56 protein-coding genes and 1 riboswitch (1 of these 57 only partly in view) are annotated in these 55302 nt (G+C 63.9%); of the genes, 23 read left to right on the top strand and 33 right to left on the bottom strand.

The genetic code is table 11. From position 1 onward, the window contains the following. Positions 1–802, top strand: the 3' portion of a protein-coding gene (locus GGQ88_RS07520; RefSeq protein ID WP_183612543.1) for an NAD(P)H-hydrate epimerase. The gene continues 608 nt to the left of window position 1, outside the view; only the last 802 of its 1410 coding nucleotides appear in the window; its start codon lies beyond the left edge, outside the window; it ends in the stop codon at positions 800–802. Then, a complete protein-coding gene (locus GGQ88_RS07515; protein WP_183612542.1) occupies positions 799–2004 on the top strand; it encodes a class I SAM-dependent RNA methyltransferase in 1206 nt (401 codons plus the stop codon). Before GGQ88_RS07520 ends, GGQ88_RS07515 begins: the two co-directional genes overlap by 4 nt. 131 nt (positions 2005–2135) lie before the next feature. Here the strand turns inward: GGQ88_RS07515 and GGQ88_RS07510 are convergent, their stop codons facing one another. The 3 genes from GGQ88_RS07510 to GGQ88_RS07500 form a co-directional block, all read right to left on the bottom strand. Further along, positions 2136–2564 carry an MAPEG family protein gene (locus GGQ88_RS07510; protein WP_183612541.1) on the bottom strand — a complete coding sequence of 143 codons (429 nt, stop codon included), beginning with the start codon at positions 2562–2564 and terminating at the stop codon, positions 2136–2138. A 27-nt stretch (positions 2565–2591) separates the two neighbouring features. Next, entirely contained in the window at positions 2592–3023 is a 432-nt protein-coding gene (locus GGQ88_RS07505; RefSeq protein WP_183612540.1) for an MAPEG family protein, read from the bottom strand. 69 nt (positions 3024–3092) lie between these two features. After that, the gene (locus GGQ88_RS07500) at positions 3093–4079 is read right to left on the bottom strand and encodes a threonine ammonia-lyase (RefSeq protein WP_183612539.1); all 987 of its coding nucleotides are present in this window, start codon (positions 4077–4079) and stop codon (positions 3093–3095) included. A gap of 79 nt (positions 4080–4158) precedes the next feature. Between GGQ88_RS07500 and GGQ88_RS07495 the strand changes: the two genes are divergently transcribed. The 5 genes from GGQ88_RS07495 (at position 4159) to GGQ88_RS07475 (ending at position 9719) form a co-directional block, all read left to right on the top strand. Beyond that, complete coding sequence (locus GGQ88_RS07495; protein WP_183612538.1) at positions 4159–5364, top strand: saccharopine dehydrogenase family protein; 1206 nt, start codon at positions 4159–4161, stop codon at positions 5362–5364. A 64-nt stretch (positions 5365–5428) separates the two neighbouring features. Beyond that, complete coding sequence (locus GGQ88_RS07490; RefSeq protein ID WP_183612537.1) at positions 5429–5863, top strand: GxxExxY protein; 435 nt, start codon at positions 5429–5431, stop codon at positions 5861–5863. A gap of 13 nt (positions 5864–5876) precedes the next feature. Continuing rightward, a complete protein-coding gene (locus tag GGQ88_RS07485; protein ID WP_183612536.1) occupies positions 5877–7073 on the top strand; it encodes a carboxynorspermidine decarboxylase in 1197 nt (398 codons plus the stop codon). Between the two features lie 40 nt (positions 7074–7113). Continuing rightward, positions 7114–8337, top strand: coding sequence for a serine hydrolase domain-containing protein (locus GGQ88_RS07480; protein WP_183612535.1), 1224 nt, complete (start codon positions 7114–7116; stop codon positions 8335–8337). Positions 8338–8507: 170 nt separating this feature from the next. Continuing rightward, on the top strand, positions 8508–9719 hold the full coding sequence (locus GGQ88_RS07475; RefSeq protein WP_183612534.1) for a type III PLP-dependent enzyme: 1212 nt from the start codon (positions 8508–8510) through the stop codon (positions 9717–9719). A 294-nt stretch (positions 9720–10013) separates the two neighbouring features. Here the strand turns inward: GGQ88_RS07475 and GGQ88_RS07470 are convergent, their stop codons facing one another. From GGQ88_RS07470 to murI, 4 genes are all read right to left on the bottom strand, one after another. After that, a complete protein-coding gene (locus GGQ88_RS07470; RefSeq protein WP_183612533.1) occupies positions 10014–10694 on the bottom strand; it encodes a nitroreductase in 681 nt (226 codons plus the stop codon). 116 nt (positions 10695–10810) lie between these two features. Then, on the bottom strand, positions 10811–12031 hold the full coding sequence (hemA, locus tag GGQ88_RS07465; protein ID WP_183612532.1) for a 5-aminolevulinate synthase: 1221 nt from the start codon (positions 12029–12031) through the stop codon (positions 10811–10813). A gap of 139 nt (positions 12032–12170) precedes the next feature. After that, positions 12171–13079: an MBL fold metallo-hydrolase gene (locus GGQ88_RS07460; protein WP_183612531.1), complete on the bottom strand. Its 909-nt coding sequence runs from the start codon at positions 13077–13079 to the stop codon at positions 12171–12173. A gap of 43 nt (positions 13080–13122) precedes the next feature. Further along, positions 13123–13944: a glutamate racemase gene (gene murI / locus GGQ88_RS07455; RefSeq protein ID WP_183612530.1), complete on the bottom strand. Its 822-nt coding sequence runs from the start codon at positions 13942–13944 to the stop codon at positions 13123–13125. Between the two features lie 71 nt (positions 13945–14015). On the opposite strand from murI, the gene plsY reads away from it, so the two are divergent. The 4 genes from plsY to topA all read left to right on the top strand — a co-directional run bounded on the left by plsY (position 14016) and on the right by topA (position 19177). Continuing rightward, positions 14016–14609, top strand: a complete 594-nt coding sequence (gene plsY / locus GGQ88_RS07450) for a glycerol-3-phosphate 1-O-acyltransferase PlsY (RefSeq protein WP_183612529.1) — start codon at positions 14016–14018, stop codon at positions 14607–14609. Continuing rightward, positions 14606–15718 carry a DNA-processing protein DprA gene (gene dprA, locus GGQ88_RS07445; RefSeq protein WP_183612528.1) on the top strand — a complete coding sequence of 371 codons (1113 nt, stop codon included), beginning with the start codon at positions 14606–14608 and terminating at the stop codon, positions 15716–15718. Before plsY ends, dprA begins: the two co-directional genes overlap by 4 nt. Positions 15719–15737: 19 nt before the next feature. Further along, on the top strand, positions 15738–16430 hold the full coding sequence (locus tag GGQ88_RS07440; protein ID WP_183612527.1) for a glycerophosphoryl diester phosphodiesterase membrane domain-containing protein: 693 nt from the start codon (positions 15738–15740) through the stop codon (positions 16428–16430). Positions 16431–16528: 98 nt separating this feature from the next. Next, complete coding sequence (gene topA, locus GGQ88_RS07435; protein ID WP_183612526.1) at positions 16529–19177, top strand: type I DNA topoisomerase; 2649 nt, start codon at positions 16529–16531, stop codon at positions 19175–19177. A 49-nt stretch (positions 19178–19226) separates the two neighbouring features. Here topA and GGQ88_RS07430 read toward each other — a convergent pair whose 3' ends face one another. From GGQ88_RS07430 to lepB, 5 genes are all read right to left on the bottom strand, one after another. Continuing rightward, positions 19227–20783, bottom strand: coding sequence for an ArnT family glycosyltransferase (locus GGQ88_RS07430; RefSeq protein ID WP_183612525.1), 1557 nt, complete (start codon positions 20781–20783; stop codon positions 19227–19229). A 172-nt stretch (positions 20784–20955) separates the two neighbouring features. After that, entirely contained in the window at positions 20956–21780 is an 825-nt protein-coding gene (locus GGQ88_RS07425; RefSeq protein ID WP_246385721.1) for an SGNH/GDSL hydrolase family protein, read from the bottom strand. After that, positions 21777–22682, bottom strand: coding sequence for a GTPase Era (era, locus tag GGQ88_RS07420; RefSeq protein WP_183612523.1), 906 nt, complete (start codon positions 22680–22682; stop codon positions 21777–21779). The genes GGQ88_RS07425 and era overlap by 4 nt, the downstream gene beginning before the upstream one ends. 72 nt (positions 22683–22754) lie before the next feature. Next, entirely contained in the window at positions 22755–23471 is a 717-nt protein-coding gene (gene rnc, locus GGQ88_RS07415) for a ribonuclease III (RefSeq protein ID WP_425490430.1), read from the bottom strand. Next, a complete protein-coding gene (gene lepB / locus GGQ88_RS07410; RefSeq protein WP_246385638.1) occupies positions 23426–24277 on the bottom strand; it encodes a signal peptidase I in 852 nt (283 codons plus the stop codon). Before lepB ends, rnc begins: the two co-directional genes overlap by 46 nt. 166 nt (positions 24278–24443) lie before the next feature. Between lepB and pgi the strand changes: the two genes are divergently transcribed. Together pgi and gorA are read left to right on the top strand one after the other, a co-directional pair. Further along, positions 24444–25967 (top strand): glucose-6-phosphate isomerase, encoded by a 1524-nt coding sequence (pgi, locus tag GGQ88_RS07405; protein ID WP_183612522.1) that lies wholly within the window; start codon positions 24444–24446, stop codon positions 25965–25967. A gap of 78 nt (positions 25968–26045) precedes the next feature. Continuing rightward, positions 26046–27404: a glutathione-disulfide reductase gene (gene gorA, locus GGQ88_RS07400; RefSeq protein ID WP_183612521.1), complete on the top strand. Its 1359-nt coding sequence runs from the start codon at positions 26046–26048 to the stop codon at positions 27402–27404. Here gorA and GGQ88_RS07395 read toward each other — a convergent pair whose 3' ends face one another. The 6 genes from GGQ88_RS07395 to crtY all read right to left on the bottom strand — a co-directional run bounded on the left by GGQ88_RS07395 (position 27405) and on the right by crtY (position 33298). Continuing rightward, positions 27405–28151 carry a molybdopterin-binding protein gene (locus tag GGQ88_RS07395; RefSeq protein ID WP_183612520.1) on the bottom strand — a complete coding sequence of 249 codons (747 nt, stop codon included), beginning with the start codon at positions 28149–28151 and terminating at the stop codon, positions 27405–27407. Next, the gene (locus GGQ88_RS07390; RefSeq protein WP_183612895.1) at positions 28148–28984 is read right to left on the bottom strand and encodes a cytochrome b/b6 domain-containing protein; all 837 of its coding nucleotides are present in this window, start codon (positions 28982–28984) and stop codon (positions 28148–28150) included. The genes GGQ88_RS07395 and GGQ88_RS07390 overlap by 4 nt, the downstream gene beginning before the upstream one ends. Before the next feature lie 95 nt (positions 28985–29079). Continuing rightward, the gene (locus GGQ88_RS07385) at positions 29080–30045 is read right to left on the bottom strand and encodes a phytoene/squalene synthase family protein (RefSeq protein WP_183612519.1); all 966 of its coding nucleotides are present in this window, start codon (positions 30043–30045) and stop codon (positions 29080–29082) included. A 3-nt stretch (positions 30046–30048) separates the two neighbouring features. Continuing rightward, positions 30049–30630 (bottom strand): TIGR00730 family Rossman fold protein, encoded by a 582-nt coding sequence (locus tag GGQ88_RS07380; protein WP_183612518.1) that lies wholly within the window; start codon positions 30628–30630, stop codon positions 30049–30051. Continuing rightward, entirely contained in the window at positions 30627–32105 is a 1479-nt protein-coding gene (locus GGQ88_RS07375; RefSeq protein ID WP_183612517.1) for a phytoene desaturase, read from the bottom strand. The genes GGQ88_RS07380 and GGQ88_RS07375 overlap by 4 nt, the downstream gene beginning before the upstream one ends. Then, entirely contained in the window at positions 32102–33298 is a 1197-nt protein-coding gene (crtY, locus tag GGQ88_RS07370) for a lycopene beta-cyclase CrtY (protein WP_183612516.1), read from the bottom strand. Before crtY ends, GGQ88_RS07375 begins: the two co-directional genes overlap by 4 nt. 100 nt (positions 33299–33398) lie before the next feature. On the opposite strand from crtY, the gene GGQ88_RS07365 reads away from it, so the two are divergent. Next, positions 33399–33995 carry a DUF2585 domain-containing protein gene (locus GGQ88_RS07365; RefSeq protein ID WP_183612515.1) on the top strand — a complete coding sequence of 199 codons (597 nt, stop codon included), beginning with the start codon at positions 33399–33401 and terminating at the stop codon, positions 33993–33995. Here the strand turns inward: GGQ88_RS07365 and GGQ88_RS07360 are convergent. Both GGQ88_RS07360 and GGQ88_RS07355 read right to left on the bottom strand, forming a co-directional pair. Further along, entirely contained in the window at positions 33985–35256 is a 1272-nt protein-coding gene (locus tag GGQ88_RS07360) for a PepSY-associated TM helix domain-containing protein (RefSeq protein ID WP_183612514.1), read from the bottom strand. The two genes, GGQ88_RS07365 and GGQ88_RS07360, sit on opposite strands and share 11 nt — an antisense overlap. After that, positions 35256–37358 carry a TonB-dependent siderophore receptor gene (locus GGQ88_RS07355; protein ID WP_183612513.1) on the bottom strand — a complete coding sequence of 701 codons (2103 nt, stop codon included), beginning with the start codon at positions 37356–37358 and terminating at the stop codon, positions 35256–35258. Before GGQ88_RS07355 ends, GGQ88_RS07360 begins: the two co-directional genes overlap by 1 nt. A gap of 144 nt (positions 37359–37502) precedes the next feature. Next, positions 37503–37610, top strand: a riboswitch (TPP riboswitch). Between the two features lie 34 nt (positions 37611–37644). Here GGQ88_RS07355 and thiC point away from each other — a divergent pair. After that, positions 37645–39540 (top strand): phosphomethylpyrimidine synthase ThiC, encoded by a 1896-nt coding sequence (thiC, locus tag GGQ88_RS07350; RefSeq protein ID WP_183612512.1) that lies wholly within the window; start codon positions 37645–37647, stop codon positions 39538–39540. Positions 39541–39648: 108 nt separating this feature from the next. Then, complete coding sequence (locus GGQ88_RS07345) at positions 39649–40131, top strand: hypothetical protein (RefSeq protein ID WP_183612511.1); 483 nt, start codon at positions 39649–39651, stop codon at positions 40129–40131. 63 nt (positions 40132–40194) lie between these two features. Here GGQ88_RS07345 and GGQ88_RS07340 read toward each other — a convergent pair whose 3' ends face one another. After that, the gene (locus GGQ88_RS07340) at positions 40195–40413 is read right to left on the bottom strand and encodes a hypothetical protein (RefSeq protein WP_183612933.1); all 219 of its coding nucleotides are present in this window, start codon (positions 40411–40413) and stop codon (positions 40195–40197) included. Positions 40414–40630: 217 nt separating this feature from the next. Between GGQ88_RS07340 and GGQ88_RS07335 the strand changes: the two genes are divergently transcribed. Both GGQ88_RS07335 and GGQ88_RS07330 read left to right on the top strand, forming a co-directional pair. Next, positions 40631–40837, top strand: a complete 207-nt coding sequence (locus GGQ88_RS07335; protein WP_183612510.1) for a cold-shock protein — start codon at positions 40631–40633, stop codon at positions 40835–40837. A gap of 95 nt (positions 40838–40932) precedes the next feature. Continuing rightward, positions 40933–41313: a nuclear transport factor 2 family protein gene (locus tag GGQ88_RS07330; RefSeq protein WP_183612509.1), complete on the top strand. Its 381-nt coding sequence runs from the start codon at positions 40933–40935 to the stop codon at positions 41311–41313. Between the two features lie 2 nt (positions 41314–41315). Here the strand turns inward: GGQ88_RS07330 and GGQ88_RS07325 are convergent, their stop codons facing one another. The 10 genes from GGQ88_RS07325 to GGQ88_RS07280 form a co-directional block, all read right to left on the bottom strand. Beyond that, positions 41316–41735, bottom strand: a complete 420-nt coding sequence (locus GGQ88_RS07325; protein ID WP_183612508.1) for a hypothetical protein — start codon at positions 41733–41735, stop codon at positions 41316–41318. Between the two features lie 205 nt (positions 41736–41940). After that, complete coding sequence (locus tag GGQ88_RS07320) at positions 41941–42240, bottom strand: hypothetical protein (protein WP_183612507.1); 300 nt, start codon at positions 42238–42240, stop codon at positions 41941–41943. A gap of 214 nt (positions 42241–42454) precedes the next feature. After that, positions 42455–42760 (bottom strand): alkylphosphonate utilization protein, encoded by a 306-nt coding sequence (locus GGQ88_RS07315; protein WP_183612506.1) that lies wholly within the window; start codon positions 42758–42760, stop codon positions 42455–42457. 69 nt (positions 42761–42829) lie between these two features. After that, on the bottom strand, positions 42830–43582 hold the full coding sequence (locus GGQ88_RS07310) for a TSUP family transporter (protein WP_183612505.1): 753 nt from the start codon (positions 43580–43582) through the stop codon (positions 42830–42832). A gap of 4 nt (positions 43583–43586) precedes the next feature. Further along, positions 43587–43991 carry a DoxX family protein gene (locus GGQ88_RS07305; RefSeq protein ID WP_183612504.1) on the bottom strand — a complete coding sequence of 135 codons (405 nt, stop codon included), beginning with the start codon at positions 43989–43991 and terminating at the stop codon, positions 43587–43589. Continuing rightward, the gene (locus GGQ88_RS07300) at positions 43988–44419 is read right to left on the bottom strand and encodes a cupin domain-containing protein (protein WP_183612503.1); all 432 of its coding nucleotides are present in this window, start codon (positions 44417–44419) and stop codon (positions 43988–43990) included. Before GGQ88_RS07300 ends, GGQ88_RS07305 begins: the two co-directional genes overlap by 4 nt. A gap of 34 nt (positions 44420–44453) precedes the next feature. Next, positions 44454–44807 carry a hypothetical protein gene (locus tag GGQ88_RS07295; protein WP_183612502.1) on the bottom strand — a complete coding sequence of 118 codons (354 nt, stop codon included), beginning with the start codon at positions 44805–44807 and terminating at the stop codon, positions 44454–44456. Positions 44808–44825: 18 nt separating this feature from the next. Further along, complete coding sequence (locus GGQ88_RS07290) at positions 44826–44984, bottom strand: hypothetical protein (protein WP_183612501.1); 159 nt, start codon at positions 44982–44984, stop codon at positions 44826–44828. Between the two features lie 86 nt (positions 44985–45070). Beyond that, positions 45071–45907, bottom strand: a complete 837-nt coding sequence (gene dapD / locus GGQ88_RS07285; RefSeq protein ID WP_183612500.1) for a 2,3,4,5-tetrahydropyridine-2,6-dicarboxylate N-succinyltransferase — start codon at positions 45905–45907, stop codon at positions 45071–45073. A gap of 63 nt (positions 45908–45970) precedes the next feature. Next, positions 45971–46648 carry a pyrimidine 5'-nucleotidase gene (locus GGQ88_RS07280; protein ID WP_183612499.1) on the bottom strand — a complete coding sequence of 226 codons (678 nt, stop codon included), beginning with the start codon at positions 46646–46648 and terminating at the stop codon, positions 45971–45973. 122 nt (positions 46649–46770) lie between these two features. Here GGQ88_RS07280 and GGQ88_RS07275 point away from each other — a divergent pair, with 122 nt between their 5' ends. Next, on the top strand, positions 46771–49086 hold the full coding sequence (locus GGQ88_RS07275; protein ID WP_183612498.1) for a S8 family peptidase: 2316 nt from the start codon (positions 46771–46773) through the stop codon (positions 49084–49086). Here GGQ88_RS07275 and GGQ88_RS07270 read toward each other — a convergent pair. Further along, complete coding sequence (locus GGQ88_RS07270) at positions 49083–50225, bottom strand: PQQ-dependent sugar dehydrogenase (RefSeq protein WP_183612497.1); 1143 nt, start codon at positions 50223–50225, stop codon at positions 49083–49085. The genes GGQ88_RS07275 and GGQ88_RS07270 overlap by 4 nt on opposite strands. A 9-nt stretch (positions 50226–50234) precedes the next feature. Between GGQ88_RS07270 and GGQ88_RS07265 the strand changes: the two genes are divergently transcribed. The 3 genes from GGQ88_RS07265 (at position 50235) to folP (ending at position 53489) form a co-directional block, all read left to right on the top strand. Next, complete coding sequence (locus GGQ88_RS07265; protein WP_183612496.1) at positions 50235–50879, top strand: ribonuclease HII; 645 nt, start codon at positions 50235–50237, stop codon at positions 50877–50879. A gap of 202 nt (positions 50880–51081) precedes the next feature. Next, positions 51082–52224 (top strand): site-specific DNA-methyltransferase, encoded by a 1143-nt coding sequence (locus GGQ88_RS07260; protein WP_281372419.1) that lies wholly within the window; start codon positions 51082–51084, stop codon positions 52222–52224. Positions 52225–52379: 155 nt separating this feature from the next. Next, on the top strand, positions 52380–53489 hold the full coding sequence (gene folP / locus GGQ88_RS07255; protein ID WP_183612495.1) for a dihydropteroate synthase: 1110 nt from the start codon (positions 52380–52382) through the stop codon (positions 53487–53489). Here folP and GGQ88_RS07250 read toward each other — a convergent pair whose 3' ends face one another. Beyond that, positions 53490–54908 (bottom strand): sigma-54-dependent transcriptional regulator, encoded by a 1419-nt coding sequence (locus GGQ88_RS07250; RefSeq protein ID WP_183612494.1) that lies wholly within the window; start codon positions 54906–54908, stop codon positions 53490–53492. 162 nt (positions 54909–55070) lie between these two features. On the opposite strand from GGQ88_RS07250, the gene GGQ88_RS21530 reads away from it, so the two are divergent. After that, positions 55071–55199: an aa3-type cytochrome c oxidase subunit IV gene (locus GGQ88_RS21530; RefSeq protein ID WP_183612493.1), complete on the top strand. Its 129-nt coding sequence runs from the start codon at positions 55071–55073 to the stop codon at positions 55197–55199. Positions 55200–55302 lie beyond the last annotated feature (103 nt).

Here is a 55302-nt window from a genome sequence, read left to right as displayed (position 1 = left end):
TATTGGGGTGGATGCGCAGGCCTGCGCTGCGCGCGTGCTCAAGAAGCCGCTGATCGAGGCGCCAGCGTTCGATGCTCACAAGTATCGGCGAGGGCTCCTTGGCGTTGTCGGCGGCGCAATGCCGGGAGCAGGGCTGCTGGCGGCGCGGGCCGGGCAGCATGGCGGCGCGGGCTATGTGAAGCTTGCGGTCGAGCGTCGTTTTTTGCCAGGCTTGCCTGCCGATCTTGTGGTGACCGACCGTGGTGCGCTGCTGGGGGACGCGCGGATTGCTGCCCTCCTGGTGGGACCGGGGTTGGGCCGGGACGAGCAAGCCGAGCAGGCGCTGCGCGAGATTCTCTGCGCTGGCAGGCCGACGGTGATCGATGCCGATGCACTGGTCTTGCTGAAGCCTGGAATGCTGGGAGAAGCGGCTTGCGTCGTAACCCCGCATGAGGGCGAGATGGCGGCGCTGGAATCGTCCTTCGGGCTGGCTTCCAAAGGGTTGCGGCGGGAGCGCGCATTGGCGTTGGCGCAGGCCAGCGGCGCGGTCGTTGTGTTCAAGGGAGCAGACAGCCTGATCGCCGCGCCTGATGGGGCGTTGGTCGTATCGTCGCCAGCCTCATCATGGCTGTCGGTCGCGGGGACGGGCGATGTCCTGGCCGGGACCATCGCAAGCAGACTTGCGGTTCACGGCGATGCATTGCGCGCAGCCGAAGAAGGACTATGGCTCCACGGCGAAGCGGCGCGACTGTGTGGCGCTGCTTTTACCGCTGGCGAGCTTGCCGCTGCCATCCGACCTGCCCTTGAAGAGTGCCTTGCATGAGCGACCCCGGATTGATTGTGCGCATCGCCGCAAAAGGCGAAGGCGCGACTGCGGATGGGCGTTATGCCGCGCTGGCAGCGCCGGGCGATATCCTGCAGGACGACGGGACGCTGATCAACGGCGCGCATCATGTCGATCCGCCTTGCCGCCACTTCCCGGAGTGCGGCGGCTGCCAGTTGCAGCACTTGTCCGAAAATGCGCTGGCCGAATACGTTTCGGACCGCGTGGTGGGTGGCGCACGCGGGCAGGGGATTGAGCCGAGCAACGTGGCGGCTCCGCACCTGTCACCGCCGCGAAGCCGCCGCCGTGCGACGCTGCATGCGCAAAGCATTGGCAATCGGGTCGTGATCGGATTTCATGAGCAAGGTTCGCACAAGATCATCGACATGCGCGAATGCCATGTGCTCGCCCCTGAGATGTTCGCGCTGGTCGCTCCGTTGCGCAAGCTGCTCGAAGGTTGGGGCGGGCGCAAGCTGGCGGTCGATGTCGATCTGGCGCTGGCGGATCAGGGGGTGTCGGTCGGGCTCAAGGGGCTGAAGGTCGAGGGTCTGGCCCGAACCGAGGCGATGCTCGATTTTGCTGGTCAGAACGGACTCGCCCGTCTGGCCATCGATAGCGGCTTTGGCCCGGAAGCGACGTGGGAGCCTGAGCCGGTTACCGTGACGTTCGGTGCGACGCCGGTGTCGTTGCCGCCGGGTGCGTTTATGCAGGCGACGCGCGATGGCGAGGCTGTCCTGGTCGCAGCTGCGCAGGAGTGGCTGGCTGGTTCCGCCACCGTAGCCGATCTGTTTTCGGGGCTTGGGACGTTCGCGTTTGCGCTGGCCGGACCGGGCACGAAGGTTCTGGCCGTGGAAGCGGCGCGGGATACGCATCTGGCTTGCCAGTCGGCAGCGCGGATGCAGGGTCGGCCGGTGCATTGCCTGCACCGCGACCTGTTCCGCAATCCGCTGCGGGTGGAGGAACTGGATCGCTTCGCCGCAGTGCTGCTCGATCCGCCGCGTGCCGGCGCGCAGGAGCAGGTGGACCAGATCGCGGCAAGCAAGGTTGGGCGGGTCGTCTACATCAGCTGCAACCCGGCGAGCTGGGCGCGCGATGCGGTGCGGTTGATCGCGGGAGGCTACAGGCTGGCGGAGCTGCGACCGGTTGGGCAATTCCGCTGGTCGACGCATGTCGAGCTGGCGAGCTTGTTCGTGCGCGATTGAGGTTGCGCAAGCAACTGGCCCTGCACCATTCTTCCGCTTCCCCGCGAAGGCGGGGACCTCGGGAGGTCGCATGCAAAGGCCTGAGGCCCCCGCCTTCGCGGGGGCGCCGGTAGTCTTGAATAGTCGGTCGCTTAGAACACCACGCGTGCGGCGTGGTAGATCAGCGCGGCGAGCGCGACCGACGATAGCGCGAACAGGACGAACCTGACCGCGATCTTGTTCACGGTGACTTGCACCAGCGAGTGAGCCACCCGCAGGCCGACATAGGCCCATGCGACCGTGGCGCTGGTGCCGTTGCCGTAGCCTGCGACCGCAAGCAGCAGCGTGACGGCGTAGAACAGCGTCGGCGCTTCGTGCAGGTGGTTGTAGTTGTGCGCTTTCCACTGGACGCTGGCGGGCAGGAGATCATCGAGCGTTTTGGTCGGGTCGTTCGCCAGATCGTCAGGATTGATCTTTGCTGCGTTCATTGCCGGAATGCGCGTCACGTACATCCACAGCCACATGACCATCGTCCAGACCATCAAGGCGACGGCCGGTTGCAAGATTGCTGCGATCTTCATTGTCATTCTCCCCCGTTGTTAACCCGATCAGCCGTGTCCGAGCGTCGCTCCCAGTGCTCGGATCGCCAGCACGATCAGGCAAGCCGAGGACAGAACGAACAGCGAGAAGCGTACCGGCAGGCGGTTGACCGTGGCCTGCCAGACCGAATGGATGATGCGGATCACGACGTAGGCCCATGCGAGGGCGACATCGAGCGAGCCCGGACCCATGATCGCAAGGATTGCGACCGTCGCGTAGAACAGCGTCGGCTGTTCCATGAGGTGAGAATAGTTGTGCGATTTCCAGTTGATCTCTGGCGCAAGGACGCCTTCGAGATCCTGTCCGCGACCGCCGGGCTTGGCTTTGCCGATTCCGCCCATGCTCTTCAGCGCGGGGAGGCGGGTGAAGCCCATCCAGAACAGCATGACCAGCGACCACAGCACGAGAACAGCTGCCGGGGTCAGGATTTGCGCCTGCATCTTGCTGTCTCCCCCTTCGTATTATTACGCGGGAGAGTGCGGATTGGGCGTCACATTGTCAAATGCAACTTAATCTGACGTCATAAGCACTTGGGCGAAGGCAACGGGATCGACGTTCCCGCCCGAGAGAATCACGGCTGTGCGCCCATCGGTGGCGACCTGTCCGGAAAGGACCGCCGCCAATGCTGTTGCGCCGCCGGGTTCGACGACAAGGCGCAGCTTGCCAAAGGCGTAGCGCTGGGCCGCGCGGACCTCGGCTTCGGTAACCGCGAGGCCCTGCAGCCCCTGCGATGACATGACCGCGAAGTTGACCGGATAAGTGGCCAGCGTTTGCAGGGCGTCGCAGGCGGTAGCGGGCGGACCAGGCTCGACGCCGAGGATTTCACCCGCGGCGAGGCTGCGGCGGACGTCGTCCCAGCCTTCGGGTTCGACGGGGATGATCTCGGCCTCGGGCAGGGCGAGTGCGAGGCCTGAGGTCAGGCCCCCGCCGCCGCAGGGACACAGGACGCGTGTCGGCGGGCTGCCTGCGCGCTCGATCATCTGCGCGGCGAGTTCGAGGCCGGTGCTTCCCTGGCCTTCGATCACCCACGGGTCGCCATAGGCGTGGACGAGCGTAGCGCCGTTGCCGGCGATAATCGTCGCGGCGACTTCGTCGCGGCTTTCGCCGCCAGGGCGGTCGTAAAGGACTACCTGCGCCCCCAGCGCGCGGGTTGCGGCGAGTTTCACTTCGGGAGCATCGACAGGCATCACGATGGTCGCAGCGATCCCGAGCCGTTGCGCCGCCCATGCGACGCCTTGCGCGTGGTTTCCGCTCGATACCGCGACGACGCCGCGTTGGCGCTCTGCATCGGACAGATCGGTCAATCGGTGCCATGCGCCGCGAATCTTGAACGCTCCGACGGGCTGCAGGCTTTCGGCTTTGCACCACACGATTGCGCCGCCGGGCAATTCGAGTGGGAGCAATGGCGTGGTCGGAAGCAACTCGGCGATCTTCGCGGCGGCACGGGCCACGCCCTCGGCAGTCGGCGCGCGTGGGTTAAGAATTGGATTTGTCATGGCGATACCCTAAAGGCCCAATCCATGATTGTCCCGCGCGTCTGGAACGCGGCGACGCGAAAATGTGTTTGGAGAAGCAATGGCTAAAGTTCTCGTCATCGGCGCAGGCGGCGTCGGCTCGGTCGCGGTTCACAAGATGGCGATGAATTCGGGCATCTTTACCGGCATAGCGCTGGCGAGCCGGACCAAATCGAAGTGCGATGCGATCGCTGCTTCGGTCAAGGAGCGCACCGGCGTTTCGATCGACACCTACCAGATCGATGCCGACGATGTTGCTGCAACGACCACGCTGATCAATGAGGTCAAGCCTGTCCTCGTCGTCAATCTGGCGCTGCCGTACCAGGACCTCAACATCATGGATGCGTGCCTTGCGGCGGGCGTCAGCTACATGGACACCGCGAACTACGAGCCGATCGACGAGGCCAAGTTCGAATACAAGTGGCAGTGGGCCTATCAGGAGCGCTTCAAGGCGGCGGGGCTGATGGCGCTGCTGGGTTCGGGCTTCGATCCGGGCGTGACCAGCGTCTTCGCGACATGGCTGCGCAAGCACAAGCTGGACACGATCCGTACGCTCGACATTCTCGACTGTAATGGCGGAGATCATGGCCAGCACTTTGCGACCAACTTCAATCCCGAGATCAACATCCGCGAAGTCACCGCGCCTGCGCGCCATTGGCTGAACGGTGAGTGGGTGGAGACGCCCGCCCTGACCATCCGCGAGACGTTCGACTTCGAGGCGGTCGGCCCGAAGAACATGTATCTGATGTATCACGAGGAACTCGAAAGCCTCGCGCATCACATCCCCGAGATCGAGCGCATCCGCTTCTGGATGACCTTCGGCGACGCCTATATCACGCACCTGACCGTGCTGCAGAATGTCGGCATGACGCGGATCGACCCGGTGATGTACGAGGGCCGCGAGATCATCCCACTGCAGTTCCTCAAGGCCGTGTTGCCCGAACCTGCATCGCTGGGCGCGACGACCAAGGGCAAGACCAACATCGGCGATATCGCGACGGGCATGAAGGACGGGGTCGAGAAGACCTTCTACATCTACAACATCTGCGATCACGAAGACGCCTATGCCGAAACAGGCAACCAGGCCGTGAGCTACACCACCGGCGTTCCGGCGATGATCGGCGCGGCGCTGATGGTGCAGGGCGTGTGGAGCGGTGCGGGCGTGTTCAACATCGAACAGATGGACCCCGATCCGTACATGGACATGCTCAATGCGCACGGGCTGCCGTGGCAGGTGAAGGAACTGGCTGGGCCGCTGGCTTTCTAAAAGGGCAGGCAGGCGGTTTCGCGCAGGGGCGCAGAGGAAGCAGAGAGCGCTGAGAGGCTTGCCGATGGAGATTGATGAGGTCAGCGCTGCGGTTATCGATGTGGCGATTGGAATTCATCGCGACGTTGGGCCTGGTCTGTTCGAGTCGGTTTACGAGGCGGTGCTTGCAGGACGGCTTGAGCAACGCGGACTACACGTCGAACGGCAGGTTGCGGTTGGAGTAAGTCTTGACGGGCACTTCTATGACGCAGCGTTTCGCATCGACCTCATGGTCGAGCGGCAGCTGATCGTAGAGGTCAAGGCGATCGAGCAGTTGAGCAAGGCTCACGCGAAGCAGTTGCTTACCTATCTGCGTTTGATGAATCAGCCCGTCGGGCTGCTTCTCAACTTTTCAGGGGCGACGATGAAAGAAGGTATCCGCCGAATGGTCAACAACTACAGGCCGGATCAGATCTCCGCGATCTCTGCCTCCTCTGCGCCTCTGCGCGAAACACTTTGAATAGGCGAACGTGATGGAAACAAAGGCCGGTGATCCGGGCGCGTTTGCCCACTTTGACCTGATGCGGGTCGATAGCCCGTCGTTCGTGGTCGATGCCGCGAAGTTGCGGGCCAATCTGGCGGTGCTGGCCGACGTGCGCGACCGGGCCGGGATTAAGGTTCTGGCGGCGCTTAAGGCGTTCTCGATGTGGCGTGTTGCGCCCATTGTCGGGGAATATCTCGACGGCGTGTGTACGTCTGGGCTGTGGGAAGCACTGCTCGCGGCCGAGCACTATCGCGGTGAGATCGCCACGTACTGTGCAGCCTACAAGGCGGGTGATATGCCCGAGGTCCTGCGGCTATCGGACCATGTGATCTTCAATACGCCGGGGCAGCATGAGCGCTTCAAGGGCGAGATCGCGGCGGCGCGGTCGCGGGGGGATGTGTTCGACATAGGGCTGCGGGTGAACCCGCTCCACGCGGAGGGCGAGGTGCCCCGCTACGACCCTTGCGCGCCGCATTCGCGTCTGGGCTTTCCGGTGGACCAGTTGCTGCCGGAGCATCTCGAGGGCGTTTCGGGGCTGCATTTCCACACGCTGTGCGAACAGGATTTCGAGCCCCTTGAGCGGACCTGGGAAGCTCTGCTGCCCCGGATCGAGCCTTATCTCGGGCAGCTCAAGTGGCTGAACTTCGGCGGTGGGCATCACATCACTCGCGCCGACTACCAGCGCGATGATCTGGTCGAGTTCCTCAAGGCTGTGAAGGCGCGCACCGGGTGCGAGATCTATCTGGAGCCGGGTGAGGCCGTGGCGCTCGACGCCGGGATACTGATCGGCACGGTGCTGGATACGCACTGGAACGGGATGCCGCTGGCGATCACCGACATTTCGGCAACGTGCCATATGCCCGATGTGATCGAGGCGCCCTATCGTCCGGCGATGCTGGGCGAGTTGCCGATTGACGAATACGAGGACGGGCAGGGTGATGCGCCGGTACGTCTGGGCGGGCCTTCGTGCTTGGCCGGAGACGTGATCGGCGATTACCGGATGCCGGTGGCGACTGAACCGGGGGTGCGGTTCGCGTTCCTGGATCAGGCGCATTATTCGATGGTCAAGACGACCACGTTCAACGGCGTACCGCTGCCGTCGATCTGGCTGTGGGACAGCGAGACCGACGCGCTGGAGAAGGTGCGCGGCTTTTCCTACGAGGACTTCCGCGACCGCCTTTCGTAAGGCATGCTGCCCGGCAACGATAAGTGTGCGGGAGATGGGCATGGTTGACGAAACGCTCGATGGGTTGAGCAGCGATCCCGTGCGGATGGGCTGGATGCAGGGCTTTCCGCCGCCTGCTGACAAGCTGCTGCTGGCCTCGCGTGCCGATCACATGCGCTTTCCGATGATCCGCTGGGCCTATTCGAACATGCGCCAGTTTTCGCCATCGCGGCGGGTGGCGGCGGGCGGTGGCGAGCCGTTCGCGCGGGCGATCCGCGATGGTCTGGCCGGGGTGTCATTCACGCCACTCGGGGCTGATACGCCGGTTTCGTTCGAGCAATCGCTGACGCAGGCGTTCACGGATGGGATCATGGTGCTTCACCGGGGCGAGGTGGTGTTTGAGCGCTGTTTCGGCGTGACCGGACCCGACACGCGGCACATTGCGTTCTCCGTTACCAAGAGCTTCGTCGGGACGATTGCCGAGATGTTGGTCGAGGAGGGTCGGCTCGATCCGGCGGTGCTGGTTGCGAGCCTTCTCCCGGAACTGGCAGACTGCGGGTTCGGCGATGCGACCGTGCGGCAGGTGCTCGACATGACGACGGGGCTGGCGTTCTCAGAGGACTATGCCGATCCCAATTCGGGCATCGGCGCCTATAGCGCTGCGCTGGGGCTTACGCCGCGCCCTGTGGGATATGCAGGCGCAACCGATCTGTGGGGCTACCTGCCGTCCATCGCCAAGGCGGGCCAGCATGGCGCCGGGTTCACCTATCGCACGCCGAATACCGATGTGCTGGCGTGGATGATCAGCCGGATCGAGGGGCGTGACTTTGCCGATGTGTTGACGCAGCGCCTGTGGCAGCCGCTTGGAATGCTGGGGGATGCCGACCTGATCGTGGACGGCGCAGGAGCGCCATTTGCAGGCGGGGGACTCAACATGCGGCTGGAGGATCTGGCGCGGTTCGGCGAAGCGATGCGGTTGGGCGGGCTGGGGGTGATCCCGGCGGGCGTGGTCGAGCGCATCCGTGCGGGTGGCGATCCTGCGCATTTCGACCCTGTACGCTATCCCCAATTGCCGGGGTGGAGCTATGGCAGCCAGTGGTGGCACGCGATGGATGACGACGGTTGTTTCAGCGCGCGGGGCATTCACGGGCAGACGCTGTGGGTCAATCCGCGTGCCGAAATGACGATTGCGCGATTCGCATCTCATCCGATTGCGGCAAACGGGGCGAACGATCCGCTTTCGCTTCCGGCATGGTCAGCGTTGGCTGCTACGCTAAGTCGCTGATAAAATACGATCTGTCTGGAATTGTTTCATTTTTCAGACAGTCGCATCACTGGCTGAGTTTTTCACTTGATGTTCAGCGAGGGGGGGCTATTTACGCCTCTCGCTGCCCCATGGGGACTTCCAAACCGCAAGGCAGCCTTGTTCAACGTTCCGTTTGGGGGTCCCTTGAGTTGCACATCTATCCTGATGCATTGGCTGTAGTTGGCGCATCCGCGCCTGACCAACCCGCCATTTTGAACCGACCGCACGCCGCCGCGCGCGCCGCCCGCTTCTTCGTCGAGAAGTTTCCGGGCAAGTCGCTTTATGCAGTGAAGGCAAACCCTTCGCCCGATCTCCTGCGCATCCTGTGGGACGCCGGAGTGACGCATTACGACGTCGCTTCGGTGGTCGAAGTGCGTCTGGTGCGCGAGACTCTGCCGGACGCGACGCTGTGCTTCATGCATCCGGTGAAATCGGCAGGCGCGATCCGCGAGGCCTATCACAGCCACGGCGTGCGCGTGTTCAGCCTCGATTCGCTCGAAGAACTCGAGAAGATCAAGGACGCCTGCGACAACGCCGAGGATCTGACGCTGTGCGTCCGCCTGCGCGTGTCGTCGGAATATTCCGAACTGAGCCTTGCCTCGAAGTTCGGATGTGACCTGACCCAGGCCGCAGAACTGCTCCAGGCGACCCGTCAGGCCGCTGACTCGCTCGGCGTGTGCTTCCACGTCGGCAGCCAGTCGATGAGCCCGCACGCCTATGTGCAGGCGCTCGAGCGCGTGCGGGCGGCGATCGTCGACGCATCGGTGCTGGTCGACATCATCGATGTCGGCGGTGGCTTCCCGTCGATCTATCCCGGCATGGAACCGCCCCCGCTCGAAGACTACTTCGGCGTGATCGACCGTACCTATGAATCGCTGCCGGTTTCGTACTCGGCAGAACTGTGGTGCGAGCCGGGCCGGGCGCTGTCTGCCGAATACAACTCGATGATCGTGCGCGTCGAACGCCGCCGCGGGACCGAGCTGTACATCAACGACGGGGCCTATGGCGCGCTGTTCGATGCGGCACACGTGGGCTGGCGCTTCCCTGTGCGCGTGTTGCGCAATGAAGTCGCCAATGACGTCGATATCGGCGTGGCCGAGATGGAGCCGTTCAGCTTCTACGGCCCGACCTGCGACGACATGGACCACATGGAAGGCCCGTTCGAACTGCCGGCGGACATCCGTGCGGGCGATTACATCGAGGTCGGCATGCTCGGTGCCTACGGCGCTGCGATGAAGACCGCGTTCAACGGCTTCGGCGCAACGGACGTGTTCGAAGTGTCGGATGAACCGATGTCGAGCCAGTACCGTGGCGACCGCCGTGATCCGCGCGTCTCGGACAACGTGGTTTCGCTGCGCTGATTTAGCGTGGTTTGAGTTGAGAAAAGGCCCTGCCGTGAGGTGGGGCCTTTTTCGTTGGAGCCGCAATTGCTGACGGGAAACGTCAGTCAGAGAAGAGAACGGGTTTCGCGCAGAGGCGCAGAGGAAGCAGGGGGCGCTGAGGGTCTGGGCAACACAGCCTCCTAGCCAAATACTCCGCCAACCGCGCCTCAAGATCGACGCCGATTGGGAGAGCGGCCTTGCCGCCAGCACTACATCTCCGCGCTCTCCGCTTCCTCCGCGCCTCTGCGCGAAACAATTTCGGGCTTTTGTTTTTCAGAACCCCACGAACCGTGCCGCATCATCCACGCTCTTGCGCTCGCTGACCACCGCGTTCGCCGGAAAGTCCGGGTCGGGCCAGCCGAGCGCGACCGCTTTCATGATCACCTGATCGTCGGGAATCGCGGCGTGTTCGCGCACCACCGGGGATTGCATGATGCCCTGTGAGTTGATCACGCAGCCCAGGCCGCGCGACCATGCTGCGTTGACCAATGCGGTGGTGACCGCGCCGCAATCGAAGGCCGTGTCGTCGCTGCCCGAGAGTTCGCGGTCGTAGGTGACGATCACGCAGACCGGGGCGTCGAACTGGCGGAAGCCACGCAGCACCCAGTCCTGTCGCGCGGCCGGATCGTCGCGGGCGATGGCCATCGCGCTGAAAAGTTGCTTGGCGACGTGGACCTGCCGTTCGCGATGAACGCCTGCGAAGGCCTCGCCACGGCGGAATTCGCGTGAATCGGGTTCACCTGCGAGGATGCGTTCGGTGTTGCCCTTGCGGATCCGGTCCAGCGGCTCGCCAGTGATGACATGGAAGTGCCAGGGCTGGGTGTTCATCGACGTCGGCGTGCGCAGCGCGAGCGCGAGGATTTCCGTGATCAGTTCACGCGGGACGGGTTTGTCGAGATAGCCGCGGATCGAGCGGCGTCCGAGGACAACCTCGTCGTAAGTCTGCGCTGCCATGCCGTCTCCCGAATTAACTGCCCGGTTAAGGTTAGCGCGCGGATCGGGAATGGCAAGCCGAACCAAAAAAGCCCTCCGGCAAGGGGAGGGCTTTTTGGTTGGTGCGTCGTGTAAGTCTACGCCGCCTGCTGCAGTTCCAGTTCCATGCGCTGCCAGATCTCGACCAGCGCCTCGGTCAGCTCGGTCATCATCGCTTCGGTGTGCGATGGGCCGGGGGTAAAGCGCAGGCGTTCGGTGCCGCGCGGCACGGTCGGGTAGTTGATCGGCTGCACGTAGACGCCGTATTCGGCGAGCAGAATATCGGCGATCTTCTTGGCGCGAATCGGATCACCGACCATCAGCGGCACGATGTGCGTGGTCGACGGCATGACCGGCAGGCCCGCGTCGGCAAGCGACTTCTTGAGGAAGGCGGCCGAAGCCTGTTGGCCTTCGCGTTCGACGCTCGACGACTTGAGGTGGCGGACGCTGGCGAGCACGCCTGCGACGAGCACCGGCGAGAGCGAGGTCGTGAAGATGAAGCCGGGAGCGTAGGAGCGGATCACGTCGATGATCCGTGTGTCGGCGGCGATGTAGCCACCCATCACGCCGAACGCCTTGCCCAGCGTGCCTTCGATGATGTCGATGCGGTGCGCGGCCTGATCGCGATCGGTGATGCCGCCGCCGCGCGGGCCGTACATCCCCACCGCGTGGACTTCGTCGATGTAGGTGAGCGCGTTATACTTTTCGGCAAGGTCGCAGATCGCGTGGATCGGAGCGACGTCGCCATCCATCGAGTAGACCGATTCGAACGCGATAAGCTTGGGCACCGATGGATCGGTTTCGGCGAGCAGTTCCTCGAGATGCTCGACGTCGTTGTGACGGAACACCTTCTTTTCGGCGCCCGAATTGCGGATGCCCGCAATCATCGAGGCATGGTTGAGTTCGTCCGAGAAGATGACGCAGCCCGGCAGGATCTTGGCGAGGGTGGACAGCGTCGCGTCGTTCGAGACGTAGCCCGAGGTGAACAGCAGCGCGCCATCCTTGCCGTGGAGGTCGGCGAGTTCACCTTCAAGCTGGATGTGGTAGTGGGTGTTGCCGCCGATGTTGCGCGTGCCGCCCGAGCCCGCGCCAACATTGTGCAGCGCCTCTTCCATCGCCTCGATCACCTTGGGGTGTTGGCCCATGGCAAGATAGTCGTTCGAGCACCACACCGTGATCGGCTTGGGTCCGTTGTGTCCGGCAAAGCAGCGCGCGTTGGGATAGGCTCCCTTGTTGCGCAGGATGTCGATGAAAACGCGGTAGCGGCCTTCCGAGTGCAAACGCTCGATAGCTGAATCGAAAACCTGATCGTAATTCACCCCGCCGCTCCTTCCTCAAACAAGGACATTGCTGTCCCTGAGACCCGATCCCTGGGGGCCCACCGGCGAACGGGTGGCTTCTACGCCTGTTGTGCCAGCAATTCCAGCGTCATTTGAGGCGCATGGCCTATTTGCGTCGTTAGGGACCTGGTTGGGTGCTGGCGGCGGTGAAACCGTCACGCTGGGCCGTGGCTGCGATCCATTCGGGATCGTGCGAGGGGATGATCACGATCTTCTCGTTCTTGCTGCGCAAGGCGTTGAGGCCCTCGATCCAGCCGAGCGTTGCGACGCGATCTTCCTTGACCACCCAGTCGGTCAGGAGGCGGGCGCGTGGCCGCTTCAGAATCACGTTGTTGGCCAGCGACGCGGTGTCTCCGGCGAACAGGTATTCCCGGCCATTCTGCAGCTGGACGTAGATCATCTGCGAGGCCGGCGTGTGGCCGGGCGTCTGGATCAGCACGACGCCCGGTGCGATCGGCTCGATCGGCGCTAGCGTGCGCGGTGTCGGCAGCGATTGCGCGTTTTCGCGCCACAGTGCGGTCATGCCCTGGACGATGCCTGCCGATAGCACAGCCTTGGCGGCGACGTTCTCGAAGTGCGGACGATCGAGGAACCCGCCGACGTGATCGATGTGTTCGTGGGTGAACATGATCAGTTCGGCATCGTCCATCCAGCGCCCGACCAGCGCTTCGGCGCGCTTGTCGTAAAGGGTGTAGCCCATGCGCTTGGCATCGGCCGGTGACAGCCCGCTGTCGACGACGATGCCACCGCGCGGGGTAGCGATGCGCCACGCCATGACGCCGGTGGTGATCTGGCGCAGCCCGGTTCCGGCAGCGAGCAGCGCGCCCGGGACCCGGCGCGTGGCGATGACCGCATATTCGAGCGCGATGGGTCTGTCGCCGGGGAGCGCAACTGCGGCCTTGCGCACTTGCGCGATGTCGATCGTGCGGATCGGCGCACTGGCTGGGCCGTCATCGACCAGCAGCCAGTAATAGCCTGCGCCCAGCAACAGGAGCAGGACGATCAACGCCTTGGAAAATCTACTCATCAATGGGCCCCCATGCCCGGTGCCGGAGTGCGTGGCACCCCTTTCAGAACAGCGCCACTTCGGCCAGTCCGTGCGCTGCAAGGACCGAGTCTAGCCGGTCCACTTCGATTCCGCCACGGGTGAACAGCGCAAGATCGGGTTTGTTGCGGTGCCAGGGCTGGCCATCGGTCAGAAAGGCGATGCGTCGCGCGATTCCGTCAGAGCCATCGACGAAGGCTACGCCGGGGCCGAAGGCGACGCGTAATTCGGCCTCGATCAGCGGGAAATGCGTGCAGGCGAGCACGACGGTGTCGATCCGGTCGCCGCCGGGCTGGGCGCGCAGAGCGTCGGCAGCGCGGGCATACACCGCCGGATCGACCGGATCGCCACGCAGCTTGGCCTCGGCAGCAGCGACGAGTTCGGGTGCGCCATGGCGCAGGAGCAGCTTGTCGGCGGCGAATTCGGCTTCGAGGCGGTCGACGTAGCTCTGGCGGATGGTGGCGGCGGTGCCGAGCAGGCCGATGACACCGGTTCGCGTCATCGCGGCGGCGGGTTTGATCGCGGGGACGGTGCCGACGATGGGCACTTCGAGGACTTCGCGCACCGAGGCCAGCGCGATGGTCGAGGCGGTGTTGCAGGCGATGCACACGAGACGCGGGCGCAAGCGCTCGGTCAGGCGTCCGAGCAGGCCCGAGACGCGCGCGGCGATCTGGGCTTCGGTCTTGTCGCCATAGGGCAGCCCGGCGTTGTCGGCGACGTAGATCACCGGCGCTTGCGGTAGGATCGCGCGCAGCTTGGCGAGGACCGAGAGGCCGCCGACGCCGGAGTCGAAAAGCAGGACGGGGGCGGTCGGATCGACTGTCTCATGGGGATCGATTTGCGTCATTGCCGGGACTTGTATCGGGATTGGCGGCAAAATGGAAAGTCGCCTCTTTCGCTTTTGCCACCGGGTTGCGTATGATGGCGCTTGTGGACACGATTATCGCTCTTCTCGTCGGCTATCTGCTGGGGTCGATCCCCTTCGGCCTGATCCTTACCCGGCTGACCGGCGCGGGCGACCTCCGCTCGATCGGATCGGGCAACATCGGCGCGACCAATGTGCTGCGTACCGGCAAGAAGGGGCTGGCGGCGGCGACGCTGCTGCTCGATCTGGGCAAGGGGCTGGCGGCGGTGCTGATCGCGCGGCACCTGCTGACGGGAAATGAAGGCATCGCTGCGCTGGCGGTGGTACTGGGGCACTGCTTCCCGGTGTGGCTGAAGTTCAAGGGCGGCAAGGGCGTGGCGACGCTGATGGGCGTGTCGCTGGGGCTCGCATGGCCGATTGGGCTGGCTTATGCGGTGACCTGGCTGGGCGTGCTGGCGATCAGCCGGATTTCGTCGCTTGGCGGAATGTGCGCGGCGGTGATCGCGCCGGTCGCGGCGGCGGTGCTGGGGTATGCGCCATACGTGCCGGTGCTGGCGCTGCTCGCGCTGCTCGTGGTGTCGCTCCACCGCGAGAATATCGCACGGCTGCGCGCCGGGACGGAGCCGAGGGTCGGTAGCAAGAAGTGACTGCCGCCCCGCCCGCGCTGACGCGTGATGAGGCTTTTGCGCGGATACGCTTGCTGCGATCACCCAACATCGGGCCGGTCAGCTACAACCAGTTGCTGCGCCGCTTCGGCACCGCGGGGGCGGCACTGGACGCTTTGCCCGATCTGGCAGCGCGAGGCGGCGCGCCCTATCGGCCTGCCAAGGTGGAGCGGATCGAGGCCGAGGTTGCGGCGCTGCGTGCGACAGGCGGGCGATACCTGTTCCATGATAGCCCGGATTACCCGGCCTTGCTGGCGTCGCTCGAAGCGCCGCCGCCGATCCTGACTGTGCGCGGCGATACCGCACTACTGGCGCGGCCATCGGTAGCCGTGGTGGGCGCGCGCAATGCTTCGGCGGCGGCAGTGAAGCTCTCACGGGACTTTGCGGGCGCGCTGGCTGGCAGGGGTTACGTGATCGTTTCCGGACTGGCGCGCGGCATCGATTCGGCGGCGCATCGCGGAGCGCTGACGGGGATGGATCAGGGCGGGGGCACGGTCGGCGTCATCGCCAGCGGGATCGACATCACCTATCCGCCCGAAAATGCCGAACTTCAGGAGCAAGTCGCGACGCAGGGGCTGCTGATCGCCGAGATGCCGCCGGGGACCGAGCCACTCGCGCGACACTTCCCGCATCGCAACCGGATCATTGCCGGGCTGGCCACGGGCACGCTGGTGGTCGAGGCTGCGCCAAGGTCGGGTTCGCTCATCACCGCGCGGCTTGCGGCGGAAGCGGGGCGCGAGGTCATGGCGATACCGGGTTCGCCCCTCGATACGCGGTCGCAAGGGTGCAACCAGCTGATCCGCGAGGGGGCGATTCTGGTGCAGTCGCCTGATGATGTCGTGGAACTACTTGTCGGCTTCGAAGGTCGTCCCCGTTCAACGTTTCGCGAAAGTGGTGAGGATTTTGCGAGCGGAGGGGTGGATGAGCCGGCCGACATCGCTGGATTGCTCGGGCTTGCGCCGGTAGCGGTCGACGAGGTTATCCGGCAGAGCGGGGCTGAGGCAGGGGCGGTGCAGATGGCGCTGCTCGAGATGGAACTGGCGGGCAAGTTGGTGCGCCACGCGGGTGGCCGGGTGTCGCTGGCGGGGTGAATTTGCTTTGGGGGTATCGATGAACGAGCACGGTAAAGTCAGTGCGGCGGCGATCTTCGGCGACGTCGGCGATCTGGGGCTGCGCTACGCGCGCGTCTGGGTCGTCGCGGCAGGTTTTCTGGCTGCGGTAATGACCGGGCTCGACATCGCGCTGGCAGGCAGTGGTGAGGCCTTGGCGAACATCATGGGTTCGATCCTCAGCTTTTTCGTCAGCTATCACGTCGTCGAAACGATCCTGCGCGGTGAATCGCTTCAGGTCAGCAGCGGTCGATCGTATGGGTCGCTGTTCGGTGCATCGATCCTGACATCGCTGGGCATTGGGCTTGCGTTCCTGGTGCTGATCGTTCCCGGCATCTATTGCATGGCGCGCTGGTCGATGGTCACGCCGCTGATCGTCGCCGAAGGTCGGGGTACGACCGAGGCCATGTCCGAGAGTTGGGAGCGGACCAAGGATAGCGTGTGGTCACTTGCCAGCGTCTACGTGGTATACTTCCTGAGCATCGTGGCGCTGATCTTCGTCGCCGCCATGGCTGGAGAATTGGGAGGCCTGCCGGACGAGGCGGTGGCCGGGACCGGTTCGGTTGGCGTCATCATGCCGTTCGTCGTCAATCTTGCCTCGGTCGCAATCGGCCTGGTCGGCAACCTCATAGCCATCGCCATCTATCGCGCTCTTGCGGGCAGCGGGGCGCAGTACGAGGACGTGTTCGGCTGACCCTCCGCCCAAGATTGTTGACGCACGCCGCTTGACGAACCCGCTTCGTCGCCGCCACCCTCGCGTACACGTACACGTAAGGACTGCTTAAAACCGCCATGCAGCTTGTCATCGTAGAATCCCCGGCCAAGGCCAAGACCATCGAAAAGTATCTGGGGCCGGGGTACAAGGTTCTGGCCTCCTACGGCCACATCCGCGACCTGCCGGTCAAGGACGGGTCGGTCCGTCCGGACGAGGACTTCGCGATGGACTGGGAGATGTACGGCGACAAGGCGTCGCGCGTGAAGGCCATCACCGATGCGGCCAAGACTGCTGACCGTCTGATCCTCGCGACCGACCCTGACCGCGAGGGCGAGGCGATCTCGTGGCACGTTCGCGAGCTGCTCAAGAAGCGTAAAGTCCTGCCCAAGGAGGTCGAGCGGGTCACGTTCAACGCGATCACCAAGCAAACGGTGACCGACGCGATGAAGCGCCCGCGCGAGCTGGATCAGGACCTGATCGATGCCTACCTTGCCCGGCGCGCACTGGACTACCTGTTCGGGTTCACGCTTTCGCCTGTGCTGTGGCGCAAGCTGCCGGGCGCGAAGTCAGCGGGTCGCGTGCAGTCGGTTTCGCTGCGCCTGATCGTCGAGCGTGAGCGCGAGATCGAAGCCTTCCGTTCGCAGGAATACTGGTCGGTCGTTGCCCGCATGGAGCACACCGGCACCGAATTTGCGGCGCGCCTGGTGCGATTCGAGGGCGAAAAGCTCGAAAAGCTGACGCTCGGCGACGAAGGCGCGGCGATGAAGGCCAAGGCGCTGGTCGAGGCGGCAACGTTCCGTGTCGAGGAGGTCGAGACCAAACCGACCCGCCGCAATCCGTACCCGCCGTTCACGACCTCGACCCTGCAGCAGGAAGCTTCGCGCAAGCTCGGCTTCTCGGCCAGCCATGCCATGCGCGTGGCGCAGACGCTGTATGAAGCGGGCGCGATCACCTACATGCGTACCGATGGCGTGCAGATGGACCCGAGCGCGATTTCGGAGGCGCGCAAGGCGATCTCGGACCGCTACGACGGGCACTATCTACCTGAAAAGCCGCGTCATTATGAGACCAAGGCCAAGAACGCGCAGGAAGCGCACGAGGCGATCCGGCCCACCGATTTCACCAAGGACAAGTACGGTTCGGGTGACGAGGCGCGGCTCTACGACCTGATCTACAAGCGCGCGATGGCGAGCCAAATGGCCTCTGCCAACATCGAGCGCACTACCATCACGTTGCGTGACGGGACGGGCAAGCATGAGATGCGCGCGACGGGGCAGGTGATCAAGTTCCCCGGCTTTTTGGCGGTCTACGAGGAAGGCCGCGACCAGAAAGCCGAGGGTGATGATGACGAGAGCGGTCTGCTCCCCGCGATGGCAAAGGGCGATACCCCGGCCAAGCGCGGCGTCGACGCCACGCAGCACTTCACCCAGCCACCGCCGCGCTATTCCGAGGCAAGCCTGGTCAAGCGGCTTGAGGAACTGGGGATTGGGCGGCCTTCGACGTACGCCTCGACACTGCAGGTGCTGAAGGACCGCAACTACGTCAGGATCGAGAAGAACCGTTTCTTTGCAGAGGAGTCTGGGCGACTTCTCACGGCATTTCTAGAACGGTTTTTCCCGCGCTACGTCGCCTATGAATTCACCGCCGGGATGGAGGAAGAACTCGACGATGTTTCGGGTGGGCGCGCTGAATGGAAGACCGTGCTTGCCGACTTCTGGCGCGATTTCAAGCCGAAGTCCGACGAGGTGATGGAGAAGAAGCCGAGCGAGGTCACGGCTGAGCTCGACGAATTCCTCTCCGACTATCTGTTTCCGCCGCGTGAGGACGGCACCGATCCGCGTCTGTGCCCCAAGTGCGAGGCAGGACGCCTCTCGCTGCGTGGCGGACGTTACGGAGCATTTGTGGCGTGTTCGAATTATCCCGAGTGCAAGTTTACCCGCAAGTTCGCGCAGCCCGGCGGGGCCGATGGCGAAGGCGGCGATGACGATGGCGTGCTCGGCAAGGACCCGGTGACGGGCCTGGACGTGGCGCGCAAGACCGGCCGGTTCGGACCGTACGTGCAACTGGGCGATGGCAAGGAAGCCAAGCGCGCTTCGATCCCCAAGGACATTGGCGAACTTGATCTGGAGTGGGCGCTGAAGCTGCTTGGGTTGCCGCGCGAGGTTGGTACGCATCCGGAGTCCGGCAATCCGATCACGGCAAGCATCGGGCGTTACGGGCCTTATCTGGCACATGATGGCAAGTATGCGCGGCTCAAGACCACGGCCGAGGTGTTCGAGACTGGCATGAATGCGGCGGTGATGCATCTGGCGGCAGCGGCCGCCGGTGGCGGTCGCGGCAATCGTGCAGCGGCAGAACCGCTCAACACCTTCGGGCCGCATCCGACTTCGGGTGGCGAGATCAAGCTGATGGCGGGGCGTTACGGTCCTTATGTCACCGATGGTACGACCAATGCGACACTGCCCAAGGACAAGCAGCCCGAGGCTTTGACGCTGGAAGAGGCGATCGCGCTGATCGATGAGCGCGCCGCCAAGGGTCCGCCCAAGGGCAAGAAAAAGGCTCCGGCCAAGAAGGCCGCCGCGAAGAAGCCTGCAGCGAAGAAGGCGGCGCCGAAGAAGGCTGCCGCCGAGGACGGGGCAAAGACGACTGCGCCTAAGAAGGCCCCGACAAAGAAAACGGCGGCGAAGAAGGCTGTGCCCAAGAAGGTTGTCGCCAAAGCCGAGTAAAAGGGCGGCGCGCGTCCTGCGACAGGCCCATGAGAAGCGGGCCGTGGGCTCAGCGCTGCTGAGCCCGACGCGGGCGGAATAGCCAGTATTCCCAAGTGCCGAGCGTATATGTGGCGAAGCGTTCGTAGTCCTGTGCCAAGCTGGCAGTGACGACGCGGCGTGTTTCCCTATTGGGCAGGTAGGGGCGACCCGCGCGCATCAGTACCACGTCGGGCCGAGACGCCAGCACTTTGCGCACTTCGGTGACCGGATCGACGCCGATCGCCGGCGCTTCAACGAAGGTGTTGAGGTGGTTTGGGAAAATGCGGGTGGTTGGCAGGCAGGTGTTAAGCGTGCGGTAGAACGCCAGTTCACCCTCGTAGATGTAGAGGCAACCGCCGTGCATCTCGTGCGCGATCAGGGCATTCATCTCGGCGAACTGGCTGGCGGTTCCGTGGCTGCGGACCTGCCAAAAGGGGACCGCAAGGCTGGCCAGCGCGCCGAAGCCAAGCAGGAAGCGGCCGATGTGGCGCTCCGACCGCACAGCGCGGGCGAGCGCAGGCGCGGCAAGCACCGAGAGCGGGACCAGCAGCGGTGCGACGTAGTGATCGTACCACGTGCCGAACAGCAGGAAGCCGAGACAGGCCGTGCCGCACCAGATGACCAGCACGCTGCGCGAGCGCGGATGAGTGCCGCCCGTGGTGTCGAACAGCTTGGGCGCGCGGAAGATCGCCAGCCAGAACGGGATCAGCGCTGCCATCTCCTTGGTCAGGCGCCACGGGGCCTTCCAGCCGTCTGATTCGCGCGAGAAGATCGAGACGAAGTTGGCATAGACGAATTCATCCAGATGGCCGGCCTGCGCGTACCAGGCGACCGCAGCGAGCGTCGGCAGGAGGGCCGCGGTGATCCATATCGCGGCCACTGCGGCCAGACGGCGCCATGTCCAGACATCGGCGTACCCGCGTCCCAGCAGCAGCAGTCCAAAGGCGATGCCCTCGAACATCACGGTATACTTGATCTGCATCGCGCAGCCGATCAGCAGCATCACGCCAGCGCCGCGCCAGATCAGCGCGCGGCTTTCGGGTAGCTTGACTGTCTCCACCACGCCGAGTGCGGCGAGTGCCACGAGCAGGTTGTAGAATGTGGGCGCCTGTCCCATGCCGGAATTGAACGCGGGCATGAACAGGACATAGGCCATGCCTGCCTGCCACGCGGCGGCGGGCGACGCGATTTCGCGCGCGAGGCGCGCGATGACCATCGCGGTGGCGACAGTGGCGGCAATTGCGCCGGCCTGATAGGCAATGACCGGATCCCCGGGTATTGCCGCCAGCGCTTCATAGACCAGGAACAGCCCAATCGGCTTGCGATCCCAGATGTCGACATAGGGCAGCGCGCCGTCGCGCATGCGTTCGGCGACGAACAGATAAAACTGCTCGTCTATGTGGATTACCGGATTGCCGATGAGGAACCAGCGTGTCAGCAAAGCGAGGCCGAGGTAGGCAAGTGCGGTTGCCAACCAATCGGGAATCTTGACCGGATGCAGTGCGGCCGCGGCGCGCACTGGCATCGAGATTGCCGGAATAGAGTGGGCGGCGCTCACCCTTGCAACACCGCCGAGTTCACTCATCAACCGCTCCGTCCGCGACGCCCATGACGTTTACGAGCAGTGCGCCCGTTACCTTAATTCAAACTTGGCTTGCGCTACCTGAACGAAAGCCTTCCAGACAGCGCGAACCGTGCTGCGCTGCAGCATGGCAAGGCAAGGCGCCCCGTGCAAGCGACAAAGCGAATTTGTATCGTCAGCGCAACAGTCGTGCGAGAGATTTCGCGGCAGCTTCGTGCCCTAATCGGCTCGGGTGAATCGGGATGCCGTCGCCGGGGAGAGCGACCGAGCCGTTGCTCCAGGGTTTGGGAGAGCAGGGCGCGTGACGCCGCGAGGTTTCCGAGAAGCGGAGCAACTCGGCACCTTCATCGCGCGCGACCTTTGCCGTGATGCCGGCGAGCCGCTTTGCTGCTGCCCTGCTCTCGGTCAGGCGCTCATCCGAGATCGGCAGCGCCGGGCATTTGCCGGCGGCGGGAAGGACGGTGATGTAATCGACCAGCACGATCCGTGCATCGGGTGCAAGACGACGGACTTCGCGCACGATCTTGCGCATACGCTCTTCGTCGCCCTGCCATTCGGCTTCGGTCGCGGTCCGCCATCGGCCGCAGCGCGTGTCAGGCGTGGGAGCCTGTTCGCACAGCGCGGCAGAGATATTGCCGACAAAGGCGACGTCATTGCCGCCGATGGTGATCGTGACGAGCTTGGTTGCAGCATCCACGCTCTCGATCTGCGGGGGAAGTTCCGACCAAGGCCCAAGAACATGTTCGGTAGTCGCACCGCTGCAGGTTGCATCGACCAACTTCAGCTTAAACTTTGCCGCTACCAGATTGGGGTAGTTGAGTGTGCCGCGGCCACAGCGCGCAGGCGTGCCCGGGGTGGTCGGGCCAACGCCCGGTCCGGCTGCAAACGAACTGCCCATGGCAACGTAGCGCGCGCCTTCCGCCAGCTTTGGCGGGCGGGCGCTGCTGGCCACCGGGGCGAGCAACGCGCAAACCGCCAGCGCCCATCCCAGCCTGATCATTTCACCCACTCGAGCCCGATTTCCTCGTAGATTTCCTTGGCATCGGCCCAGCGTTCGTCGACCTTGACGTGGAGGAAAAGGTGGACCTTGGTGTCGAGCAATTGCGCCAGTTCCTTGCGCGATGCCTCGCCGATGGCCTTGATCTTCGAGCCGCCCTTGCCGAGGACGATCGGGCGCTGACTCTCGCGCGAGATCACGATCTGCTGATGGATTTCGAGCGAGCCGTCCTTGCGATGCACGTATTTTTCCGGGCGGACGGTGCTGTCGTAAGGGAGTTCGTCGTGGAGCTGGCGGTAGAGTTGTTCGCGGGTGATTTCGGCGGCGAGCAGGCGTTCGCTGGCGTCGGACACCTGATCCTCGGGGTAGTGCCACGCGGTTTCGGGCATCAACGCGGCAAGCCGCTGCTTGAGTTCGGGTACGCCGTCGCCGGTCAGCGCCGAGACGAAGAACACTTCCTCGAATGCGCCGTCTGCGCTCAGTTCCTCGGCCGCGATCAGCAGCGGTTCCTTTGGCGTCTGGTCGACTTTGTTGAGCACGAGAATCTTGCGCTCGGGGCGATCCTTGAGGCTGGCCAGGATGGATTCGAGATAGTCGCGGCGCTTCTTGCGCGCATCGACGACGAGCAGGATCGCGTCGGCTTCCTGCGCGCCGTCCCATGCAGCGCTGACCATCGCGCGATCGAGGCGGCGCTTGGGTTCGAACAGGCCGGGGGTATCGGCCAGGATGATCTGTGCGCGGTCCTCGCCCACGGTTTCAAGGGCGATGCCCATCAGCCGCGCGCGGGTGGTCTGCGCCTTGGCCGAGACGATTGCCACCTTCTGGCCCACCAGCGAGTTCACGAGGGTGGATTTGCCGGCGTTCGGCGCGCCCAGAACGGCCACGAGGCCACATTTGTCGGTCATGCGTGAGGATCTCTATCTGTAAGTCAGGTGGTCTCTACGGCAAGCAGTGCCTGCCGTGAAGGGCGAACGCCCTTAGCCGTACGCCTGCATGAAGGCGAGCGCTGCAGCGGTTTCAGCTTCCTGCTTGCTCGATCCGCGCGCGGTGCTTGAACCAACGCCGCTGACTTCGACGCAGACGGTGAATTTGGCGGCGTGATCCGGGCCTTCGCGCTGGACGAGGCTGTAGACGGGCGGCTTGCGGCGATTGCCGGCTGCCCATTCCTGCAGCGCTGCCTTGGGGTGTTTGCGCTGGCCGGTGCCTGATACCATCGGCCTGTCCCATAGCTTGCGCACGAACGCGCGCGCTGCCTCAAACCCACGTTCGACGAACAGCGCGCCGATCAGGGACTCCATCACGTCGCCCAGAATGTTGTCGCTTTTCGCCCCACCATCGTCGCGGGCCTGCTTGCCGAGGCGGATATGCGTGGGCAGGTCGATCGCGCGGGCAACGTCGGCGCAAGTCTCGCGGCTGACCAGCGCATTGAGGCGTTGTGACAGCTTGCCTTCGGCGGCATCGCTCTTTTCATGAAGCCATTCGGCGATGACGAGGCCGAGGACGCGGTCACCGAGGAACTCGAGCCGCTGGTAATCACGCGCCTCACCCATCGAGCCGTGCGTTAGCGCATCGGCCCACAGATCGTCACGCGTGGGCGCGGTGCCGGTCAGCTGCGTGAGGTACGCCGCTGCCTCGGCCGACAGCTTGCTCAGAACGTGCCTCCGATCCGGTTCCAACGCGCGGCGGTAAACCAGGTCCACGGCAGGAACCAGTTGGCGCTGCCATCAGTCGACCACATCATAATCGTGGCGCGGCCGACGAGGTTTTCCTGCGGAACGAGACCGATGCCGCCGCCTTCCACGGCGGGGAATCGGCTATCCATCGAGTTGTCGCGATTGTCGCCCATCAGGAACATCTGGCCTTCCGGTACGACAATCGCCGCGGTGTCGTCCTGTGGACGATAGCCGAGGTCGAGCACGTTGTAGCTCCGGCCCTCTGGCAGGGTCTCGCGATACTGTGGGTAGTGGCAGGTCGCGGTGCCGTCCTTCTCGGTCGCCGCGAACTCGGGCGAGAGGCAGTCGGTGTTCGGGGTGACGGGTATGACGAAGTCGGCCACGCGCTGCTTGGGGACGATCTTGCCATTGAGGTGCAGCGTTCCGCCAGTCATCTGCACGGTATCGCCCGGCAGGCCGATCACGCGCTTGATGTAGTCGACGTCGTTACCCGGAGGCGCCTTGAAGATCACCACATCGCCGCGCGTCGGCTGGTTGGCAATCAGACGGCCCGGGATCAGCGGGGCGCTGAACGGCAGCGAATACTTGCTGAAGCCGAACGGCCATTTGGCGGCGAGCAGGTAATCCCCGTTCTCAAGCCGTGGCAGCATCGACTCCGACGGGATGTTGAACGGTGCGAAGATGAAACTGCGGAAGATCGCGACGACCAGCACCAGCTTGATCAGGAAAACCGGGAAGCTGTCTTCCTTCTTTTCCTTTTTGGCAGGTGGAACATCCGGGACCGGCTGCGGGTTCACGGCGGGCGGGACGTCTTGCGTGTCGTTCATCGTCGCGGTCATGTTGCCAGCGTTGCCCTTCGTCAAGTGTGTTGTGGTGTTAACACAGCACCGAAATACGTCTGCGAAGCTTGCGCGTGGATGAACAGCGGGTTGGCGAGCGGCGAGACAGCGGGCATACGGCACATTGCGCACCTGCGAAGAACAAGGGAATGCCATGACCGTAGCTGAAGCGGAAACATACTGGACGGCGCTCAAAGGTTTGCCCCGGCCGACCCTGACGGCGCTGTTCGGCGATCGCTCGCGCCTCGACACATACGCCGAGACGCTCGAACTGCCGGGCGGCGCGATCCGCTTTGACTGGTCGAAGACCCATCTGTCCTCGGAAGTCGTTGCCCTGCTTGGCGCGGTCGCTGCGGCGATGGATGTCGAAGGACGACGCGCCGCGCTGTTCGACGGCGAAAAGATCAACAACACCGAGGGGCGCGCGGCCGAGCATACAGCAGAGCGCGGGATCGGCAAGGACAGCAGCGTCGAGGAAGCCGAGCAACTCCACGCGCGGATGCGAATGCTTGTCGACGCAATCCACGAAGGCGCGTTGGGCGAGGTTCGCAGCCTGATCCACATCGGTATCGGTGGTTCGGCGCTCGGCCCGGCATTGGCGATCGATGCACTGACCCGCGACGAAGCCAAGGTTGCGGTCCATGTTGTGTCGAACATCGATGGCTGCGCGCTCGAGGCGGCGATGAAGGCCTGCGACCCGGCGACGACGCTGATCGCAGTGGCCTCCAAGACGTTCACAACCACCGAGACGATGACCAATGCCATGAGCGCGTTGGAGTGGCTGCGTGATAACGGGGTGTCCGATCCCTACGGCCGGGTGGTCGCCCTGACTGCCGCGCCCGAGAAGGCGGTGGAATGGGGCGTCGATGAAACGCGCGTGCTACCCTTTTCCGAGACCGTTGGCGGGCGCTACTCCTTGTGGTCTTCGATCGGGTTTCCGATTGCGATGGCGCTGGGGTGGCAGGGGTTTGCCGAGTTTCTGGACGGGGCAGCGGCGATCGACCGCCACTTCCTCGATACGGATCTTGCCGACAACATCGTGGTTCGCGCAGCCTTTGCAGACCTGTACTATGCGCAAGTCCGCAAGTGTCAGACGCGTGCGGTGTTTGCCTATGACGAGCGGCTAAAGTTGCTCCCCGACTATCTTCAACAGCTTGAGATGGAGTCGAACGGCAAGTCGGTGTTGGCTGATGGCTCTGCGCTGACGCGACCCAGTGCGCCGGTGACGTGGGGCGGGGTCGGGACCGATGCGCAACACGCCGTGTTCCAGCTGCTCCATCAGGGCACGCATTTGATCCCGGTCGATTTCCTTGCCGTCAAGGTGCCCGGTCACGATCTAGATCCGGCGCACCACCACATCCTGCTGTCGAACTGTTTTGCCCAAGGCGCAGCGTTGATGGCCGGCAAGGCGTCGGATGATGGCGCGCGGGCCTATCCGGGCGACCGGCCGTCGGCGACGATCCTGTGCGACGAGCTGAACCCGGCGACGCTGGGAGCGCTGATTGCATTCCATGAACACCGCACCTTTGTTTCGGCGGCGATGCTCGGGATCAATCCGTTCGACCAGTTCGGCGTCGAACTGGGCAAGGCGATTGCCAAGCAGATCGATACCGGCGGCGGCGAAGGCTTCGATCCCTCGACCGAGGCGCTGCTGAAGTTGGCCGGGATCGGCTCGTAACGCCCGTCGGTTTCACGTTAAGCCTCTGGCCTTGCGCGGGGTCAGAGGCCATATGCGCTGTTCGACAAGGAGCAGAGCATGGCTGAGAAGGACTTCGACTACGATCTTTTCGTAATTGGCGCAGGGTCGGGCGGGGTTCGGGCAAGCCGGATTGCCGCCAGCCATGGCGCGCGCGTTGCCGTTGCCGAAGAGTACCGCGTCGGCGGGACCTGCGTGATCCGGGGCTGCGTGCCGAAGAAGCTGCTGGTCTATGGATCGCATTTTGCCGAGGAGTTGCAGGACGCGTCCAACTATGGCTGGACGGTCGAGAAGATGAGCTTCGACTGGGCAACGTTACGTGACGCCGTGCTGAAGGATGTGGACCGCCTGAACGCGGCCTATACGACGACGCTGGAGACCAACAAGGTCGAACGGTTCCTCGAACGCGCTACGATCGCCGGACCGAACGCGGTGCGGCTCGCCAGTGGTCGCGAGATCAGCGCGAGGTGCATCCTCGTGGCGACCGGGGCCTGGCCGGTGATGCCGCAGTTCGAAGGGTCGGAGCACTGCATCACCTCGAACGAGGTGTTCCATCTGGAAAGCCTGCCCAAGCGTGTGGTCATCTCCGGCGCGGGCTATATCGCGATGGAATTCGCGGGGATCTTCAATGCGCTCGGCTGTCACGTAACGGTGGTCAATCGCAGTGAGACGATCTTGCGCGGTTACGATGAATCGCTGCGCGACCGCCTGCTGCAGATTACCATGGCGCGCGGCATCGAGTACAAGTTCAACTGTCCGTTCGATCGGGTGGAGAAGCAGGAAAGCGGCTCGTTCCTTGTCTACCTCGGCAAGCAGCCCGATCCGATCCATGCCGATCTGGTGCTGGTGGCAACGGGCCGCAAGCCGAAGACGGACGGGCTGGGGCTTGAGAACGCGGGGATCGAACTGGGTGCACTGGGTGAAATTCCGGTGGACGACCGCGCGAAGACGACATGCGACAGCATCTATGCGGTTGGTGACGTAACGAACCGGGTACAGCTTACCCCTGTCGCGATCCGCGAGGGTCAGGCGTTTGCCGACCGCGTGTTCGGCGACAAGGACACCACGCTAAACTATGACTTCATCCCGAGCGCGGTATTCTCGCAGCCGCCGCTAGCTGGGGTCGGCATGACGGAATCGCAGGCGCGGCAGGCCCATGGCAACGACATCAAGGTCTATTCGTCGGATTTCCGCCCGATGAAGAACATCTTCGGTCATCGCCCGGAGCGCGGGCTGTACAAGATGATCGTCGATGCCCAGACCGAGAAGGTGCTGGGCATCCACATGATCGGCCCGGATTCGCCCGAGATCCTGCAGGCTGCGGCGATTGCGGTGAAGGCGGGTCTGACCAAGGCGGATTTCGACGCGACCGTCGCGCTGCACCCGTCGATGGCCGAGGAACTCGTGCTGATGCGGTGATCAGATCCCGGCGTACCACTGGTAGCCGGAGTGATCCTCCCAATAGCCGCCCTTGCCACCGTAAATGCCGTTCAGAGAGGAAACGGCCTCGATTTTCATGACGTACTTGGCGTGCTTGTAACCGAGCTGGCGTTCGACCCTGAGGCGGATCGGAGCGCCGTGGGCGACCGACAGAGGCTGGCGGTTCATGGTGTGCGCGAGGATGGTCTGCGGGTGCCTCGCCTCGCTCATGTCGATGCTTTCGTAGTAAGGCGTACCTGAGAAGTCGTCTGCACAATGGAAGACAATATACTGAGCCTGCGACGAAATGCCTGCGTGGCGTAAAATCAGGGCGAGGGGGACGCCGGTCCATTCACCGATAGCGCTCCAGCCTTCGACGCAATCGTGGCGGGTAATCTGCGTGCGTTGTGGTGCGGAGCGGAGTTGCGCGAGCGACATGGTCAGCGGGCGCGCAACGAGACCGCCGACTTCGAGCTTCCAGTCGGTAAATCCGTTAGCCATGTGCGCGGCGTAGTCCGCCGAACCCGGCATCGAGTTGCCGTTGACGCGGAATTTGGGCGACATGTCGGCGCGGGTGAATTCGGGAGCGAGCGCGTTTCCTGTAACGAGACGTTGCCCGCTAAGGGTCGCTTTTTCGCCGAGAGTCAGCACCTTGCGCACCGTTGGTGACGCTGTGATACGGTCGCAACCGGCAAGCAGGAGGCCACCTGCGCCGACCAGTGCCGAGCGGCGGGAAATGAGCGTCATGGCCGGTCCTCCGGGCGTTCTGCGGGCAGGCGGTACCAGCCGGTTATCATTGAGCGCAGTTCGTTCAGCGGACCCGCGAGCACAACCATGAGAACATGAATAAGTATGAACGCGAAAAACCCTGTCGCGCAAAGGAAATGCAGCGATCTGGCGGACTGCCGGCCGCCTAGTATCTCGAGCAGCCATGGGAAAGCGGCGTTGAGGGTTGGTGACATCATCATGCCGGTCAGGATCACCAGCGGTATCAGCACGCCGATCACTCCAAGATACGCCAGCTTTTGCAGGGGGTTGTAAGCCTTCGCTGCCTCGCCAGTCGGAAATTTCAGGCGCGCATGCTGTTTGATGTCGTGCCACAGGTGCGATGGCTTGCGCTCTTCCGAAGTCAGCAGAAGATCGCGCTGCAAGTGCTTCGAAACAAGCGCATAAATGAGATAGGCCGCGATCGATATGACCAACACCCACGCAAAGAAGAAATGCCACTGCCGACCCTCGGCCAGGCTGTAGTAATTCGGGATCGTGACGAGGGGGGGAAAGGCCTTGATGGACTGCGAGGTATACCCGAGAAATCCGGTGGTGGGGATCTCGAGACTGGCGAGGCGCAGGAAGCCTTCCTGTCCACGCCGCCCGATCACCAGCCAGGGGTTGTCGTAGTTGGCACCATAGGCACCCCAGTAGAGGCGCGGGTGGGCGTTGAAGATCGTCGCGCCGCTCATCAGCATGATGAAAATGGTCAGCGCATTCAGCCAGTGCCAGATGCGGACGGGCAGTTTTGTCCGATAAACCAGCGGTCGGGACACGGATGGCGCTTCATCCTGTAACGTAACAGGCTGCATTGTCGCTTCCACGCTAATTCCCCTACCGTTCAGCACGGGCAGAGTGCCACTTTTGCGCAAAAGCGCAAGGGTGGGGCCGACGCGTCACGTGACGGTCAGCGCGAACCTGATCGCGCAACCGCGATGAGATGGGCGCGGGTGAACCGGCGTTCACTGGCAAGCGCGATACAGGAGCGTGGTACCGGGCGCAGGGCGGACCACGCCGCGTTCGCGATGAAGCCAAGTTTACGCGCGTTACTAACGACGGTGCGATGGTCCCATGCGTGGTCGCCGCGGCGGGCCACTTCGCGCGCAATCTCGCCATAGATTCCCGCTGCTGCGAGGATGGCCCAGCGCTGGCGGCCCTTGAGGCGCGTCGCCCCGATCCGGGCCGAACATTCATGGACATGGGCGGTGTGGCACATTCGCCTTACGAGCCGCGTCAGGGCGGCGCGGTGATTGGGCTTGAGCTGTTCGCCGGGGGGAATGTCTTCATCAGCCAGCCATTCCATCGGGATGTAGCAGCGGTCCGCTGCGTCATCTTCCTCGATATCGCGGGCGATGTTGGAGAGCTGGAAGGCCAGGCCGAGGTCACAGGCGCGATCGAGAGTGTCTTCTTCGTTGGGAGAGACACCCATGACGACAGCCATCATCACGCCGACCGCGCCGGCTACGTGCCAGCAGTAACGCATCAAGTCTGCTTCGGTATGCGGTTGCCAGTCGGCGGCGTCTAGCGCGAAGCCTTCTATGACCGCGCCGGCCATTTCGATGGTCAGCCCGGTCTCGCGGGCGACGAGGCCGAGCGCGTCGAATGCGGGGTCGCCGGTTTCGCGCCCCGCAAAGGCGAGCGCGGTCCTTTCGCGGACGACTGCCAAGCGTTCGGTCGCCCCGCTCTGGTCACCGAGCGTGCCGCCGTGGTCCTGCGCGTCGACGATATCATCGCAGCGACGGCACCAGGCGTAGAGCAGCCAGACGCGTTCGCGGGTCTGCCTATCGAACAGGTGGCTTGCCGCGGCGAAGCTTTTTGAGCCCTTGAGGATCGACCTTCGGGCGTTACTAACGAGGGCTTCGCGAGACTCCATCGGTCAAAGATCGTCCGCTTTCATCGCGAAGATCGGGACGTGCGGTACGTGCGCGGCCATGCGGGCGAGCAGAACGTCGAGGTCTGGCTCGGCGATGATGATCCCGGCGTGGGCCTGACGGATGAAACCGACTTCGATCATGTGGCGATTGAACGCGAGCAGGTGATCGAAAAAGCCGAAGGCGTTGAGCAGGCCGACAGGCTTGGCGTGATAGCCCAGCTGCGCCCAGCTGACCGCTTCCCACAATTCGTCCATGGTGCCGACACCGCCGGGGATGGTCAGGAAGCCGTCGGAGAGGTCGGTGAAGCGCTTCTTGCGATCGTGCATACCCGAAACGACCTGCAGGTCGGTGCAATCGTGGTTGGCGACTTCACTGCCGACCAGACCTTCGGGAATCACTCCGATGACTTCGCCGCCAGCGTCCAGTGCCCCGTAGGCGACCGCGCCCATCAGGCCGAGCCTGCCGCCGCCATAGACGACGCCGATGCCGCGGCGGGCCAGTTCCTGTCCGATCTCACGTGCGAGGGTTACGTAACGGGAATCGGCAGGCGTGGCCGAGCCGCAGTATACGGCGATCCGCTTCACGCCAGATCCTCCAGCATCAACCCCGCCGTTGCCTTGGCCGACCCGACGACGCCGGGGATGCCTGCTCCGGGGTGAGTACCTGCGCCGACGAGGTAGAAGTTCGAGATGGCATCATCACGGTTGTGCGCGCGAAAGTATGCGCTTTGGGTGAGCAGGGGTTCGAGGCTGAAGGCGCTGCCGAGATGGGCGGACAGGTCCGTCTTGAAGTCGCTCGGCGCGTAGCTGAATTTCGTTACGATACGGCTGTGAATGTCCGGGATCAGGCGGCGGCCGACTTCATCGAGAATGCGCTTTTCGAGGATCGGGCCGATTTCGTCCCAATCGACCGGCAGCTTGCCCATGTTGGCGACGGGCACCAGTGCGTAGAACGTGCTCATCCCAGCGGGTGCGACCGAGGGGTCGGTTACGGTCGGGTGGTGCAGGTATATCGAGAAGTCCTCGGGCAGCACGCCGGTATTATAGATGTCGTTGAGCAGCCCTTTGTAGCGTGGGCCGAACAGGATCATGTGGTGCGGGATGCCGGGCCAGGTGCCCTCAAGGCCGAAGTGGACGACGAACAGGCTGGGCGAGAAGCGCTTCTTCGAGAGCGATTTGGCGCGGCGCTTGGCCTGCAGGTTGTCGGATAGCAGATCGCGGTAGGAATGGATCAGATCGGCGTTCGAGGCGACAGCATCGAACTGGCCGGACCAGCCGCTCTTCGTTTCGATGCCGGTGACGCGGGTGCCGAGGGTGACCACGCGGGTAACCGGATCGCCCAGACGGATTTCGCCGCCGAGGCGCTTGAAGTGGGTGACCATGCCCGCGATCAACTGGTTGGTGCCGCCACGCGCCCACCATACGCCGCCGTTCTTTTCGAGCTTGTGGATCAGCGCGTAGATCGCGCTGGTCGTCATCGGGTTTCCGCCGACGAGCAGGCTGTGGAAGCTGAATGCCTCGCGCAGCTTCTCGTTCTTCACGAAGCTGGAGACCATCGAATAGACCGAACGCCATGCCTGATAGCGGGCAAGCGCAGGGGCGGCCTTGATCATGCTGACAAAGTCGAGGAACGGGACCGCGCCGAGTTTGACATAGCCTTCTTCGAGCACGCCTGCGGAATATTCGAGAAAGTCATCGTAGCCCGCGACGTCGCCGGGGCTGATCTTGGCGATCTCAGCTTTGAGCACGGCATCGTCGTTCGAATAATCGAAGTTGGTGCCATCGGGCCAGTTGAGCCGATAGAACGGCATGACCGGCATCAGGTCGACGTCGTCAGCCATCCGGTGGCCCTTCAATGCCCACAGTTCCTGCAGGCACGACGGATCGGTGATGACGGTCGGGCCGGCGTCGAAGGTGAAACCGTCCTTTTCCCACACGTAGGCACGCCCGCCGGGCTTGTCGCGCGCTTCGATCACGGTGGTCTGGACCTCGCCCGACTGAAGCCGGATGGCCAGAGCGAGTCCGCCGAAGCCGGCTCCGACGACACATGCACGCTTCATGCGCGGGTTCCTGCAAGCGAGAGGGGTTGCGGCTTTGCGCCGAGACCGGTGAGTACGCCGAGCGCCTTGCCGATCGGGACCGGAGGTTTTCCGGCGAGGATGCGGGCCTTGTCCGCAAGGGTGCTGCGACCGGCGTAGAACCGTTCGATCAGGCCCTTGTCGAGGCGGTAAAAGCGTTCGAGCACACGATAGCGCGTAGCAGGCTCGGCTGCGGCGAACAGCATGGCCGATAGGGCACGCATGTAGGCCGAGCGCTTCCAGTGGCGTCTGGCGTAATGTTCGCTGAAATCAGCCAGGGCGCTTCCAGTCAGGTCGTCCTGTCCCGCAAGTGCGAGGGCATAGCGTACGGCATCGGGCAGGGAGTAACTGGTGACGGCCTGAAACAGTCCGGCGCGGGCTCCGGCGCGGGCGACTTGGCCGCCGCTCGACCGCCAGAATCCGTCGAAATCGCCGCCGGCCACGACAGGCAGGACACCGTGCTCTTCGCTCAGGACTTCGGCGATTTGCCAGCCCTGCGCGCGGGCATAGTCTTCGATGCGGATGGCAAGCGCGGGGGCATCGATAACCGGGCTATCGGAGTAGTAGGTGTCTTCGATGAACACTTCATCGGGCGCGAACGGCAGGCAGTAGACGAAGCGGTAGCCGTCGATCTGTTCGACCGAGGCGTCCTTGACCAGCGGCGCCGTCAGGTCGTGCGGGGCGCTGAGGCGCACCCTGCGGCCGAGGAATTTCTGCCATCCGCCCGTCAGATGTCCGAGGTTGCGGATGCCGCGCGCGTCGATCACCGCGCCTGCCTCTATGCGTGTGCCGTCCGACAGCGTGGCGTTGGTGGCGCTGCAGGCGAGCGCGCGGACGCCGGTCAGGATCGCATCGGCGGGCAGCTTTGCGCGCAGCGCGGCGTCGAAGCGTTCCGACGAGATCGAGTAGTAGCTGGTCTTGAGGCGGCGCTGGAAGGCCGGGAAGCGGACCGAATATTCGGGCCAGGCACCGACGATCATGTCGGCAAGCAGTTCGCGCCCGGAAGCGCCGACATCCGAGCCGAAGAACGACCAGATGTGATTGCCGCCAAGGAGTTCGCCCTGTTCGACCAGCAGCAGCGTGAGCTCCGGGCGGGCGCGGCGCAGGGCAAGCGCCACGAGGCCGCCTGCCAACCCGCCACCCAGTATCGCAATGTCGCAAACCCGTGCAGTCATGCCCTTGCGCTTAGGGGGCTGCGGTTGCGGTTGCAACCGTACCCTTGTGCCCGAACGCGGGCCACGTCAGAAAGGGCAGGGATTTTCAAGAGGGAACGGGATGAACGGAACGCGCGCACCGCTGGTGCCGGATCGCGCCGGGGCGCTGGCGGCGCTTGGGATTGGACTGGCGGTGGTGGTCATCCTGCTTGGCATGGACCGCCCGCCGATCTGCGCCTGCGGCACGATCCGCCTGTGGCAGGGCGTGGTGGAGTCGGCCGAGAACAGCCAGCAGATTTCGGACTGGTACAGCTTCAGCCATGTGATTCACGGCTTTCTGTTTTACGGCGCGGCGCACCTGATCTGGCGGCGCTGGGGCTTGGCTGCACTTTCGCCGAAGTGGGCGCTGATGCTGGCGGTGCTGGTCGAGGGATCGTGGGAGATTTTGGAGAATTCGCCGATCATCATCGAGCGATATCGCGCGGTGACGGTATCGTTCGGGTATTCGGGCGACAGTGTGTTGAATTCGGCGGCGGACATGGGGTTCATGACGCTGGGATTTCTTGTGGCCGCGCGGTTGGCTGCGCTGGTGACGGTTGTGGTGGCGCTGGCGTTCGAGGCGTTCACGCTGTTCATGATCCGCGACAATCTGACGCTCAACGTGCTGATGTTGGCGTGGCCTGTGGAGGCCGTGCGCGAATGGCAGGCTAGCGCCTGATCGCGCGTCCGGCGCGGGCGGACCGCTTCTTGAGCCAGATCACGATGCCGGTGACCGAGAGCATCGTGACCGCAAGGCCGAGCACGCTGACGAACATGCGATAGGGCAGGCCGAAGACCTGCGCGGTGTGGAGCGCGGAGAGCCAGTTCGTGAAAGTGTTCGCACCGTTGACGCCGCTTGGCATCTCGACGCCGCGCAAGGCTCCGGTGTTGCTGTCGAAAGCAACGCGGGTGCCGCCGCCGTGGTGGCCGATGTCCGCGCCGGTGGTGAAGCCGTAAACGTAGATGCCGCTGGCGGGAACGTGCCAGATCCAGCGCTCGCCCTCATCCAGAACGGCCAGACCCTGCTTGCCGGCTTCGATCCGGGCGAGTTCGTGGCCGCGCTCGGTGGCCTGGCGGAAGTTCAGGGCGGGGGCATTGCGGGGGGTGGGCAGCGCGTTGTCGAACAGGATCATGCGCGAGTCCTCGGCACCCAGCGCTTTCATCACCGGGACGTAGACTTGCGGCATGTTGAACGACACGCTCGACCACGCGAAGACGAGCAGCAGCGGCCAGAGCCACAGGCCGCCCGCGCGGTGCAGGTCGAAGTTCAGTTTGTACGGAGCGGCCTTCCAGCGCACGCGCCAGCTTGGCCGCCAGCGTTCAAGCAGAGGTGCGCGCGGGGTCTTGGGCGCGCGGGGCGGGAGGGTTAGATAGAAGCCGACGAAGCAGTCGACGGTCCACACTAGCGCGGCGATGCCGAACATGAGCGTGCCGACGGTACCGAGTGCGAGGCTGTAATGCAGGCGGTAGAGGAACGGCATCAGGTTCTTGACGCCCTGATCGATCGCGCCCCATTCGCGGCGGCCCTGTTCCTTGCCGGTGACCGGGTTGAGGAACAGGTCGTCCCAATCGGGTACGCCCGGACCGTGTTCACGTTCGAGGCCGGTTTTGGGATCGAGCCAGTGAAGGTGGAGGCGGAGCGCCTTGCCGGGTTCGACTGTGAGGGGGAGGAAGTCGACCGCTGCACCCGGGTAGCGGGAAATGACCTGTTCTCGCACGGCGAGCGGGTCGGGTGTGCCGGTCCAGCTGGCGTTGTGGAGGTGCGGCGCGGTCGCAGCTTCGAGTTCCTCGATCCATGGGAGGAGCGACCCGGTCAGCCCTGCGATGCCCAGGAACAGGGCCAACGACAGGCCAGCCCAGCGGTGCGCGACGACCCAGAATGCGCGGGCGGGAAGTGAGCGCGCGCGTGGGGCGGTGAGGGGGGCGGACCGGCTTGCCATCAGAACGTCATCCGCAGCGAGCCGGTGACATTGCGCGGCGGGGCGATCAGCGCCTGGTCCCAGTAAAGGCTGGTGAGGTGCTTGTGGTTGGTCACGTTGGCGACGTTGAGGTTGAAGGTGACGTTTTCGTTAAGCTGGTAGCCTGCCTGCAGTTGCAGCGTTGCGTAGTCGCCCTGCCGGATCGTGCCGAGTGCGTTCGTGAGGTAAACGTCGTCCTGCCAGCGCATGGCCGCGCCGAGCTGCAGCTTGGCAACCGGCTCCCAGCGGACCAGCAAATTGGCCGTCGTGCGCGGGACATACGTGCGCACGGGTGCGTCGTTCGCGCCTTCGAGCGAGAGGTGGGTGACCCCGCCCTGTACAGTGAGGCCGGGCGCTATGCGTCCGCCGACCTCTGCCTCGATGCCCTGACTGCGGACGTCGATGCCGGTGTAGAGCGTCTGGCCGAGGGTGACGTCGTAGCCTGCGGCCTCGGCGATGTTGGCCTGTTTGGCGTGGAACAGCGCGACAGAGCCGAACAGGGCCTTGTCGGCGGTCTCGCCCTTGATCCCGGCTTCGTAGCTGGTGCCCTTGGCCGATCCGATCGGGCGCAGGTTTGTGCCGATCTCCTTCTGCGGGTTGAAGATGGCGGTGTAGCTGGCATAGAGATTGACGCCGGGCACGATGGCGAAAGTCGCGCCGACGAACGGGCTCACGGCGCTTTCGTTGCGCGCGGCGCTGACGCCGAAGGTGGTGCCGCGGGTCTGCACATCGACGTAGTTGGCGCCGACGATCAGGCTCAGCCGGTCCGAAAGGTCAAGATCGGCCGCGCCGCGCACGCGCCACTGCTTGTCGGTGAAGTTCGCGCTTTCGTAGGGTGTGCCGAATGCGGGGAAGGGGACTTCGGTGCCGTCCCATCCGCTCTGCAGCGGCGGTAGTGCGCCCCACGCGGGATCGGTCAGCGGCACGGGCGAGGTAAGGTAGTTGAACCTTGCCGAAGTGCGCTGCACGCCAAGGTTGAGCTTGTGGGTGCGCCCGAACAGGCTGAACGCGCCTTGCAGGCTGTTGTCCCAAATCCATCCGCGCGCCTTTGAATCATACCCGCCCGGATTTCCGAACAGGCCGAGGCCCGTGTCGGCATCGGGGGTGCCGTAGACGTAGAACAGGCGCGAGGGTTCGTCGGTGATGCGGCGGGTGAGGTGGGTGCGCGCGGTCCATCCCGGCGCGAACGTCCACGAAACTTCACCGTATGCGGTCTGGTCGGTCTTGTTCCAGTAAGTCCAGTCCTGCGTGGTCGAGGTAGAGAAGTCCCAGTCGAGCTGGTTACCCTCGCTGTCGAGCAGCGGCAGTGCACCCCACATCACTCCGCGCGCCTTGCTCTGCTGGCGGGTGTAGCCGAGCGAAACGCGAACGGTGTCGGTGATGTGGCCGTCCAGAACGCCTTGAACGGCGGTGCGGTTCGAGCGATAGTCGCGCAAGTACGAGTCGCTCGATTGCGCTGCACCGACAATGCGGACTGTCCACGAGCCGTCAGCGGTCAGCGGCGTGTCGAGATCGAATTCGCCGCGCACTTTGTTCCACGATCCGGCGGTCAGTTCGCCCGAGATGCGCTGTGCACCGGTGGGGTGGCGGCGGCGATAGTTGATCGTGCCCGATGGATTGCCGGTGCCTGACAGCAAGCCGTTGGCACCGCGCACGACTTCGATCGAGTCCCACGTCACGGTGTCGAGCGAGCCGATCGCCGGACCCCAGACATTGGGGATCTGGATGCCGTCGACCATGGAATCGACGATGTCGAAGCCCCGCGCGTTATAATAGGTGCGGTCGGTTTCGACTTCCTCGACATTGACGCCGGTCACGTAGCGCAGGACATCATTGACTTCGTCGAACGCGAAATCATCCAGCACGTCGCGCGAAATCACGGTGACCGACTGCGGTGTATCGACAATCGCGATGGGAAGACCGGTCGCGCCGCTGGGGAGCTCGACGGCCGCCCGGCCCAGCACGGTGATGCGATTGGCAGTGTCCACCGTTTCCTCGGCCGGCTCGTTTGCGCGGGCCGGAGTGCTGGCCAGGACCATCGCGGCGAGAGAGACGGCAGAAAGGAAAGTTTGGCGATATGACACGTGCAGGCTCCCGCTGTTGGCAGCCACCGGTTAGTGCGAATGGTTCGCAAGAGTCAATCGCTAGTAATAATCATTCGCATTAAATAATCGTAAGCGGGTTTCAGATGGCCGGTTGCCGCCGCGCGCCACTGCGCCTAAAAGGCGTCGCATACCCCGGGGAGCCTGTGCTGGCTGAGAGGGGCAGGTCACGCTGCCCGACCCGTCGAACCTGAACCCGTTAGCACGGGCGGAGGGAGGGCCGGACCACACCGCGCTCGCCTTCCGTTCCAGTACGAAGGATGCGCGAATGGCCGACATCAACAGCAAGCTCGAAATCGGTGTGACGACCGGACCGATCCGGGGAAGCCGCAAGATCCACGTCGAAAGCCTGCGCTTTCCCGACGTGAAGGTAGCGATGCGCGAGATATCGTTGGAGCCGTCATCGGGCGAGATGCCGGTGCGGGTCTACGATACGTCGGGGCCGTTCACCGACACGAATGTCGTAATCGATATTGCCGCCGGTCTGCCCAAGCTGCGCCGTGACTGGATCATGGGCCGGGGCGATGTCGAGGAGTACGATGCGCGTGAGGTAAAGCCCGAGGACAATGGGCTGAAGGGGCCGGATCGTTCCGCCGGGGTTCCTGCCTTCCCGAGCGTGATCAAGCGCCCGCTGCGTGCCAAGGACGGGGCTAACGTCAGCCAGATGTACTACGCCCGCCGCGGCATCATCACGCCCGAGATGGAATACGTCGCCATCCGCGAAAACCTGGGCCGCAAGCAGGCCAAGGAAGCGTTGATCCGCGACGGGCAGGATTGGGGCGCTTCGATCCCCGACTACGTGACGCCCGAGTTCGTGCGCGATGAAGTGGCGCGTGGCCGGGCGATCATTCCCAACAATATCAATCATCCCGAGAGCGAACCGATGGCGATCGGGCGCAATTTCCTGGTAAAGATCAACGCAAACATCGGCAATTCGGCGGTGGCATCGGACGTTGCCAACGAAGTCGACAAGATGGTGTGGTCGATCCGCTGGGGCGCGGACACGGTCATGGACCTGTCGACCGGACGCAACATCCACGACACGCGCGAATGGATCATCCGCAACAGCCCGGTGCCGATCGGCACCGTGCCGATCTATCAGGCGCTGGAAAAGGTCGGCGGCGTGGCCGAGGACCTGACGTGGGAAGTGTTCCGCGATACGCTGATCGAACAGGCCGAGCAGGGCGTGGACTATTTCACGATCCACGCGGGCGTGCGTCTGCCGTACATCCCGCTCGCCGCCAAGCGCATGACCGGCATCGTCAGCCGGGGTGGTTCGATCATGGCGAAGTGGTGCCTGGCGCATCACAAGGAATCGTTCCTCTACGATCATTTCGACGACATCACCGAGATCATGAAGGCCTATGACGTGGCCTATTCGCTCGGCGATGGCCTGCGCCCCGGCTCGATCTACGATGCCAACGACGAGGCGCAGTTCGCCGAGTTGTATACGCTGGGCGAGCTGACCAAGCGCGCATGGGCGCAGGACGTTCAGGTGATGATCGAGGGCCCCGGCCACGTGCCGATGCACAAGATCAAGGAAAACATGACCAAACAGCTCGAAGCGTGCGGCGAAGCGCCGTTCTATACGCTCGGACCGTTGGTGACCGACATCGCGCCGGGCTACGACCACATCACCAGCGGCATCGGCGCGGCGCAGATCGGTTGGTACGGCACGGCCATGCTTTGCTACGTCACGCCCAAGGAGCATCTCGGCCTGCCTGATCGCGACGACGTGAAGGTTGGCGTGATCACTTACAAGCTGGCCGCCCACGCTGCTGACCTTGCCAAGGGCCACCCGGCTGCGCAGGTCCGCGACGATGCGCTGAGCAAGGCGCGCTTCGAATTTCGCTGGCGCGACCAGTTCAACCTGTCGCTCGATCCCGAAACGGCCGAGCAGTACCACGACCAGACATTGCCCGCAGAAGGCGCCAAGACCGCGCATTTCTGCAGCATGTGCGGGCCGAAGTTCTGCTCGATGAAGATCAGCCAGGAAGTGCGCGAGTTTGCCGCCAAGCAGAACGCCGGGATCGAGACGTTCGTCGCGGCCGAGGGCGTCGTCAACGAAGCCGAGGCCGAAGCCGGCATGGCCGAAATGAGCCAGAAGTACCACGACGGTGGTCGCGAACTGTATATTGGCGCAGGCGACCGCGAACACGATTGATAATTCGCTCGCGCACCGGCGGCAAAGGCTGCCGGGGCGCGAGCGGGAACCTGCCGGGTTACAGATCATTCATCCGGCAAGGGGGGCACCGTCCACAGAGGAAGTGCCATGAACAAGGTTGTGCTGATTACCGCCGTCGCTGCTGCGGCCCTGACCGGGGCCTGCGCCTCGACCGGAGATCGCTACGGGTATCGCGATGGCTACCGCGATGGCGGCAACGAGTGGGGTTATTACGACCGCTCGACCTACGACCGCTATGGCCGCTACGATTACAACAATCCCGATCCGAGCTATGGTGGCTACTACGCCGAGCGCTATTATCGCGAGAACCCCCGCTATCGCGAGCGCCAGTTGTCTGACAGCGACCGCGTCTATCGTGGGCGGGACGATCGCTACTATTGCCGCCGTTCGGACGGCTCGACCGGCCTGATCGTCGGTGGGCTTGGTGGCGCTGCTGCGGGTGCCATCATCGCGCAGGGCGACAGCAAGCCGCTCGGTGCGATCATCGGTGCGATCGGTGGTGCGGCGGTTGGTGCCGCGGTGGACAGCGGCAACCGTGGCAACAACCGCAACGGTGTGCGCTGCCGCTAACTTCAGGATCTGACGCCCGCTCCCAGCCTGCAGGGCAGGCGAGGGGTGGGCGTTGGTTCGACCTCAGGTACGCTTCATGTTGTCCAGTCCGGCGACAACGCCGGTCTTCTGAGTGGGATTCGAAGCGTTGAGCTTTTTGGGCTTTTCGGCCTTGGGCTTGCGGATTTCCTTGCTCGATTTCTTCTGGCTCTTGGCCATAATCTTGTCTCCGGGGCGGTTGCCCGCGTCCGGGCTACGCGCATGGAGATGCGAAAGCGAGCGATTACCCACGGGCTGACCCACCTATGGAATAATTAGGATATTTACAGGTGCCATGCTAAAGCGCCGCTGCTGACGTTGAACTTTGCAACGGACTTCGGCAGAAAATCTCCACTTCCGCTTGACCCTTGGGCTTGGCTGATGCGGCTTTTGACGACGACTTCCTTTCGAATGACGATCCGACGCACGGCCCGGTCGCGCTTTGTGCCCGGGCAACCATCGTTCTCGAAAGGAACTCACCATGCCAGTAGGCACCGTCAAATTCTTCAACACCGACAAGGGCTACGGCTTCATTCAGCCTGACAATGGCGGCACCGACAGCTTCGTGCACATCTCGGCCGTCCAGGCTGCCGGCATGGCCACGCTCGAGCGCGACCAGCGCCTGAGCTACGAAGTCGAAACCGGCCGCAACGGCAAGGCTTCGGCTGTCAATCTCGCTTCGGCCTGATTGCTAACCATTTCCGGCGGCAGGGCGTTTCGCTCGCCGCCGGGGATGACCCTATTTCCTCTTGATCAGGTCGGTGCGTCTGCCATGGCTGTGGCATGAATGCCTCTGCCGACATTGCGATCCGTCTGCGCCGCGCCGAATTCAATCGCGCGCTTGCCACGACCGATCTGGCCGCCATCGGCCCACTTTTGGCAATCGACGCTATTCTCGTTACCGGATCGGACAGCGCGATCATCGCCGGTCGCAAAGCGCAGCTGCTTGCCTGGAAGCGTGAATTCGCCGCTGCATCGCCCACGATCTATACGCGGACGCCCGAGAGCGTAATCGTGTCTGCGGTCGAACCCGTCGCCATGGAACACGGGCATTGGCAGGGCGTTACCGGCGATCTTCGAGTGAGCGGTACTTATTCGGCCAAGTGGCGGTTGATCGGTGCGCAATGGGTTATCGTGGCCGAGATCTTCGTCACACTCGCGTGACCCTAACCGATTGACGGGCTTGACGGGATGTTTGCAGTCTCCGCCTCGACCGGGGCGGGGGATTCCGTCATTTCAATGGGTTGCTCCACAGCCTCGTCGTCCTCTTCGGTTATCTGGGGGTCAGGGGAACTGGTTCCTACGTCATCATAATCGGGCTCCTGGTAACCAGGCGCAGCGTCCTCCAGCTGATATTGCAGGTCGGCGGTGCGCAGCAGTGGCCGATGAGGTGTGAAGTTGTAGGGATCGGATGCCGCGCCCGGCTGGGTCTCGTAAGTGATGGCGACGATCTCGGGATAGGCCTCGGCCGCGATCGGCTTTGATGGGCGGGGCAAGGTCCCACTCGGGTCGGTCGGCACGGCCTGCGCGATCACTGCGCCGCACAGCACGCCTCCCATGACGATAGCGAGGGCCGGTCGTGTCATGCGCATAACGGGTTCCTGCGTTCGCTCCCGAACACAGATAGAATGCCGGAGATGTCGGCGGGTTCCACAACGAGCAAGGGCGCCCCTGTGCGGAGCGCCCTTGCTTCTATCGGTTGAGCGTCACGCTGACGCGGTTCACAGGTCTTGCATTTGCGTTGAGTCTGCGCGCGGCAAACTCGCGGGGAAATCCTGTGTTGCTACGCTTTCAATCGGTGAGCGTGGCAGCCTTGCTGGTGATTGGCTTGATGTCCTTGACGTTGAACGAAACCGGGCGACCGTTGAAGCGACCTGTGACCGTGCGCTTGTTGACGCGCAGTTCGAAAGGCACCTTGCCCGCATAGGCTGAGCCCTTGAGAACCTTTACTTCGCCGTCCTGTTCGGCGGTGTAGTCGTACTTTACGCCTTGGTAAGTAAAGGCGCCCGCATCAGGCTCCGCCGCGTTGGCAACTGCCGGGACGGCGAGGAACAGCGCGGCGGCGGTGATCGCGAAAGACGAATTAAGCATGGCAATGTCTCCTGACAGATAAGGAAAGATCGCCTTCAGCACCCTTATCTTGTTGCATTGCAGCATATCGCCGTTGCGCACCGCGGCAATTGTGTTTCAGGGCCACCCGGGTGTGCAAATTGCAACTGTGGCATTATCGCTTGTTTTTGAAAGCCTTGCGCAGCCTTTGCCCTTGGAAGACCTGACACGCATACGAATGTTGGGTGGGCGTAGCCTAGCGTTTGCGGACGAATTCTGCCCGCAGGACGAGCCCCTTGATCCCGGGGTACTTGCAGTCGATCTCCTGAGCATCGCCGGTCAGGCGAATGGATTTGATCAGCGTGCCCTGTTTGAGCGTCTGACCGGCGCCCTTGACTTCGAGATCCTTGATCAGGGTTACCTGATCGCCGTCAGCGAGGAGATTGCCGACTGCATCACGGACTTCGACGGTGCTGGCAGATGCCTGCTTGGCAGCGAGTTCGGAGGCGGGCATCCATTCGCCACTGTCTTCGTCGTATACGTAATCTTCGTCTGCGGCCATGATCGGTCCCCTCCTGTTCTTGCGCGGCATTTGCAGGTCAGGGCCGCGAAAGCCAGCGTTTTCGCCAGTTCAGCCGATGGCGTCGGCGATCAGCTTTGCGCCCAGGACGACCATCAGGACGTAGATGATCGTGTAGAAGCGTTCGGGCTTCAACACCCGGAGCAGCCGGACCGAGAGCAAGGTCGCTGCGATGGCAAGCGGGACCAGCAAGGCAGCAGCGACCACGACATCGTGCGTGAAAGCGCCGAGCATGACGTAGCTAGGCACTTTGATCAGGTTGATAGCGGCGAACAGGATCGAGTTGGTTCCGGCGTAAGTGAGGTGCGGAAGGCGGCGCGGAGTGACCCACATCTGGAACGGCGGACCACCGGCGTGTGCGACCTGGCTGGTGAACCCGGTCAATGCGCCAAACAGCGTCCCGACCCATCCGGGCGAGGTCGATGCGGCCACGACGCGGCTACCGCGTTCGAGCCACAGGCGGTAGCTGCCGAACGCCAGCGTGATGCCGCCGAGGACGCCCATCAAGGCCATTTCGTCGATGCTGGCGGCGATCGCCCAACCGAGCCCGACGCCGACGACCGCGCCCGGAAGCATCCAGGCAACGATCCATTTGTCCCACGCATGTCGGAAGGACCAGACGCTGACGGCGTCCTGAACGATCAGGATCGGCAGCAGGATCGCCGCAGCGGTCGACGGGGGCAGGACCAGCGCGGCAACCGGCGTGCCGAGCGCGCCAAGACCCGAGAAGCCGCCCTTGGCCATCCCGACAAGGATGACGGCGATGATGCAGGCGATGAGCGTGACAGGATCGGCGAGAAGCACGAGGTCAGCGAGGCCTCGCCCGGAACGGCCAATCAGTCACGCCGCCGACCCACAGGGCAAGCCATACGACCAGAGGTTGCGCGAACATGCGTGGGACGTGGTAGCCAAGCCCCAGTCCATGATCGGGCTTGGCCATATCGAGGATGAAGTGGTTGATGTTGGCCGGGAACACACAGATTGCATAGAGCGCAAGACCGATCGCGGCAGCCCGGCGGAGCGGAAGCGAAAAACCCTGGACAAGACCGATTGCGCCCAGCAACTCGGCGATGCCGGTCAGCATAACCACGTCGTCCGGAAAAGGCACCCAGCCCGGCATGATCGTCAGAAACGGGGCCGGGTTCGCCACGTGGATCACGCCGGCAATGAAGTAGAATCCGGCGAGGATGAACCTCAGGACGTTGCGTATCATGTGCCTGGCGACCATTCTGGAGGAGCAAGGGTAAACCCGTTGAAATCGAAGCCCGGTGCGACCACGCAGGTGACGAGCGTATAGCCATGCTCACCCGATTGCGGCTCGGCGGCCTGCCATTGGCCTTTCGGCACTACCGCCTGCAGTTCATGACCGGCGCGGCTGCTCAACGACAAACTTGTCGGAGCGGTTTCTCCCGTCGGAGCGATGCGAAGTGTCAACGGGTCCCCGTCCTGCCAGATCCAGATCTCGTCGGCATCGACGCTGTGCCAATGGGAGCGCTCGCCATCGGCAAGAAGGAACAGGATCGCCGTGCTTGTCGGGCGCTCTCCATCGATCGCTGGCGCTCGCCAGGTTTCGCGAAACCAGCCGCCTTCGGGGTGAGGGGTGAGGTCTAGGGTTTCGATGAGCGTTCTGGCCGATGGCATTCGCGACGATTGCCGCCGCGCAAGGGTTAGTCAATCACCAGAGCGCGGCCATCAACTGCACGTTTGACGCAGAGACGTTTTGCCAACCGAACTTGGCGATCGCGTCGTTGCTTTCTCGGGCAGAGCGCCCCTCGGCCAGCGACCACGTGATGTGCCAAGTTTTGCCGTCCGGTCGAATGGTGGACCCTTCGATCACCACTACCAAAGCCTCGACGCCCGATCCATCGTCGGTTCGGCCGATGATCGTGGCAACGTGAACTTCGGCGGGAAGCTGGGTTCCCGAGATCGAGAGCGTGACGTGGTCTGCGACGACGCGTTCATAGCGGGGAGGGTGGGCGGCGAGCAGAGCTTCGCGGCATTCGCCGGTCAATTTCCAGCCTGTGGTCATCGCCGCCCAGATATCACGTTATTGCGGGGTGGTCATCGCCCCTGTCACCCAGATGATCGTCAATGCGACGATCGCCAGAAACAGGCTGATGGCAAGCACCCAGCGTACGACGTTAAGTCCTTCGCCGCCGCGCGCCTCGTCAGTGGTAATATGCGTTTCTTCGCCCTGGTGTTCCATGTCGGCCTCCTTCGGTAGATACCGTGCTTGCCGACTCTACGCGCGGGAACCCGGCCTGTTCCGGGATTGTACCAAAGCGAGTGGGGTCAATCGCGCAGAAGTTCGTTGATCCCGGTCTTGCTGCGGGTCTGCGCATCGACCGTTTTTACGATCACGGCGCAGTAGAGCGACGGTCCCGGGGTTCCGTCGGGCAGCGGCTTGCCCGGCATCGCGCCCGGGACGACGACCGCGTAAGGTGGAACCTTGCCGATGTGGATTTCGCCGGTCGCGCGATCGACGATCTTGGTCGACGCGCCGAGATAGACACCCATCGACAGCACCGCGCCTTCTCCGACGATCACGCCTTCGGCCACTTCCGAACGCGCGCCGATGAATGCACCGTCCTCGATGACAACGGGGCCAGCCTGCAACGGTTCAAGCACGCCGCCGATGCCTGCGCCGCCCGAAATGTGCACGTTTTTACCGATCTGTGCGCACGAACCGACGGTGGCCCAGGTATCGACCATCGTGCCTTCATCGACGAAGGCGCCGATGTTGACGAAGCTGGGCATCAGGACAACGCCCTTGCCGATGTGCGCACCCTTGCGCGCGACCGCGCCGGGAACGACGCGGAAACCGGCGTCGCGGAAGCGGTTTTCGCCCCAACCGGCAAACTTCGAGGGGACCTTGTCGTATGCCGGAGCGCCACCCGAGCCGTGCTCGATCACCGCATTGTCATTGAGGCGGAACGAGAGCAGCACGGCCTTCTTGAGCCACTGGTTGACCTGCCACTGGCCGTCGACCTTCTCGGCCGCGCGCGCCTTGCCGCTGTCGAGCAGTTCGAGCGCAGCCTCGACCACTTCGCGCACATCCGCGCTCGCGGGCGTCACGTTGGCGCGATCTTCCCAAGCGGCATTGATGGCGGCTTCGAGCTGGGCGGTCATGGCATGTCTCCATCGGGATCGTGTCTTGCGCCCGGGTGGGCCTGCAACAAAATTGCGCGCCGCCTAGCCCAGAGTGGCGTTATCGGCAAGGGTGTCGAGCCACTGCGCGATGTCGTCGATCACAAGGTCGATGGCGGCATCGTCCTTGGCACGGTCGCCCCATTCGGTGGCGAGATCGAGCCAAACGGTCTGCATGCCGAGCGCCTTGGCCGGAGCCAGGTTGCGCGCCATGTCTTCGACGAAGACGGCGGTTTCGGGGCGGATGTCGAGTGCTTCGATCATCCCGCTGTAAGCCGATGGCTCAGGCTTGGGTCGGTAGTTCATCGCGTGGATGTCCCACATCCCATCGAAGCTGTCCGACAGGTCGAGCGCCTGCAGCACGCGGCCCGCATAGGCATCGTCGCCGTTGGTGAAGACCAGTTTGCGCCCGGGTAGCGCAGCAAGCTTGGGCGCCAGCCGTGGCGCGGCGGCGAGTGGCGTCATGTCGATATCATGGACGAAGCCGAGGAATTCGTGCGGGTCGATCGCGTGGTAGTGCATCAGGCCCGAAAGCGTGGTGCCGTGATCGTGGAAGTACAGTTTCTGGACGCGCCGCGCCTCGATGGAATCGCAGCCCAAGAGGTTCTCGATGAACTCACCCATGCGGATGTCGATCTGGTCGAACAGCCGGGTCGACGGCGGGTAGAGCGTGTTATCGAGATCGAAGATCCAGCAGTCCACGCGCGTGGCATCGAAAGGCATCAGCAATATCCGTCCGTGCTGTGTCAAAGGGCATTTACCCGCAAGCAGTTATCAGCGACCCTGTCACCATGGGAATATCAGTGGGGCGCGTATTTCGGGGGCGGATGAGGCAAGGACAGGGCATGCGCAAGTTGGGACTGACGAGCTTGCCGGTGTTGGCTGCTATGCTGGCATTGTCGGGATGTGGCGGCGGGGGCGGCGTGGCCAGTACACCTGCGCCCGTGCCTGCGCCCACTCCGGCTCCGACCCCAACCCCAACACCAGTTCCTACGCCTACGCCGACGCCCACCGCGACGAACTTCAATACGTCTGAGTATCGCAGGTCCGACGGGCCAGCGTTTCACGGCGCCATCACGGCGTGGGACGCGGGTGCCAGTGGGCAGGGAACCACAATCGCGATCGTCGATTCGGGGATAGACACAACGAACCCCGAGTTTTCCGGGCGTATTGCCGGGTCCTCGACCGACGTCGGCGGCACGCGCGGACTGATTAATGGCGACGACGATCACGGGACGCAGGTTGCGTTGGTTGCTGCTGCGGCGCGCAACAATACCGGGGTCATGGGCATTGCGTGGAGCGCGACGATCCAGATGTTGCGTGCCGATACGCCGGGGTCATGCCTTGACGCGGACGGATGCACGTTTTCGGACGAGAACATCACCGCCGGGATCGATTCCGCGATTCGCGCCGGCGCGCGCGTCGTCAACCTTTCGCTTGGCGGCGATGCGGCCAATGCAACGTTGCGCGCGGCAGTCGGGAGGGCTGCGGCGGCTGGCCTTGTCGTGGTTGTGTCAGCAGGCAACGATGGGGACAGCACCGAGGCTGGCGTCGATCCCAGCAATCCGGACCCGTTCGCAGCCTCCGTCTTGCAGGCGGGCGGCGCGAACGTCCTGATCGTGGGTTCCGTGGACGAGTTCGGCGTTGTCTCCAATTTCAGCAACCGGCCCGGTACATCGGCTTCGTCGACGCTGATGGCGCTGGGGCAGCAGATCTGCTGTGTCTACGAAAACGGCGTGATCAAGACCGAGACCACAACCGAAGGGACATTCGTGCGGGTGGTCAGCGGCACAAGCTTTTCCGCGCCGCAGGTGTCCGGCGCGGCCGCCTTGCTGGCGCAGGCATTCCCAAACCTGACTGCCAAGCAGATCGTCAGCCTACTTCTGTCGTCGGCACGCGATGCCGGGGCGAGCGGCACCGATGCGACCTATGGGCGCGGCATCCTCGATATTGCCAGGGCGTTCTCGCCGCAGGGATCGACCGGGCTGGCGGGGACGTCGGTGGCGGTTTCGCTGGGCAGCCTTGCCGGGATGACAAGCGCCGCGATGGGGGATGCGATCTCCGGTGCGTCTCTGCCGACAGTCATGCTCGACGGCTACGCGCGGGCCTACCGGCTCGATCTGGCGCAAGGGTTGCGCGCTGGGCAGGCGCGACAGCCGTTGATCGAGGCGCTGGGTTCGCCTGCGCGCTCGATCGCGCTTGATGCCGATGGTGCGACGCTGGCGTTTTCGGTCGATCGGCGGTTCGGTGCAGCGCCGCTGCGGCTTGCGTCGGGTGACCGCGATCGCGCCAAAGTGCTGGCGTCCAGCCTCGTTACGCGTCTTGGCGACAAGTTTGACGTGGCGCTCGGCTGGAACGTTGCGGGGCAGGGACTGACGAGCCAGTTACAGAGGCGGCACGAGCCTGTGTTCTTGATCGCAGGTGTCGGCAGTGGCCTTGCCGAGCGTTCGCAGACGGGCCTTGCGGTCCGCTACCGGATCGGCGGGGCCGGGCTGACCGTGAACGCGGAGCGGGCTGAGGTCTGGCGTCCCGAAGCGCTGCAAAACCGCCGCATCGATCGGTTGGTGCGGTTCGGAGTGGCCGTCGATGGCAGGCGCAGCGCAGGTTTGGACTGGCGGGTCGGCCTAGGGCTGATGCGCGAGGATCGCACTGTACTTGGCGCGCGTTTTGCCGAGGCACTGGGCGGCGGCGGAGCGACGACGGTAAGCTTTGCTCCCGGTGTCACGTGGCGTCCGGCGACGGGGTGGCAACTGGCAGCGTCGGGCAATCTGGGCATCACGCGGATCGATCGCGGTGCGATTACCGCCAACGGATCGAGACTGGTTTCCTCGTCATGGGCGGTGGATCTGGCGCGCGACGGGATGCTCGCGGCGGGTGACCGCCTGGCCTTGCGACTGTCGCAGCCATTGCGGGTAGAGAGCGGCGCCCTGCTGTTGAATTTGCCCGTGGGTTACGACTACGCGACCGGGCTCGCATCGTTCTCGCGCGTGCCGCTGTCGCTCGCGCCCAAGGGTCGGGAGATCGATGCCGAGCTGGCCTGGAGCTTGAGCGCGCTAGGCGGAAACGTGGCGACGAGCCTGTTTTGGCGGCGCAATCCGGGGCACTTTGCCGCCGTGTCCGACGATGGCGGCGCGGCGGTGCGGTGGTCTGCTGCGTTCTAGGTCTTGGGCGTGATGTGGCGCAGGCGGCCGCCTTTGCCATCTTCGAGGACATAGATCGTGCCATCGGGCGCTTGTCTGATCTCGCGGATACGGTTGCCAAGGTCGATGCGTTCGACCTCGCGCGCCTTGTTGCCTTCGATCGCGACGCGGACAAGGCCGCCCGAGCCGAGCCCTGCGATCAGGAACTGGCCCTGCCACTGCGGGAAAGCCTTGCCCGTGTAGAAGATCATGTCGCCCGGCGCGATGACGGGGTTCCAGCTGATCGCGGGCTGGGCGAGGTCGGGGCGGGTCTTGTTGCGCGGGATCGGCTTGCCGTCATAGTGATCGCCGTCCGAAACCAGCGGCCATCCATAGTTCTTGGCCGGCTCGACGAGGTTGATCTCGTCACCGCCCGCCGGGCCGTGTTCGAGATCCCACAGGCGACCATCGGGCGAGAACGCGAGGCCAAGCAGGTTGCGGTGGCCGTAGGACCAGATCTGTGGCGAGACGCCGCCCTTATCGGCAAAGGGATTGCCGGGAGCGGGCGTGCCATCTGGCATGAGCCGCAGCACCTTGCCGAGATTGACTGACAGGTCCTGTGCCGGGGTGAACTTCTGGCGCTCGCCCGAAGACACGAACAGGTACTTGCCTTCGGGTGAGAACGCCATGCGGTGAGAGTAATGGCCGCGGCCTGTGACCTTGGGGAATTGCTTCCAGATGATCTGCAGGCCTTCGAGGCGAGGCTTGTCACCGGTGATCAACTTGGCACGGGCGACGACTGCGCCGCGCGTATCGCCCGTGTCGGCTTCGGCCCAGCTGAGGTAAACCATGCCGCTGGTGGCGAAATCGGGCGCGGCAATGATATCGCCGAGGCCGCCCTGACCGCCGTAATCGACCTGTGGCACGCCAGCGACATCGACCGACACCGCACCGCCGGTCCGCCAGAGCTTGAGCTTGCCTTTGCGCTCGGTGATCAGCGCGGTGTCGGTACCGGGCAGGAACGCCATGGCCCAAGGCTCTTCGAACGTCGCGACATCGGCTATCGCCATTCCTGCCGCTGCCGGTTCGGTCGCGTCGGACCCCTGCGCTGAAATCGATGAGCCGCAGCTTGCGAGCAGGAGGGCGAGCGGCGATAACGCGCGCAGGATCGGATTCTTCATGAGCCCACAATGCCAGCGAGCGTAATTAGTGCCAGTTCCTTTTCGTCTGCCTGTGGATCGGGCGGGCTGATCGTGGGCGTGGACGAGGCAGGGCGCGGACCGCTGGCGGGGCCGGTTGTCGCTGCGGCGGTGGTGCTGTGCAAGCCGAGGCCGTCGGGGCTGGACGATTCCAAGAAGCTGACGTCGGCACGCCGTGCGGTACTTGAAGAGAAGATCAAGCGCCGGTGCCGCTGGGCCGTGGGCGTTGTCGGGCCGGAGGACATCGATCGCCTCAACATCTTCGGGGCGACGATGCTGGCGATGACGCTGGCAGTTGCCGCGCTGTGCGAGCAACTGGCGCACGACGAGGCCGTGGGCGAGGTGCTTGTCGATGGCAACCTGACGCCACACGGTCGGCGACCTGAGTGGTGCTGGCCTGCGCGACCGATCGTTGGCGGCGATGCGCTGGAGCCGTGCATTTCGGCAGCGTCGATCATTGCCAAGGAGCATCGTGACCGATTGATGCGCGAAGCAGCGCAGGCGCACCCGCATTACGGGTGGGAGCGCAATGCGGGGTATGGGACGCCTGAGCATCTGACTGCGTTGCGCACGCACGGCCCGACGGTGCTCCACCGCCGCAGCTTTGCCCCGGTCGCACAACTCGAGATGTTCTGACAAAAAAATTGGCGGTGAGTCCGCTAGGTTACACCACCACATGTTGAGTCCACAGCCGTCCACAAGGCACCACATGTCGATCCGGACTCGTTGTGTTCCGGTCGTCCGCCGGGTGCGACTCGCCGGAATCCCGCGAGTCGAGGCTTGACGGCGAGTCCGGAATGAATCACCAGAGCCTCATATCAAGGGGCGGGTTCAAAGCATGGCAGTTGTAGTCAAGGAACGGGCAAAGGCGCTGCGCGCAGCACCAGCGAAGGTTTTGAAGAGCGACATTGCTCTCCCGCTTAACCGCATCCTGCGCGGCGATTGCATCGCTGAAATGCGCAAGCTGCCCGATGCATCGATCGACATGATCTTTGCGGACCCACCGTATAATCTCCAGCTGGGCGGTGATCTGGCGCGGCCCGACGGCAGCCATGTCGATGCGGTGACCAACGACTGGGACAAGTTCTCCAGCTTTGCGGTCTATGACACATTCACCCGGGAATGGCTGAGCGAGGCGCGCCGGCTGCTCAAGCCCGATGGGTCTATCTGGGTGATCGGCAGCTATCACAACATCTTCCGCGTCGGCGCGATCCTGCAGGACCTGGGGTTCTGGATCCTCAACGACATCATCTGGCGCAAGGCCAATCCGATGCCCAACTTCAAGGGCACCCGCTTTACCAACGCGCACGAAACGCTGATCTGGGCGTCGAAGAGCGAGAAGTCGAAGTACACCTTCAACTATCGCGCGATGAAGACCCTGAACGACGAGTTGCAGATGCGTTCGGACTGGGTCCTGCCGATCTGCTCGGGGCCGGAACGCCTGCGCCGCAACGGCACGAAAGCCCACCCGACGCAAAAGCCCGAGGCGCTGCTCTATCGCGTGATGCTGGCCACGACCAACAAGGGCGATGTCGTGCTCGACCCGTTCTTTGGCACCGGCACGACCGGCGCGGTGGCCAAGCGCCTGGGTCGCAACTGGATCGGCTGCGAGCGCGAGGCGGACTACATTGATGTGGCCGAAGAGCGCATCGAGATGGCGCTGGAGCTCGACGAAAGCGCGCTGGTGACGATGCAGTCCAAGCGTTCCGCGCCCAAGGTCGCGTTCGGGGCGCTGGTCGAGAGCGGCTATCTCAAGCCCGGGATGTTCCTGACCGACAAGAAGGGCCGCAACAGCGCGGTCGTGCGCGCCGATGGTTCGTTACAGGCAGGGGCCGAGATCGGTTCGATCCACGGGCTCGGTGCAAGGTTGCAAGGCGCGCCGTCGTGCAATGGCTGGACCTATTGGCACGTCGAGCATCAGGGCGAGGTCAAGCCGATCGACGCGCTGCGGCAGTTGTATTTGCTGGCGGTCGAGGATTAAGCATCTGTCGTTGAGTGCATAAACGATACGCGCCCCCGCGAAGGCGGGGGCCTCAGGTCTTCAGGCGGAACCTTGCGTGTAATTGCCCGAGGTCCCGCCTTCGCGGGGACGCAGAGCATAATCGCCTGAGGTCCCCGCTTTCGCAGGGACGCACGATGACAACAAGAGTTTACATTCGCCCGATCGCGCTGGCCGATAGCCCGCAGGCCGAAGAGGGCGAGGCGATCCGGCTCGGCGGTGGGCTGACTTACGCTAGCGGGTTTGCACTGATCGTACGCGATGGCGGCGCGGTGGTGTCGCGCAGGCGGGTCGGTACTTCCGACATGATGACTGCAGTCGGGGAACTGCCCGACGCGCTGGGTATCGAAGCCAGCGTGCAATGGGACAACCTGCGGCGCGCCCACGCTCCGCTGATTTGCGGCACGCGCACGGTCCGCCTCGACCAACCGCAGATCATGGGTATTCTCAACGTCACACCCGACAGCTTTTCGGATGGTGGCGAGTTTCTCGACAAGCCCGACGCGGCGCTGGATCACGCGCACGCCATGCTGGCGGCGGGGGCGGGCATCATCGACGTCGGCGGGGAATCCACGCGGCCCGGTGCAGCGGCGGTGTGGGAGGGCGACGAGGTCAAGCGCGTCGTGCCGGTGATCGAACGCCTTGCCGCAAGCGGGGCCGCGATTTCGATCGACAGCCGGCGCTCGACTGTGATCGAGGCTGCGCTGGCCGCCGGGGCACATATCGTCAACGACGTTTCCGCTATGCGCCACGATCCCCGAACGGTCGAGATCGTCCGGCGATCGGGCGTGCCGGTGGTGCTGATGCACGCCCCCGGCGGTGATGGCGATCTTCATGCCGACGGCGAATATACCGATGTCGTGCTCGATGTGTTCGACTGGCTGCTGGAGCGGCGTGACGCGGCGCTGGCGGCAGGGATCGCGCGCGACAAGATCGTGCTCGATCCCGGCATCGGCTTTGGCAAGACGCTGGCCGAGAACCTGGCGTTGATCAACGCGCTTCCGCTGTTTCACGCGCTCGGTCAGCCACTGCTGTTCGGCGCGAGCCGCAAACGGCTGATTGGGGCGCTGTCGAACGAGGCACCGGCGCATCAGAGAACCGCGGGGTCGGTTATGCTGGCGTTGAAGGCGATGGATTCAGGCGCGCAGCTGCTGCGGGTGCACGACGTGGCCGAAACCGTGCAGGCGCTGCACGTGTGGCGTGGCTTGCGCGATGCGGCGCTGACGGATTTCAGCCAGCTCGTGTAATCAAGCGGCGTTGTCGATGCCCAGTTCGGACAGCTTGCGATACAGTGTCGAGCGGCCGATGCCGAGGCGGCGGGCGACTTCGGTCATGCGGCCGCGATAATGGCCGATGGCAAGTCGGATTACGTCGGCTTCGATATCTTCGAGCGGGCGCAGGTTGCCGTCGGGCGCGAACAGGGTGATCCCGGCGCCGTCGGTGACGCTGGGTACGCGGCGATTGCCCTCGCCGATCAGATTGGACAGGCTCGGGAAGTCCTGCGCGGTCAGTGCCTCGCCTTCGCAGAACACCGCGGCGCGAAACAGCGTGGTCTGGAGCTGGCGGACGTTGCCGGGCCAGTCGTAGGCTCCGAGGAGCGCGAGTGCGCCATCGGTGATGCCGAGCGCGCGAAGGCCGGGTTGTTCGCCGATGCGCGTGAGGAAATGGCGGGCGAGCGCGGGAATATCGGCGGGGCGTTGACGCAAGGCCGGAAGAAGGACTTGCGTTTGAGCAAGCAGTGCATGCAGATCGGCGCGGAAATCGCCGGTTTCGACCAGATCGCGGAACGCGGCGTTGGCACAGGCGATCAGGCGGACATCGACGCGGAAGGAATGGCGCGCGCCGATTGGCTGAACATCGCCGCGTTCGAGGAAGCGAGCCAGGCGCTCTTGCATCGCTTCTGGCAAGCGGTCGATCTCGTCGATGACCAAGGTTCCGCCATCTGCGTGCTGGAGCATGCCGATGTGGCGCTCGAACGCGCCGGGGAATGCGCCCTTTTCATGGCCGAACAGGACCGATTCGATCTGGTTGGCCGAGATGCTACCGATATTGACGGTGCGTAGTGGAGTCTTCGAACGCGGGCTTGCGGCGTGCATCGCGCGGACGAGCATTTCCTTGCCCGTACCGGTCTCGCCTTCGATCAATACCGTCGCGTGGGTTCGCGCGGCCTTGGCGGCGACGGCGAGGGCCGCGCGGAAGGCCGGGGCTGCGCCGATCATCGAATCGAAATCGAGCGTGGCACCGATCTTTTCGGTCAGCGGCTGCAATTCATCGACCGCGCATTCGACAGCAGTCGCGGTGCGCAGCGCCTGAAGAAGGCGCTCGGGCGCGACGGGCTTGATCAGATAGTCGGTGGCACCGGCACGCATGGCCTCTACTGCAAGCAGCGGCGAGCTGCTGGTGGTGAGCATCAGGATCGGCAGCGCGGGGCGACGCGCCTTGAGTTCGGCAATCAAGCTGCAGGCGTCGTCACCGGGCACCCATTGATCCAGAATGATTGCGCCAAGCTGCATACCCTGGCGCGTGCCAAGCGTGGCGATGGCGCTTTCCGAATCGCGGGCGATGATCGTGCGCCATCCTTCCCGCGATGCCAGCGCTGAAATAAGGCGGCATTGGGCAGGTTCGTCGTCTATCAACATCAGCAGGCGCTGTTCGGGCTCCATCATGACCTAGTCTTTTGACTCCCCAACACTTGCGACAGGAGCGGAGCATTAAAGCGATTGGGTAAAGACCCCATTAAGCGCATATGCATTGGTTCCGGCCTTGAGCAGGGGCCGTGTGGTCGCTAGAGCAAGCCAACCGCGCACGGGCGGCATTTAATTTTGGGGATGAAAATGGCTTCTGCAAACGACATGAAGGCCGCAAATGCGACCTATGAAGGTTTTGTGAACCTGGTGAAGTGGGCCACGCCAATCATTTGCGTGCTCGCTTTTGTTGTCGTCCTGGTGATCCAGTAACCGGATCGTGGCCGAGGCAATGAAGATCGCCGTCCTTCGGGAACGTGCGACAGGGGAGAGCCGAGTTTCGGCCACGCCGGAAACGGTCAAAAAGTTCATTGCC

This window comes from Novosphingobium hassiacum (genome assembly GCF_014196055.1).
Classification (GTDB): Bacteria; Pseudomonadota; Alphaproteobacteria; order Sphingomonadales; family Sphingomonadaceae; genus Novosphingobium; species Novosphingobium hassiacum.
Note: the sequence above shows the minus strand (reverse complement) of the source record. Positions and strands in the feature narration are given on the sequence as shown.

What these genes read in the sequence shown, in the direction of transcription:
- GGQ88_RS07505 (WP_183612540.1), bottom strand. Translation starts at nt 3,023, where the DNA reads ATGCAGGCGCAAATCCTGACCCCGGCAGCTGTTCTCGTGCTGTGGTCG.
- GGQ88_RS07300 (WP_183612503.1), bottom strand. Translation starts at nt 44,419, where the DNA reads ATGCCATCGGCCAGAACGCTCATCGAAACCCTAGACCTCACCCCTCAC.
- GGQ88_RS07335 (WP_183612510.1), top strand. Translation starts at nt 40,631, where the DNA reads ATGCCAGTAGGCACCGTCAAATTCTTCAACACCGACAAGGGCTACGGC.
- GGQ88_RS07345 (WP_183612511.1), top strand. Translation starts at nt 39,649, where the DNA reads ATGAACAAGGTTGTGCTGATTACCGCCGTCGCTGCTGCGGCCCTGACC.
- GGQ88_RS07390 (WP_183612895.1), bottom strand. Translation starts at nt 28,984, where the DNA reads ATGCAGCCTGTTACGTTACAGGATGAAGCGCCATCCGTGTCCCGACCG.
- GGQ88_RS07495 (WP_183612538.1), top strand. Translation starts at nt 4,159, where the DNA reads ATGGCTAAAGTTCTCGTCATCGGCGCAGGCGGCGTCGGCTCGGTCGCG.
- GGQ88_RS07430 (WP_183612525.1), bottom strand. Translation starts at nt 20,783, where the DNA reads ATGAGTGAACTCGGCGGTGTTGCAAGGGTGAGCGCCGCCCACTCTATT.
- GGQ88_RS07365 (WP_183612515.1), top strand. Translation starts at nt 33,399, where the DNA reads ATGAACGGAACGCGCGCACCGCTGGTGCCGGATCGCGCCGGGGCGCTG.
- GGQ88_RS07275 (WP_183612498.1), top strand. Translation starts at nt 46,771, where the DNA reads ATGCGCAAGTTGGGACTGACGAGCTTGCCGGTGTTGGCTGCTATGCTG.
- GGQ88_RS07375 (WP_183612517.1), bottom strand. Translation starts at nt 32,105, where the DNA reads ATGAAGCGTGCATGTGTCGTCGGAGCCGGCTTCGGCGGACTCGCTCTG.
- GGQ88_RS07440 (WP_183612527.1), top strand. Translation starts at nt 15,738, where the DNA reads ATGAACGAGCACGGTAAAGTCAGTGCGGCGGCGATCTTCGGCGACGTC.
- murI (WP_183612530.1), bottom strand. Translation starts at nt 13,944, where the DNA reads ATGACGCAAATCGATCCCCATGAGACAGTCGATCCGACCGCCCCCGTC.
- lepB (WP_246385638.1), bottom strand. Translation starts at nt 24,277, where the DNA reads ATGAACGACACGCAAGACGTCCCGCCCGCCGTGAACCCGCAGCCGGTC.
- GGQ88_RS07425 (WP_246385721.1), bottom strand. Translation starts at nt 21,780, where the DNA reads ATGATCAGGCTGGGATGGGCGCTGGCGGTTTGCGCGTTGCTCGCCCCG.
- GGQ88_RS07290 (WP_183612501.1), bottom strand. Translation starts at nt 44,984, where the DNA reads ATGGAACACCAGGGCGAAGAAACGCATATTACCACTGACGAGGCGCGC.
- GGQ88_RS07325 (WP_183612508.1), bottom strand. Translation starts at nt 41,735, where the DNA reads ATGACACGACCGGCCCTCGCTATCGTCATGGGAGGCGTGCTGTGCGGC.
- GGQ88_RS07315 (WP_183612506.1), bottom strand. Translation starts at nt 42,760, where the DNA reads ATGGCCGCAGACGAAGATTACGTATACGACGAAGACAGTGGCGAATGG.
- GGQ88_RS07480 (WP_183612535.1), top strand. Translation starts at nt 7,114, where the DNA reads ATGGTTGACGAAACGCTCGATGGGTTGAGCAGCGATCCCGTGCGGATG.
- GGQ88_RS07515 (WP_183612542.1), top strand. Translation starts at nt 799, where the DNA reads ATGAGCGACCCCGGATTGATTGTGCGCATCGCCGCAAAAGGCGAAGGC.
- GGQ88_RS07295 (WP_183612502.1), bottom strand. Translation starts at nt 44,807, where the DNA reads ATGACCACAGGCTGGAAATTGACCGGCGAATGCCGCGAAGCTCTGCTC.
- GGQ88_RS07470 (WP_183612533.1), bottom strand. Translation starts at nt 10,694, where the DNA reads ATGGCAGCGCAGACTTACGACGAGGTTGTCCTCGGACGCCGCTCGATC.
- era (WP_183612523.1), bottom strand. Translation starts at nt 22,682, where the DNA reads ATGACCGACAAATGTGGCCTCGTGGCCGTTCTGGGCGCGCCGAACGCC.
- GGQ88_RS07360 (WP_183612514.1), bottom strand. Translation starts at nt 35,256, where the DNA reads ATGGCAAGCCGGTCCGCCCCCCTCACCGCCCCACGCGCGCGCTCACTT.
- pgi (WP_183612522.1), top strand. Translation starts at nt 24,444, where the DNA reads ATGACCGTAGCTGAAGCGGAAACATACTGGACGGCGCTCAAAGGTTTG.
- crtY (WP_183612516.1), bottom strand. Translation starts at nt 33,298, where the DNA reads ATGACTGCACGGGTTTGCGACATTGCGATACTGGGTGGCGGGTTGGCA.
- GGQ88_RS07260 (WP_281372419.1), top strand. Translation starts at nt 51,082, where the DNA reads ATGGCAGTTGTAGTCAAGGAACGGGCAAAGGCGCTGCGCGCAGCACCA.
- GGQ88_RS07510 (WP_183612541.1), bottom strand. Translation starts at nt 2,564, where the DNA reads ATGAAGATCGCAGCAATCTTGCAACCGGCCGTCGCCTTGATGGTCTGG.
- GGQ88_RS07280 (WP_183612499.1), bottom strand. Translation starts at nt 46,648, where the DNA reads ATGCCTTTCGATGCCACGCGCGTGGACTGCTGGATCTTCGATCTCGAT.
- plsY (WP_183612529.1), top strand. Translation starts at nt 14,016, where the DNA reads ATGATGGCGCTTGTGGACACGATTATCGCTCTTCTCGTCGGCTATCTG.
- dapD (WP_183612500.1), bottom strand. Translation starts at nt 45,907, where the DNA reads ATGACCGCCCAGCTCGAAGCCGCCATCAATGCCGCTTGGGAAGATCGC.
- gorA (WP_183612521.1), top strand. Translation starts at nt 26,046, where the DNA reads ATGGCTGAGAAGGACTTCGACTACGATCTTTTCGTAATTGGCGCAGGG.
- folP (WP_183612495.1), top strand. Translation starts at nt 52,380, where the DNA reads ATGACAACAAGAGTTTACATTCGCCCGATCGCGCTGGCCGATAGCCCG.
- thiC (WP_183612512.1), top strand. Translation starts at nt 37,645, where the DNA reads ATGGCCGACATCAACAGCAAGCTCGAAATCGGTGTGACGACCGGACCG.
- GGQ88_RS07385 (WP_183612519.1), bottom strand. Translation starts at nt 30,045, where the DNA reads ATGGAGTCTCGCGAAGCCCTCGTTAGTAACGCCCGAAGGTCGATCCTC.
- GGQ88_RS07270 (WP_183612497.1), bottom strand. Translation starts at nt 50,225, where the DNA reads ATGAAGAATCCGATCCTGCGCGCGTTATCGCCGCTCGCCCTCCTGCTC.
- GGQ88_RS07250 (WP_183612494.1), bottom strand. Translation starts at nt 54,908, where the DNA reads ATGATGGAGCCCGAACAGCGCCTGCTGATGTTGATAGACGACGAACCT.
- GGQ88_RS07485 (WP_183612536.1), top strand. Translation starts at nt 5,877, where the DNA reads ATGGAAACAAAGGCCGGTGATCCGGGCGCGTTTGCCCACTTTGACCTG.
- GGQ88_RS07265 (WP_183612496.1), top strand. Translation starts at nt 50,235, where the DNA reads ATGCCAGCGAGCGTAATTAGTGCCAGTTCCTTTTCGTCTGCCTGTGGA.
- GGQ88_RS07320 (WP_183612507.1), bottom strand. Translation starts at nt 42,240, where the DNA reads ATGCTTAATTCGTCTTTCGCGATCACCGCCGCCGCGCTGTTCCTCGCC.
- GGQ88_RS07330 (WP_183612509.1), top strand. Translation starts at nt 40,933, where the DNA reads ATGAATGCCTCTGCCGACATTGCGATCCGTCTGCGCCGCGCCGAATTC.
- topA (WP_183612526.1), top strand. Translation starts at nt 16,529, where the DNA reads ATGCAGCTTGTCATCGTAGAATCCCCGGCCAAGGCCAAGACCATCGAA.
- GGQ88_RS07490 (WP_183612537.1), top strand. Translation starts at nt 5,429, where the DNA reads ATGGAGATTGATGAGGTCAGCGCTGCGGTTATCGATGTGGCGATTGGA.
- GGQ88_RS07395 (WP_183612520.1), bottom strand. Translation starts at nt 28,151, where the DNA reads ATGACGCTCATTTCCCGCCGCTCGGCACTGGTCGGCGCAGGTGGCCTC.
- GGQ88_RS07305 (WP_183612504.1), bottom strand. Translation starts at nt 43,991, where the DNA reads ATGATACGCAACGTCCTGAGGTTCATCCTCGCCGGATTCTACTTCATT.
- GGQ88_RS07460 (WP_183612531.1), bottom strand. Translation starts at nt 13,079, where the DNA reads ATGAGTAGATTTTCCAAGGCGTTGATCGTCCTGCTCCTGTTGCTGGGC.
- GGQ88_RS21530 (WP_183612493.1), top strand. Translation starts at nt 55,071, where the DNA reads ATGAAAATGGCTTCTGCAAACGACATGAAGGCCGCAAATGCGACCTAT.
- GGQ88_RS07500 (WP_183612539.1), bottom strand. Translation starts at nt 4,079, where the DNA reads ATGACAAATCCAATTCTTAACCCACGCGCGCCGACTGCCGAGGGCGTG.